This is a genomic window from Acinetobacter sp. YH12102 (assembly GCF_013419125.1).
GTDB classification, from domain to species: domain Bacteria; phylum Pseudomonadota; class Gammaproteobacteria; order Pseudomonadales; family Moraxellaceae; genus Acinetobacter; species Acinetobacter pseudolwoffii.
Window position 1 is genome coordinate 114,321 of sequence record NZ_VPAS01000001.1, and the last position, 57,671, is coordinate 171,991.

Consider the following 57,671-nt stretch of genomic DNA (forward strand, 5'->3'; position numbering starts at 1 on the left):
CCCATGCGCCTGAAGAAAAAGAAATTCTAAGCGCTTTAAAATCGGCTTTAGATAGCAACCCAAAACTTTTATGTATCGTCGTACCCCGTCATCCGGAACGTTTTGATGAGGTGTTTCAGGCTGCACAGAGTTTAAATTTAATAACTCAGCGCCGTAGTTTGGCCCAGAACATTGAAGCAGATACCCAGGTTTATCTGGCGGATTCGATGGGGGAAATGTGGCTCTGGTATGCTTTGAGTCAGGCCTGTTATGTCGGTGGCTCACTGAATGAGCCGGGTGGCGGGCATAATATTCTGGAGCCGATTGCTTTGAATGTACCGACTGTTTTAGGCAAAAACTATTTTAATTTTCAGACCATTGTCGATGAATTCGTTCAAGCAGATGCAGTAGAAGTTGTGCAGGATGCGCAGCAGGCGGCAGAGGTATTGCTGGAACTTTTGCAAGATCAAATCAAGGCACAATGTTTAAATACAGCAGCGCAGAGAATTATGCAGTTAAATACGGGATCGCTTGCCAAGCATATTCAGGTGATTGATCAGTATCTTTAATTGATATTGATAAGTAACAGATATTGGATTTACCAAGACGGCAAGGATGCCGTCGTTAGGCTGTGTGGATTGAAGTTTTTTCAATATTTCTAAGCTGGCTTATCTAGCCTACTTTTCAAAGATGAAAAGTAGCAAAAATCTTTTGTATCACTGAAGGGATGTCCTTATCCCTCAGGGATACGCGCGACATCCATGTCGCCACCCTCTAGCGGATAGAGGTCATTCAACAGTTCTTCGGTATAAAATCTTCTATGAATATTGTCCTTCTTGACCATCGACAAACACAATCGGATCTCTGGACGATTTCATCGAAACGTCAACTGGAACATTTACAGCAGCATGTGCAGATTCAAGTTGGAGATACCTTAAAAGTGGGAGTGCTGGAAGGTCAGCGCTATCTCACCGAGATTGTCGAGATTTCTGAAAAAGCAGTGCGACTAAAACCGCTTCAAGAAGATGCTATTCCAAAAAAATTACCCGTAACTTTAATTGTGGCCTTGCCACGGCCGAAAGTGCTGCGCCGTCTGATCATGGACAGTGTCACTTTGGGCGTGGAAAAAATCATTTTACTGCATAGTTATCGCGTCGATAAAAGCTACTGGCAAACCCCATTTTTACAGCAGTTAAATCATTATATCGAGCTGGGACTGGAACAGGCCGGGGATACAATAGCTCCGAAAATCGAGCTGTATAAACGTTTTAAACCTTTTGTTGAAGATATTTTGCCAGGCTTGATTACGGCTGACCGACCCGCTTATGTGGCACATCCTTATGCCGAACAATCCATGCCTTTTGCGATTCCGCATCCTTGTACGATGATCATCGGCCCGGAAGGCGGATTCATTCCGTATGAAGTAGATTTACTGGTTAAAAACGGCTGTCAGGCTGTGAGTCTGGGCAACCGTATTCTCCGCACTGAAACCGTGATTCCCTATGTCCTAGGTCGTCTGTTTAGCACGAGCTGAGGCATCTTCATTGCCTTCGCCGCGATAGACTTTGACTTCCTGTACCGGATAAGGAATTGAAATATGATGTTCGGCAAACGCCTGAATCACGCGTTCCTGCACCGCACTGATTGAGGTTCCTGTGCCTGTCTCAGTGGTATCGACCCACCAGAGCGCTTTTAAGGTAATGGAAAAATCAGCCAGCGCCGTGACATTGACACTAAAGCCCGGCTGACTGAGGATGGTCGGGTCTTTATCTAAAATGGCGGTAATCAGGTCTTTGGCTTTCTGGATATCATCTTCATAGCCAATACCCACTACAAACTCACAGCGACGGCGGGTATAGGCCGTGTTTACCGTCACGGCACTGGTATAGACCGTGGCATTGGGAATCACGATACGGCGGCCATCCGGTGAACGCAAAAAAGTCGCACGGATCTGGATATCTTCGACTGTGCCTTCCATGCCATTGACGATAATATCATCGCCAATCTTGAATGGTTCACCGAGTAAAATCAGCACACCAGAAAGCAGGTTCTGGAAAATATCCTTGAAGGCAAAACCAATGGCGACTGAACCAATCCCGAGGGCACTCATGAGCTGACCCGGGGTAAAGCCAGGCACGGCAATGACCAGTCCAATCAAAACACCAAAGAAAATAATAAAGGTACTGCCGACACGGTTCAGGACCAATACCAGATTCTGGCGGGTATAAGAGCGGTTCTCTAAAGTTTTGCGCACAAAAAACTTAAACAGTTTTGACAATAGCCAGAAGATGACAATGACCACCAGCGCAATACAGAAATAAGGCACACGCTCCCAGAAACCTTCCATGATCTTGTCAATGGTGCTATAGGCATCGTTGTACTTGGCAGTATGTTCAATCACGGTCTGGGTGGTTTTTTCAGTTGCCTGATGCAACAACTCCGTGGTGCCCTCAGTGACCTGGCTTAAGGTATTATTTTGCTCTGCCACAAAAATTCCATCATTTAAATTTTGCCTATTTTGCCTGATGTTGAGCAAAAAATTAAGAAGCGCTATCCGCCAGGAATGGATATTTCCTAAAAATAAGCAGACGGCTGTTAAAAATATTGTGTGGTTTTTTGCATGATCTCAGGCGGGATATGTGGCTGTTCTCCACCGCTCATATAACCCAATAAAGCCAGCGACCCAGATAGGCTCAGTAGTATCAGGACAATCATCAGCCAGGCCAGCATCTTTTCCCAGAGCAGGGTCATCCGCGCAGGACCGTAGTCATTTATGCCGCGATCTCCCGAACCAAAAACGATATAAAGCCATACAAAAATGTTCACCAAGGGCAGCAACAGCAGCAGCGCCCACCAGCCACTGCGGTTCATGTCATGCAAACGGCGAACGGTCACCACTAAAGCGAAATAGGCATAGACCAGAATCATGATCAGCACGCCGATACCGGCCAAGCCTTGTAGTGAAAGCAGCCAGTTAGAATCCATTGAATGGACTGCAATATTCACAATATCAATACTTAAGCCCAGCGCAATACTGCTAAACAGGAAGATGAAATGTAGAAATGCTGACCACGCAATAAAACTCAGACGCCCGAAACGGCCTTTTATCGACAAGGGATGATCCGTTGCCACTAAAGCGGGAGGGGTGAAATAGGGAGATTCTGGCGATTTCATAAATATGATCCTGAACTGAACAAAATGAAATAAGAGCGAGAGCTAAATTCTATTTTTTAAAGGGCATTGCTACAGATCATACACAGTTATGCAGAATATTCTGTACTGTAAGTTGTGCTTTATTTTGTTTGAATTTGAATAAATAATCTACGACGAAAGCATGATTGCCGGATTCGAAATAAGCAGGCCATACTGCCATTATGCATAAAAAACAATCAACAACACAGCATTAACCTCTCGTGATGAGATAGAACAAAATCAAGGAAGTGACATATGCAAGAGATCTATCCAGTACCCGAAGATTTTAAAAAAACAGCACGCACGCTTGAAGACCAGTATTTCGAACGTTATCAACATTCCATCGAGCAGCCAGAAGCATTCTGGACAGAACAGGCACAACGTCTGGACTGGATCAAGCCTTTTACCCAAGTCAAAAATACCAGTTTCGATCCCGACAATTTTAAAATTGAATGGTTTGCTGATGGTCAGCTCAATGTCAGCGCCAACTGTCTGGACCGTCATCTGAAAGAACATCCCTATAAGCCGGCCATTATCTGGGAAGGGGATCATCCTTCACGGCACAAGATTATTTCTTTTGCCGAGTTGCATGACGAAACCTGCCGTTTCGCCAATGTGCTGAAAAAAAATGGCATTGCTAAAGGCGACCGGGTGATGCTGTACATGCCCATGGTCTCTGAAGCCGCGATTGCCATGCTGGCCTGCGCACGCATCGGGGCGGTGCATTGCGTAGTATTTGGTGGGTTTTCACCGGATTCTCTGGCCAGCCGGATTGAAGACTGTCAGGCCAAAATGGTGATTACGGCCGATTCCGGTATGCGTGGCGGGAAACCGATTCCGCTAAAAGCCAATGTTGATGAAGCTCTGAAACTGGCTGGTACAGACTCCATTCAAAATGTAATAGTGGTGCATCGCACCGGCAACCCGATTGAAATGCAAGAGGGGCGCGACCTGTGGTATCACATGGAAATCATGTCGGTGAATGACATTTGCCCACCGGAACCGATGAATGCCGAAGATCCGCTATTTATCCTGTATACCTCAGGTTCGACCGGCAAGCCCAAGGGCGTGATGCATACCACGGGCGGCTATCTGACTTATGTGAATTGCAGTTTCCGCGAAGTGTTTGACATCAAACAGGATGATATCTTTTGGTGTACCGCAGATGTCGGCTGGATTACCGGACATTCCTATGTGCTGTATGGCCCATTGTCGAATGGCACCACGACTCTTATGTTCGAGGGTGTTCCGCAGTATCCGAGCTGGGCGCGTACCGGACACATTGTCGATAAGCATAACGTCACCATTCTCTATACCGCACCGACAGCCATCCGCGCCATGATGCGTGAAGGTGATGCCTTTGTGCGGGAAAGTGACCGCAGCAGCCTGAGAATTCTAGGTTCGGTGGGTGAGCCGATTAATCCTGAAGCCTGGAACTGGTATTACACCGTGGTCGGTGAAAGTCGCTGTCCCGTCATTGATACCTGGTGGCAGACGGAAACCGGCGGTTTTATGATTACGCCATTGCCAGGCGCGACTGATTTGAAACCGGGTTCTGCAACACGGCCTTTCTTTGGGGTACAACCTGCGATTGTCGATGCGGATGGTAAGGAGCTGGAAGGCGAAGCTGAAGGCAATCTGGTGATTAAAGATTCCTGGCCGGGCCAGATGCGAACCATCTGGGGTGATCCGGAACGTTTTATCGAAGCCTATTTCTCGACTTATCCGGGTACTTATTTTACCGGAGATGGCGCGCGTCGCGATAAAGACGGTTATTACTGGATTACTGGCCGGGTCGATGATGTGCTGAATGTGTCCGGACACCGTTTAGGCACAGCTGAAGTTGAAAGTGCGTTGGTGGCCCATGAAGCAGTGGCTGAGGCTGCTGTGGTGGGTATGCCGCATGACATTAAAGGGCAGGGAATTTGTGCCTTTGTCACCTTACAGGCCGACGTGACCAGTTCAGATGAATTGCGTGCTGAACTGGTGAGCTGGGTGCGCAAGATTTTGGGGCCAGTGGCGACACCTGATGCACTGTACTGGGCACCCGCTTTGCCCAAAACCCGTTCAGGGAAAATCATGCGCCGGATCTTGAGAAAGATTGCAGCCAATGAGCTGGATAGCCTGGGCGATACCTCGACATTGGCTGAACCACAAGTGGTGGATCATCTGATTGCAGAAGTACAAGCCAATCCTCGTTAAATAGCTAAAGTCCACAAGCAAAATACCGGCTGCACGCAGCCGGTATTTTTAGATCAGGAATAAGCTCTGCATGCTTTCGAATATAGCGCAACGTCTTGATCTGCTAAGCTGCCCACATGCTGAACATGAGTTAAAATAATGAATGTACGATCACCATATTTAGATCAATCTCCTGTCGATATTGCCCAGAAACTGGCAGAACAATTTGCCCAAACTGCCGCAGTGCGAGACAAGCAGGGCGGTAATCCCAAGCATGAACGAGACCTGATCCGTAACAGTGGTCTGCTCGGCTTGTCTATTCCTGTTGCCTATGGTGGACAGGGGGCAGACTGGCGGACAATTTTTAAAACCATTCAGACCCTGGCGCAGGTCGATAGCTCTCTGGCGCATGTTTATGGATTTCATCATTTATTGATTGCCACCGTACAGCTATTCTCCCAACCTGAGCAATATGGCAAATGGTTTGCACAGACTGCACAAAATAATCTGTTCTGGGGCAATACTCTCAATCCGCTGGATCGTCGTACCACGGCAATTCAAGTCTCAGAGCATGAATATATTTTCCATGGTGATAAAAGCTTTTGTTCTGGTTCGATCGATTCGGATATGTTGCTGTGTTCAGGTTATAACGAAGCCGGAAAATTGCTGATTGGCGTGATTCCTACCCAGCGACAGGGGGTGAGCTTTCTAGGCGACTGGAACAATATGGGCCAGCGCCAGACTGACAGCGGCACCAGTCATTTTGAACAGGTCAACATTCACCGGGATGAATTGCTGCTCAATCCGGGGCCACTGAGTACGCCGTATTCCAGTTTACGTCCATTGATTGCGCAGCTGATATTTGTGCATATGTTTCTCGGTGTCGCCGAAGGGGCTTTTGAAGTTGCCAAACAGACCGTACAAACCCAAAAAGCCTGGTCAAAATCCTTGGCTGAACATGCAGTGAATGATCCTTTTACCCAAAAGCATTTTGCCGAGTTTTATGTGCAGCTGGAAAGCGTGCGTTTATTGGCAGATCAAGCCATTCAGACCTTGCAGAAAGCTTGGAATATCGGCCCTGATCTGACTGCCGAGCAGCGTGGTGAAGTCTCGATTGCGATTGCCACCGCCAAAATTGCCGCCACCAATAGCTCTTTATATATTACCCAGAATATTTTTCAGGTCATGGGCGCACGGGCAACGACTGTGCAACTGAATCTGGACCGGTTCTGGCGTAATGTTCGGACTCAAACCTTGCATGATCCGGTGGATTATAAATATCAGGAAGTGGGGGAATGGGTGCTGACCGGAAAAGTGCCTGATCCAAGTTTTTATTCCTGATTTGAATATTAAAACAGCCTCTATATGAGAAGCTGTTTTATTATTTTTAAGATGACGGGTCTTTTTTAAAGCTGCTTAAAAGCCTCGATTGCCCGGACACGGGAAGATTTTAAATCCACAAGCGGTTTTGGATAGTCCAGTTCACGGTCAGGGTTTTTGGCATAGGGTTCATGAATGCTTTTGGCATCCAGATGCGCCAGTTCAGGCACCCACTGACGGATATAATCCCCATTCGGGTCGAACTTCTGTGACTGGCTGACCGGATTAAAAATCCGGAAATAAGGCACCGCATCCATACCCGTCGAAGCACACCATTGCCAGCCGCCATTATTGGCTGCCAGATCACCATCAATCAGCTGCTGCATGAACCAGCTTTCTCCTAAACGCCAATCGATCAGCAGGTTTTTGCACAGGAACATCGCGGTAATCATGCGCACCCGATTATGCATCCAGCCGGTGGCGAGTAGCTGCCGCATCCCGGCATCTACAATCGGGATCCCGGTTTGGCCCTGTTGCCAGGCTGCCAAATCTTCAGGTGCATGCCGCCACTGGATTTTATCGGTATTTTCTTTAAACGGGCGATGTCTGGAAACGCGGGGAAAATCGAACAGGGTATGCTGATAAAACTCACGCCACAGCAGTTCATCCAGCCAGGTTTGTTGACCGAGATCATCGATCTGGAAATAGCCATGATGTTGTTTAAACAGCGCCTGAATGCACTGGCGGATCGAGAGAATGCCGATATTTAAATAAGGCGAGAGTTGACTGGTGCCATTAAGCGCTGGAATATCACGATCTGTTTGATAGCTGCTTAAGCGGTCTTTGATAAAATCATCCAGCATCTGTAGGGCATGAGTTTCATCTACGGGCCAAAGTTTTTCAGAATTTTCTATTGAATAGCGACCCGCAAACTTTTCTAGATCAAAATGTGTCAGCTCTACAGGCAATTCGAGCAAGTCCTGAGACGCAATCACAGGATAAGCAGAAGGCACATCGAGAATCAGCCGCTCATAGCATTTTTTCTTAAAGGCACTATAGACTTGATAGGGTTGATTGGACTGATTGCGGATACTCGCCAATGGAAAGAGGGTACGATCATGATACAGCTCGACCCGAATCTGCTGCTGTTCCAGTCGTTGCTGAACCTTGAAATCACGCTGTAGTTCATTGACCCCAACTTCAATATGCGCATGCACGCTATCAATCTGCAAGTTTTGGCAGAGTGCTAACATCTCATCAGCAAGATTACGCCACAAGCCCACTTCTCGTACAATTAAAGGAATATTCAGTTGTTCTAGTTGCTGTTTGAGAACCTGTAGTCGTCGCAGATAAAAATCGATTTTGATCGGCGCATCTTGATGTAACTGCCATTGCTCAGGAGAAAGCACCACCAAAGCCACACAGGGGCCTTGTTGAGTGGCATGCCACAAAGCGGCATGGTCTTGAATTCGAAGGTCTTGGCGAAACCAGATCAGATGCATGGTACTTTCTTAAATCAGGGAGTTAGCCTGCATTTTAGGCAATCTGCTACCGATGGAATAGTATTAAAATATTAATATGATAGGAGACTGATTTTTGCACGTACCAGTCTCTTTGTACCATTAAGCTTTGGCTTGATAAATATTTTCCAAAGTATCCACCAAAGTACGGGTCATCTGGTCAATTTCATAATTCACTGTATCGCCCACCTGGATGTGCTTCCAGGTGGTCAGGCGCAAGGTTTCCGGAATCAGGTCAATCGAAATTTCACTGTGGGCACGATCGACACGGTTCACGGTCAGGCTGCAGCCATTTAGCCCAATAAAGCCTTTTAGGAAGAAGTACTTGATATTGCCCTCTGGAATCTGTAAATCGATATGCAGGGTTTCACCGCGAGCTTCAATCTGGATGACCTTAGCCCTGCCTTCAATATGGCCATACAGATTATGTCCACCGTTTTCTGCACCGACTTTGGCAGAGCGTTCAATATTCACTTCATCACCAATTTTTAAGGCTTTCAAGGTGGTAAGCGCCAAGGTGACATTGGAAATATCAAAATGAATCTGTTTCTGCGCCCGGTCAATCGTGGTCACCGTAAGACAGACACCATTTACTGCCACACTGGCGCCAATAAACACATCTGCAAAAAAGCTGTGCTGATCACTGACCAACAGAGTAATAAAACCATCGCCTTTGCGAATCTCGATGACCTGTTCCAGGCATTGGACAATACCGGTATACATAGTTAAACGTCTATTCTTGCAATTGCATCCCATTGTAGGCAGGAAAGCTAAATCCGGCTAGCGCTTTACTGGACTGCTTGGTTTCTGTCCGGATAAAAAATCCCTCAAGCCGAGCCTTGAGGGGAAAATTTGCAATGTGCCGTCATTATTATAATATTTGGGCATAAGCACCACTTAGATTTAAGCGGATTTAGCCTGCACAACCTGCTGTTGTTGTGCTTCTAGCTCACGCACCAATGGCAACACCTTTTCTCCAAAATATTCAACTTCTTCAACACAGTGCAAGAAACCGGAAAGCACCAGATCGACTCCAATATTTTTTAACAGCACAATACGTTCAGCAATTTGTTGCGGTGTGCCAATTAAATTGGTCTTGAAACCGTCGTTATACTGGACTAAATCTTCAAAACTTGATTTTGCCCAGTTGCCTTCGCCTTCAGTTGTCGAGGCACCGGCTTCACGTGTCGCTTCAGCAAAATTTTTCACTGCTTTGATATTGGCCTTATCAATAATTTCCTGTAAAACCGCTTTGGCTTGTTCTTCAGTATCACGTGCGATGATAAAGGCATTGACCCCAATTTTCACAGTGTGATTATTGGCTTGGGCTTTTTCGCGAATATCATCAATCTGTTTTTTCAGCTCTTCAGGCGTGTTGCCATTGGTGAAATACCAGTCTGAAACACGTGAAGCCATATCACGCGCCGCACGTGAACTGCCACCCTGAAAAATCTCGACCGGTTTATCCGGGAGCGGTTGTGGGCGTAAGGTATAGTCTTTAAATTGATAGAACTTGCCATCAAAATTAAAGTGATCCGTATTCCAGATTCCGCGCAAACTGCGAATAAACTCTTCTGAACGGGCATAACGCTGGTCATGCTCTGGCCATGCTTCGCCAATCGCATCAAATTCGCCACGGAACCAGCCACTGACCACGTTAATCGCAATCCGGCCATTGCTGAGCTGGTTAATGCTGGCCAATTGTTTTGCCGCAAGCGCAGGTTTCCACGGCCCGGGTAAAATTGCTGCAATTAACTTGATCTTGCTGGTTTGTGCGAGCAAGGCATGACTGAAGCTGACAGATTCATGCTGGTTTTCTGCACTATAGCTTGACGCAAAACGAATCTGGGTCAGGCCATATTCAAAACCGCTTTTTTCTGCTGCTTGTGCCAGACGCACGTTATATTCATAGCTCCAGTCGGTACGCTGTTCGATGGTACTGACGACAAAACCGCCACTGACATTCGGAACCCAATATGCAAATTTGATGTCTTGCTGTATTTGCTGTTGTGACATATTTCAACCCTCGAAGTGAAAATCGCTGATCAAGCAACTTGCGTTTGCGCTGATTTTTTACTGTGCAAGCGGGATTCTGCTGCATCCAGACTTGGTACAGCCGCAGAGGGCAACACTTCTTCTTGTTCGATTTGTTTATTGATGCTCAAGTTCTGGTTGGCCTGTTGGGTTTTTGCTTTAATGACTTCGGCACGTTGTCCTTTGGCCGGTGCCCATTCCAGAATAGGCAGGGCACGTGCTACTGCCAGGGTAATACGATCGCGGAGCAATTCACTGTGAATGGTATATTCAGGAGTGAAATCACGATCAGTCGCATACACGCCAATCGGTAAAGTCTGAGCCTGGAAAAAGCTGAATAATGGACGTAATTGATGTTCGAGCACCAGCGCATGTCGGTCACTACCACCTGAAGCCGCTAAAAGTACCGGTACATCGACCAGTGCAGTCTGCTCGACAAAATCAAAGAAATGTTTAAACAAGCCGGTAAATGAAGCGCGATATACGGGTGTACCAACAATCAGCGCATCTGCAGCTTCGACTGCGGCCAGATCATCCTGAACGCGCTGCGGTAATTGATTACGATAAATCGCACCACCCAGGAGCGAACCAATTTCACTAAATTTAATAAAATGTACATGAATTGGTGTCGCTTCACCCAGTTCATCAATAATGGCCTGAACCAAGGCTTCTGTTTTAGACGGATGATTTAAACCACCCGATACGGCAACAATATTTAAGGGTTTTTGCGCATTAAAATTAGACATGTTTAGAACCTGAAAAATAGGAGTAATCTCGGAATGTCCTTATTAATCCCGATTCAGTGCCGGGCTGTAAAATAACGAAAAGCTGAAAAGTTATCTGATTTTTCGATATATGAAAAAAGCCTGGTTTATAAGCATTAATTTTAATATAAGTTTTTGATATGTAGATTTATATTGAATATAGCTAAGCTTTTTAATTTAGGAATACGTTATATATAAAAAAGTGATGAGAATTAAATAATTATTGAAATACCGCGAAAAATGGTGATTTTGAAGAAAAACTGCATATTATTTTAAAAATTGTAGAGTCTTGCATATCCTTAACCGGGTTGTGTGGTTAGAATAGGGGCTACCGTGCCAAGATCTCTCTCACGTTGCCTATGAATATTTTAATCGTTGATGATCATCCACTATTTCGTCATGCCTTGATTCAGGCTGTACGTTATAGCCTGCCACAAGCCCAGATTCATGAAACTGCGGCAGTCAATGAATTTTATGAACGTCTAGAAAATGGCCCCGAGCCTGATCTTGTGCTGCTGGATTTAAATTTGCCAGGCGCATCAGGTTTTTCTGCCTTGGTACACGTCCGCGCGCAATATCCGTCGCTGCCGATCATTGTCGTGTCTGCGCATGAAGAAGTCAGTATTATCCAGCGTGCCATTGCGCATGGTGCCATGGGCTATATTCCAAAATCTGCCCATCCAAGCCATATTGGTGAAGCGATTCGCGAAGTGCTGGAAGGTGAGATCTGGTTACCGCCAAATCTGCCAGCCAACATGAACTTTGACCCGCGTGCTGCCGATGAAACGGCTTTGGCGGAACGGATCCAGTCTTTGACCCCACAACAGTTCCGAGTATTGATGATGGTGGCCGAAGGCTTGCTGAATAAGCAGATTGCTTATGAACTGGACGTGTCAGAAGCGACCATTAAAGCGCATGTGACTGCAATTTTCCGTAAGCTTGGCGTACAAAACCGGACACAAGCGGTATTGGCCATTAATGCACTGAATATTGAAGACCGGAAAATGTAAGTTCTGTATATCCGCATGGAAAAAGGCCTCCTTGGAGGTCTTTTTTTATCTGAATAATTCAGTGAAAAAGCATGCATATATTAAGCAATATAATCCTGCTTGCGGGTGAAATCATCGCAGAATAATGGATTTAAGGCACATTGCAATTCATCGATCTGATCTTCGGTGACATAACCCTTGGATTTCAGATATTCGGCCACGCGATCATCTCGCAGGCTCAGGAAAGTCGCATCATAAACACCCAGATCGACAAAGAGTGCAGCCGTTTCCAGACTGTTAAAACGGTCCAGATAGACTTCATTGTCATACATCAGGAAGATATGATCATCGCGCGTGTTCGGATCGACATGTAAACGCTGCGCTAGCTCATGCGGGCAGGTTTTAATAAATAGTAAATCAGACAGCTCGTCAAACTGGCTGGTATCCAGACAGTTATCTTCGTTTTTGACTTTACCCAGCCAGGCCTTAAACACCAGGACGGCACCACCACGCAGCAACATGCTCCAGATCTGATGACGAGTTTGCACCGGAAGATCCGCCGTTTCAGCTTCTAAAGACTGAAGCAGTTTGTCTTCCTGCTCGGCAATCCGTTCAAACAGACCCAGTCCTTGCGGCTTGTAAGCATAAGGTTCAAAGACATCAAAATGTAATTCATCAAAAACTTGCAGTGCCAGCGGGACTGCACTCTGATACAGCGTTTCCAGCGCCTGATACTGGGCATCATTCAGCTTGCTGTATTTAAAGATCTGTGCCCAGTCAATGCTTGGCAATAAGGCATTGGCGCCATATTGACGGTGGAACTGCTGGGCCTGATTCAGGCCATGGTTTTGATCTATGTTCATGTGAAGAACTCCGATATGCAGAAAGATCAGCTACCCAAACAATCAAGGCATGTATGAGATGGAAACTGATCGTTTCTTATTCCTCTATTTTTAGAGCCAAGCATAGCTGATAAAAAATACGACTAAAGTTATAGTGCTGGAAAATTACCCTTTAATTATGAGTTAAAACAAATAGATAATTAATTGTAAATAAGTGTACTGCTGTACAGGTACAGATTGGTCATTTTTTGCCATGGTGAATTAGAAAATGAACATTTTGGTCAATTTATTCGGCTGTATTTTCGGCATATTTGCTGCTTTTAGCACATTAGAATAAATTTTATGCAAGCTAGGTGATTTTCTGTGGCAGTTGAGTATAAAAAATGCCCATTTTAAGCTTTAAAATGGGCATTCATGAATGCAATACAATCTTAGGAATCAGAAATTTTCAGTCCGGATAACCATGATCGTAAGGATGCAGGTTTCAGTGGTTTTTTCAGCAATACAATATTCAGCTCTTTCAGGCGCTGTGGCAATTCCGGATCGGAATCGGCAGTAATCAGCGCCACCGGAACATCATTGCGGCGCTGTTCCAGAATAAAGTCTAAACCGATCTTGTTCTGATTGAGATGCTGATCGACCAGCCAGACCTGAATATTTTCCTGCTGAATCAGCCTCAATGCCTGCTCTGGTTCGGTGGCTTTAAAGACTTGATAACCCCATTTGCTCAACAAGGTCGCCATCCCTTCCAGAATGGTTTCATCATTATCCAGACACAGGATTTTAAACGCCTTGGTTTTTAGTGGTACGGCCTGAACAGGTGCAGCGACGACTTTGGGTGCTGCAATGACAGGCACTTCAATCATAAAACAGGAGCCTTTGCCCAGCGCCGAATACACATGCACCGGATAGTCCAGCATGCTGGTCATGCGTTGCACGATGGCCAGACCCAGTCCAAGGCCCTGTTCACCCCATGGAGAGGTATGGCCGCAACGTTCAAACTCCTGAAACAGCTTGATACGTTGTTCTTCGGCAATCCCCGGTCCGGTATCCCAGACGCCAATGCGGATATGATTCGGTTTGGTACTGGAGCGTAAGACCCCGACCATCACTTTACCTTTGGCGGTATAACGCAGCGCATTACTGACAAAGTTCTGGATAATCCGGCGAATCCACTGTGGATCGGTATCAATCCAGAACTGCGCATCATGCACACTGAATTGAATGCCACGTTGTGCCGCAATGGATTTAAACTGCAGTTCCAGATCACTCAGCAGGTCATGTAGCGGATAGGCCTGACGTTTCGGCTGAATGGTACCGCCTTCCAGTCGGGCAATATCCAGTAGCGCAGACAGCATGCTTTCTGCACCATGCAGGGCACGATCCAGTTGCTGCAAGGTCTTGCGGTCTTCGTCATTTTGGACGCTTTGTTCCAAGGCAGTACTGAACAGACGCGCCGCATGCATCGGCTGCAACAGGTCATGACTGGCGGCGGCGATAAAGCGGCTTTTCGACATATTGGCTTTGTCGGCCTGTTCACGCGCCAGTTGCTGCTCGGACAGGGCATCGGCCAGCTGTTGAGTACGATCCTGAACCCGGGCTTCCAAGACGGCTTCATTTTCACGGAAGGCAGTAATATCGGCGAAAGTTGTAACGAAACCACCCCCTTCGATCGGATTACCACGCATCTGAATGACCCGGCCATCTTTACGAATCCGTTCAAATTCATGGGCACTGCCGACCTGCATCCAGTGAATACGCTTGCGGACATGTTCTTCGACCGAACCCGGCCCACATTCACCACGTTCGGCGTTATAACGGATCAGATCTGCGATTGGACAGCCGACATAGACAATATCGGTCGGATAATCGAACAGTTTCAGATACTGATTATTCCAGGCCACCAGACACATGTTTTCATCGACTACGCTGACCCCTTGGGTCATGTGATCAATCATGGTCATGATCAGATTCTGGTTAAAACGTTGCCATTGCGAGGCCTGATCGAGAATGTTGGCGACCTGACCCAAGGCCAGGCCATTATTGACCATGGCCGTGGTCAGCAGGGTACGTGCCGAAGCTGCCCCGATGGTACCGGCCAGATATTGTTCGGTAAAACGCCACCACATGCCATTGGCGCTGCTGTTTTCATTCAGTTCGACACTGTTTTGGGTGCAAAATTGCTGAAAAGCGCGGGTAGTGGGCCCTTCACCGGTAATGCGCTTGGCCAGGGTAATCAGATCGCCGACTTTTAAACGCGCCACATCCTGATGCGAATAACTGACTTCAGTTGAGGGACTCTGCGATGGCAGTGGCTTGGTTTCATAATAGAAGAAACTTTCAGCCTGAATCTGTTCGGCAATACTCGGACGGAAAATCCGCGAGATCCAAATATATAGGATTGTATTCAGGCCCAGTGCCCAGACCACCCCATGCGTCAGCGGATCAAACGATTCGAAACCGATCAGCGCTTCAGGACGTAACCAGTTCCAGCCAAAAGGGCCGTTAGTGAGCAGATTTTGGCTAAAGCGGTGATAGGCTTCTGGCAGGCTGCGCAGAATGGTGGGAAATAGCAGGGTATAGGACCACAAGGCAAAACCGGTCAACAGACCCGCATATACGCCCTGCTTACTACCACCGCGCCAGTAGAGGCCACCGATCAGGGCAGGGGCGAATTGTGCTACGGCACTAAAGGCCAACAGGCCAAAAACAGAAAGCTGATCAATATCATTAAAGAAGTTGAAGAACAGGAAGCCCATCAACATCACGCCCAGAATACAGATCCGGCGGGTAAATTTCAGTACCAGCGGCAAGCGTTTATCATGTCGGGAAATCAGTTTTAAACGCCATAGCGCTGGCATGATCAGATCATTACTGAGCATGATGGAAAGTGCCACAGAAGACACCAGCAGCATCCCGGTAGATGCGGAAAAGCCGCCCAAGAATGCCAATAAAGTGAGCCAGTCCTGATTATAGCTGAGGGGTAAGGACAGGACCGCCACATCTGGAATTGCCAGATATTGCGGCGCCGCATGCAATGCCCAGCTGGCAATCGGAATAATCGCCAGCGTGGTCAGAATCAGATAAACCGCAAACCAGCGCCGTGCACCGCGGATATGTTTTTCATCACGCAGCTCCACCACTGCCACATGGAACTGGCGTGGCAGGCAGATAACTGCCAGGGCTGCCAGCAAGGTCTGAACCCAGAAACTTTGCGGAACCCCAAACAGCTGGACATCACGGAAGGTGGTACTGATATCTGTGCTGATCTGTGCCATATTTCCTGGTGCTTCAAACATAAAGAAACAGGCGACTGCCAGCAGGGCAAAGAGCTTGACAAAGGATTCAAAGGCCACGGCCAGCATCAGACCGCCATGCTGTTCAGTATTGGCAATCTGCCGGGTGCCAAAGATCATCGCCAGAATGGCCAGTACACCGGTCAAAAACAGCACCCCATTGGTGGTGTTGGCAATTCCGGCAGATGGTTCCAGAATGACTGCGGCACTCAGGGCAATGGCGCGTAGCTGTAAAGCCAGATAAGGCACAATCGCGACCACTGCCAGAATGGTGACCAGCGATGCCAGCGGGCCACTTTTACCATAGCGCGCCGCGACAAAGTCCGCGATTGAGGAAATCGCATGATGCTGTCGTACCCGTCCTAATCGGCGCCAGATATCATAACCGACGGCAACGAATAACAGCGGGCCAAGATAGATCGGCAGGAAAATAATGCCTTCCCGTACTGCAGCGCCGGTAGCGCCATAAAAGGTCCAGGATGAACAGTACACCCCTAAAGTTAAACTAAACAATAGCATGCGCCCACGGGTACTCAGCCGGCTGGCATGTTTTTCCCCGTAAAAAGCGCAGATAAAGAGCAATGCGATATAGAGGGCAAGTACCCCTATGATGAGCCAACTGTTCATATAGCCTGATGTGTGCTGAGCATGCCGCTATGATAGCGCATCATGAACGCTGCAGTTTAAATTGGTCATTTTTTAACGACCAAAGTCTAAATTACAATAACATAGGATTCTTGTTAAGTTGTAATAGTGATAATTCGAATTAAAAATAGTCGGCCCAAGGTTGGGCTTCAGGAGAGTAATTATGGATGAGGTACAAGTAGATCGCATTCTACAAAATCCAAAATTCAAAGAAATGGTTGCCAAGAAAAGTCGTCTTAGCTGGACGCTTACGGCAATCATGTTATTCGTTTATGTCGGCTTCATGCTTTTGGTCGGCTATAACAAAGAGTTTCTATTGTCTTCACTTTCAGGTGGTGTGACCACGTGGGGTATTCCACTCGGTCTGGGCATCATTGTTTTGTCGTTTCTCTTGTGTGGTGTGTATTCCTACATTGCCAATAACAAACTGGATCAATTGACCGAAGAAGCAATCCGTGAAGTTGAAGCAATCGCTCATGAAAAAGGACCACGTTAAGATGAAATGGAATTCTCTTATTGCCCTGGCGACCACCCTTATGGCTTCAGGTATGGCTTTCGCTGGTCCTGACTTGGGTGCAGCAGAACAGCAACCAACCAACTGGCCTGCAATTATCATGTTTGTGATTTTCGTAGGTGCAACACTGTTCATTACCAAATGGGCAGCGAAACAAACCACCAGCACCACAGATTTCTATACGGCCGGTGGCGGTATTTCTGGTTTCCAGAATGGCCTGGCCATTGCCGGTGACTATATGTCAGCAGCATCATTCCTGGGTATTTCCGCGATGGTGTTCCTGTCAGGCTTTGATGGCTTGCTGTATTCACTGGGCTTTATGGTCGGTTGGCCGATCGTATTGTTCCTGGTGGCAGAACGTCTGCGTAACCTGGGTAAATACAACCTGTCAGACGTAGTATCTTTCCGCTTGCAGGAAAAACCGGTACGTACCTTGGCTGCTTTAAGCTCGCTGGTTGTGGTTGCGTTCTACCTGATTGCACAGATGGTGGGTGCAGGTCAGCTGATCAAACTTCTATTCGGTCTGAACTATAACATTGCAGTCGTGATCGTTGGCTTGTTGATGATGGCCTACGTAATTTTCGGCGGTATGTTGGCAACCACCTGGGTACAGATCATCAAGGCGGTAATGTTGCTGTCTGGTGCGACCTTTATGGCATTCATGGTCATGAAAGGCGTGGGCTTCAGCTTTACCAACATGTTTGAACAGGCGATTGGTGTTTATTCAAAAGTACATGACTTGAGCCTGACAGATGCGACCAAGATCATGGGTCCGGGTAGTCTGGCGTCTAATCCGATTGATGCGATTTCTTTAGGTCTGGCATTGATGTTTGGTACAGCAGGTCTTCCACATATCCTGATGCGTTTCTTCACGGTAAAAGATGCCAAAGAAGCGCGTAAATCAGTAGTGGTTGCTACAGGTTTTATTGGTTATTTCTACCTGCTCACTTTCATCATTGGTTTCGGTGCGATTCTGTATGTATCGAACAACCCGCAATTCCTTGATGTTGCAAAAATGGCGGTGACTGGCAAGCTGGAGCTTGTTGGTGGTAACAATATGGCGGCGGTGCACCTGTCTGATGCAGTGGGCGGCGACCTGTTCATGGGCTTCATTTCTGCAGTTGCATTTGCCACGATTCTTGCAGTCGTTGCTGGTTTGACTCTGTCAGGTGCCTCAGCTATTTCGCATGACTTGTATGCCAACGTGTTGAAGAAAGGCCAAACTACGCCTGCCTCTGAACTACGTATGTCTAAGATTGCGACTTTAGGTCTTGCGATCTTTGCAATGATTCTCGGGATTCTATTCGAGAAACAAAACGTAGCCTTCATGGTCGGTCTGGCATTCTCGGTTGCAGCATGTGCCAACTTCCCGGTACTGGTATTGTCTATGTTCTGGAAAGGCTTGACGACACGTGGTGCAGTGATTGGTGGTGTTGCAGGTCTGGTAACAGCAGTAACCTTGATTGTGCTGTCTAAAGCAGTATGGGTCGATACTTTGGGTATTTCTGATACGCCAGTAAACCCGTTCAATGGTCCTGCAATCTTCGCGATGCCATTGTCATTCTTCTGCTGCTGGTTGTTCTCTGTGACGGATAATTCGGCACAGGCTCAGGCAGAACGCAAAGCCTTTGATGCGCAGTTTGTACGCTCACAAACTGGTATTGGTATCTCAGGCGCATCGGATCACTAAGATCTCCGCTACGCTAAAAAAAGCCCCGTCAGGGGCTTTTTTTATGCCCTTATGCTCCAAATTTTTTAGAGCAAGCGCCATACTGAATTTGGGTGCGCTAGATTTTACTTTGATTTTTTCAATCTTTGCATACAAATCGTACAGCTATATACTGCTTTAATCATGCTATGTTAAGCCTGATAAAATAACAATATATGCGTGCATGACTAGACAAACAAGAAGGGCAGTATGAAGCAATCTTTGCAGCAGTTTTGGCACAGCTTTACCCATCTGCCCTCAGCATGGCTGCTTTGTTTGCAATTGCTGATTTTGATCTTGTCCATGTTGAGTTATGAAAACCTGCCCTATCGAGCAGTCACCTGGATGCTCGGTGTCCTGGTGTTACTGGTCATTGCCAAGGTCATTCGCCAGACGCCGATGTTTACCATTTTAGGACTTAGCTTTGTAGCCGGGGCAATTCTATTTTCTTCACTGATTGTTTTGGGCCTGCGCTATACCTGGGTCTATGTGACGGCGAATCTGTTTGAAGCCAGTGCATATTTTAGTGCTGCTTATGGCCTGTTGCGTTATATGTTTCATGACCGCTATCTTACCAAAGATGAACTCTTTGCAGCTGGAGCGGTATTTACCTTACTGGCCTGGGGCTTTGCTTTTCTTTATAGTGTCTGCCAGTTATGGGTGCCTTATAGCTTTTCAGATCCTGACTTGCAAGCCCATCAGCCTTGGTTGGATTTGATCTTTCTCAGCTTTAGTGTCCAGTCCGCCACGGGCTTGTCGGATGTGATGCCGGTCAGTCCGCTGGCACGGATGCTGGCAATTATCCAGATGTTTGTCGGGGTGATGTATTTGGCCCTGATTGTTTCTCGCCTGATTGCCTTACATTATATTTCCCATCTGCCTAAACAAAATAGTGCAGAAAATCAACATAGAAGTCCGGATGAGTAAGAGACAACCCTTGGAATGATCGGGTTACAGTAACTTCACTGCTTTATTCGTCTTTACATTTTAAAATGTTGAAAATCAAACGTATCTATTACAGCAGTAAATTCTGCGAGATCGTTTGTACTTGTCAATAATGATGTAAGCCTCACGGCAATTCAATTTATTAAAAATGGGGGATGTATGCCTTCCACAAAACCATCTTGGTTTGCCAATATCAATCCAAATGTTTTTATTAGTACCGTCACGATTATTGCGATTTTCTTAGCTTTAGTCGTCTTTGCACCCGATGCTTTTTCAGTTTTCACCCAGCAACTGAACCAGTGGATTACTACGTCCTTTAGCTGGTTCTATGTATTGTCGGTGGCGATATTTCTCATCCTTCTGGTTTATATTGCCCTGTCGGATATGGGCAAAATCAAACTGGGACCCGACCATAGCCAGCCGAAATATAGCAGTGCCTCCTGGTTTGCGATGTTATTCACCGCAGGAATGGGGATTGGACTGATGTTCTTTGGCGTGGCCGAACCGGTGATGCATTATGTCACGCCACCTGCCGGTGAACCGGAAACTGTACTGGCTGCACAACAATCTATGCGGGTCACCTTTTTCCACTGGGGCTTACATGCCTGGGCTATTTATACGCTTGTTGGCCTATCCTTGGCTTATTTTGCTTACCGGCATCAATTGCCTTTAAAAATCCGTTCGGCCTTGTATCCACTGATTGGTCAAAAGATCTATGGTCCGATTGGAGATGGCGTCGATACCTTTGCCACCATTGGTACGGTATTTGGTGTGGCCACCACGCTTGGTTTCGGGGTGACCCAAATCAATTCAGGTTTGAACTATTTGTTCGGGATTGAACAGGCACCCAGTACTCAGGTCATTTTGATTATTGTGGTCAGTGCCATGGCGGCGACTTCCGTATTTTTTGGATTAGACAAAGGAATTAAACGTTTATCTGAACTAAATTTGGTACTTGCACTGCTGTTGCTGATTTTTGTTTTTGTGGCAGGTCCGAGTATTTATCTGTTACAGACGACTATTCAGAATGCCGGCCAGTATGTTTCAAATCTGTTCAGTATGACCTTTAATCTGTATGCCTATCAGCCAAGTGGCTGGATTGGGGGCTGGACCATCATGTACTGGGCCTGGTGGATTTCCTGGTCGCCATTTGTCGGGATGTTTATTGCCCGGGTCTCGGAAGGGCGCAGTATTCGTGAATTTATCGTGGGTGTATTGCTGATCCCGACTGGATTTACCCTGATCTGGATGGGCTTTATGGGCAATGCTGCGCTGTATAGCATTATGCATGAAGCCAATACCAGCTTGCTAGAAGCAGTTCAACGTGATTCCTCTGTGGCTCTATTCGAATTTTTAGCTAATCTGCCTTTCAGCTCAGTGACCAGTATCATTGCGACTTTACTGGTGATGCTGTTCTTTGTGACTTCTGCCGATTCAGGAGCATTGGTGACTGATTATCTGACAGCAAAAAGTGAAAATTCACCGACCTGGCAGCGTCTGTTCTGGACCGTACTCATGGCTTTACTGGCTATCATCCTTTTACTGGCAGGAGGCTTAGAGGCTTTGCAATCGGCCACGATCATGAGTGCTTTGCCATTTACATTCATTATGCTGCTGATGTGCTGGGGATTAATCAAAGCCTTACATCTGGATGTCACCAAAATGCATGCGCTGCAAGCTGCACGGATCACCCCGCGTGCAATCCAGAATCCACGCAGCTGGCAACAGCGATTAGGCCTGATTATGCATTATCCGCACACTCAGGAAGAGGTGCAGCAGTATATTCACAATACAGTGAATAAGGCATTTCTCAGCTTTCAAAGTGAATTGAAACGGCGCCGATTACACGTGGCGATTAGCCCGCTAGAAGACGGTATACAGCTCCGTGTTGATCATCAGGATGAAATTAATTTTATCTATCAGGTCAATGCCACCCAGACTTTAAGTCCAAGCTTTATGTCTGAACTGGAGAATGCGGGCGTAGATTCCTATCAGGCAGAAGTCTTTTTAAGAGAAGGCGGGCAGGGCTATGATGTGATGGAATGGACGCAAGAAGATCTATTACAGGACATCATTGACCAATATGAACGTCATTTGCACTTCTTAAGTCTGGTACGTACACCGGAATAAGCGTATCTAAATCTGAAAATCAAGCAATAATAAAAAAGGACGCATCAAGCGTCCTTTTTTCTATTCAGCATCTAATTAAAAATTAGAAACGGAATTTAGCATTTACGCCAACAGTTTGTGTATCAAGTGCTTCGCCTTCAGCATTAGCATTTACATAAGATGCACCAACTGCAACAGCAGGAGTGATGAAGTAGTTAACGTTCGCACCCCAAGCTTTGTCTGGAGAACCAGCATAGCTAGATTCCATATAAGATGCACCAACGCTTAACTGTGGGTTAAGGAAAAGCGTAGTACCTAGGTTGTAGGCAGTGTCTTCACCATAAACTAAACCAGATTCAAAACCAATTGACATGTTTGTACCGTCAATCGCGCCTACGTATTTAGTACGTGCAGTGATTGCGTCTTGGTCTTCATTAATTGTTGCAGATTCAAGAGCAGCTTTAGCAACGCCATTAGAAACGATGTTGAAAGCGTCATAAGAAGTCTGGTCAGCAACGCTGGTATAACCAACAGCAACCAAGAAGTTAGGGATTAGTAATGCACCTAGTTCTAATGCATAACGGTCACCATTGCCGTCTACGTCACCAGCTTTATTATCAGCAATTGTATGGCTATAAGAAGCGCTTGCATAAACAGGCACAACTTTAGTTGGGATATAAGTTTCACCTTTCACGCCGTAAGTATGATTTACAGTACGTGAACGTCCAGCTTCTTCTTGACCATTTTCGCCATAGCTATACGCTAGAGCAACATTAGACGCTTGGTTTAGGAAAGCAGCTTCAGCTAAAGGACCTTTAGACGCATCTACATCTTTGAAGTAATAAGTACCTTGAACAGCACCAGTGAAGTCTTTGTCATTTGCAGTGTTATCGATGTACTCTGACTGACCTTGAACTTCGAATTGATATGCTTGAGCACCGGTCATCGCTAATAATACAGCAGTGGCTAAACCTAGTTTTTTCATGATATTTACCATTTTGTTACAAAAGATGTACAACATAGAACGTATTGTATTGTAACAATTTATTAAGTCAATCCGCTTTGAATTTAGTATTTTTTCGTCTTAAAATAATGTATTAGTTTTGTGTAATATTCATCTATTTAGCTTGAAATTGAATTTTATGTAAAATTTGTTTTATAACAAAAAGCTAGAGCTTAAAAATAGAACACTACGTCAAAGATTAAGAAGAAAATGTGTGGATATTATTATTCATTAATTAAATTGATTATTGATTTTTTATCGTAAAATTCAATTTATGTTTTAAGGATAAATTCATAAATATGTCAAAAAATATAAGATGAATTATATAATTCATCACGCTTTATTATAAATTGTACAAATTTAATGCAGAATTCCTCTAGAATTGTAATAGGTGTCTCTTTTTTGAACCAAAATGTGATGCTTTTTAATCTCGACTAGGCCAATCGGCTTTACATTGTTAATAGATTTTTACATAATATCAGTATCAGGTTAAAGTTCATGTTTCATTATGATTTAACGTGATTCTCCACAATTTTTTTATTGGCCCAGCTTTCCCCAAGGTTGGGCTTTTTTTTATCCGCATTTTTTATTTACTTTCTATTCATCTTCTAAGATAGAAACTGTTCTGTAGCAATGAACTTCAGCAATAAAAATAGTAAAAATAAAGCACTAAAATGGTGCATATTAATTCATTAATAGATGACCTAAAAATATAAGCACTAAAAAAAACCCCAGTTTTCATAGAAAACTGGGGTTTTTTCGCCAAAATTTGCGGGTAAACTAAAATATCTGCTGAGGAATAATTTAACTCGCCCTAATGCGGTGCATTATGCACCCAATTGTTGCATGTGTAAATAGTGCGGAAAGCAAGTTTTGATATTTTTTTTAATGCTTAAAAGTCCTGTATTTGTGTTGTATTTTTTGTAGGATAAAACCCATAAAACTTTAGCCTGAATTTAAAAAGTAGCGCTTTTAAAAATTAAAATCAAAAAAATATAGAAAAAACATTAACTAAGTTGAATTACCTACTTTAAGAGTATTTCATTTTATTTGTATAATAATCAATCTATTTAGCTTTGCTTGTCATATTGGGGCGTAATACAACAGCATGAATACCTTACGCTCTGAGTGGATCAGTAAACGTTTGTACTGGTCGATGTCGATTATTATTTTATGTTTACTTTGTATCTGTATTCCCTTAATTGTGAGTAGCAGTCAAAGTTATTTAAAATCCAGACAAACCTATCAACAATTGAATGCATTGCAGCAGGTCGCTGACCTGGCAAATAAAATTTCGCGTGAGCGTGCGCCTGCCAATAAGGCCATGTCCAGTTCGGTGCAGGAATTTGCCCAGCATCAGCAAGAGTTAATCAGCTACCGTCAACAGGTGGATCGGCAGCTCTCCCAGACGGCTGATGTCTTGACGGAGGTCGGTTTTAACAACCTGAGTCAGCAACTTTCACAGCTTGAGAATAGTTTGAAAAAAGGGCGTGCACAGGTTGATGCTTATACCCAGATGCCGCGTCAGCTGCGCAGTGCTCAGGAACTTGATCAGGCGATTCTGGCGATGTTTGCTGCCTGGGAAAGTTGCCGTGAACTTTTGCGTGACGTGGCGGTGGCTTCAGATAGCTCATCGACCCCTCTGAATAACTATATTAGCCAGATTCTATTTTTATCAGATTTACGTGATCAGGCCGGTCGTGTGGCCTCGTCTATCATGGCACATGTGACTTTTGAAGCTCCGCTTCCCACTGAAAATATTACCCGCTCTTTACAGACCCAACATCAGGTGCGTTATTTGTGGGCCTTGATTGATACCATTCAACCTGTTCAAGATAAGACTGAGGAATTCATCCGTTTACATCGGCGGGTAGAAACCGAGTTTATTCAGCAAGGCTTACCGATTGTGAGTGAGCTGATCAGTGACAGTCTGGAGCAACGTGACTACCGTTTGAGCGGAACAGAGCTGACTGAAGCGATCGTAGATAAATTTGCGACTGTGGTAGACCTGCAAACTTACCTGCTGCAATATAGCAGAGATGCCGCTATTCAAGAGATGAACAGCAATATGCAGCGTTTGATCTGGAGCGTGTTGGTATCGCTGATTTCATTGCTGACCGCGATTTCAACCATGATTTTTGCACGTAAACAGGTTTTTCTGCCGCTAATTCAGGCACGCCGCATGTTGTTGAGTTTGTCTAAAAACTCGGGTCGTCAGAAAATTGATATGCGGCTGCGTGAAGTGAATCATTCTGATTCTTTATTCGCTGCCATTCAGAAATTGCAACAGATGTTGCAAGAACGTGATGCGCTAGAGTTCCGTTTAAAGAATATTGCCCATTCCGATTCTTTGACCGGATTATCCAACCGTTTCGCGCTAGAAGAATATATCCGTTTTCTGGAAAATCAGCCGGGCCAACTGAGCCAAACCTGTTTGATGATTATCGATATTGATCATTTTAAACAGGTGAATGATCGGTATGGGCATATTGTGGGTGATCAGGTGATTCAACTGGTGGCCGAACGTTTAAAGGCCAATGTTCGGGCGACGGATTTGCTGGTGCGCTATGGTGGCGATGAATTTCTGGTACTGATTGAAAATATTGAGATGGATCAGGCACTGATCGTTGCAGATAAAATCCGGGCTGAAGTGGCTGAGCGCTATATTCTGACTGCGCTAGGAGATGAGATCCAGATTTCGGTCAGTATCGGGGTGGCGATTGGGGCTGTTTCCTGGATGGCTTTGTTGTCAAATGCCGATGATGCTTTGTTTAAAGCCAAAGCGAAGGGACGGAATGTGGTGGCTGAGGTTTAAATTCTTAGCCCAGTCCTTTTTAATTTAAATTTAAGCCAATTTATTACTCTTAGATGCTAATAAAGATGAAACCAGAACAAAGATTAGAACGAATATTTCGAGAAAATGAAAACAAAGGTATGGCTGTGGCTATTACTGGATATTGGGGAGTGGGTAAAACTTTTTTTTGGAAAAATTTTCTAAAAAACCAAACTCTTGAAGAGCATAAAAATGTTAGTAATTTCTATTATTATGCAAGTAAATTAAATCATATAAATGTATTTGAGAATAAAAAATATGCTTATGTTTCATTGTTCGGCATAGAAACTTTAGATGCTCTAAAGAATGAAATTGCCATAAAAATTGGTTGGAATCCACATTCTAGAAATATACATACTCATTATGGTATACCTCAACTTGTTAAAAGTTCATTAGCCCAATTCAAAGATATAAAACTTTCTCATTATGGAGTAAGTTCGAGTTCAAAGTTAATAGATTCCTTACTTTATTCAGAGGTAAAAAATTCAATTATTTGCTTTGATGATTTTGAAAGGTTGTCTGAAAAAATTAAAATTCAAGATGTTATGGGTTTAGCAAATCAATTAAAGCTTGAAAGAAATTGCCAAGTAATTTTGATTTTAGATGAGTCAAAAAGCGAAGATAATAAATATACTGAATACAAAGAAAAGTTAATTGATGCAGAAATCAAAATAACTACTGTTGAACCTTTGATTCGTGCAAATACTCAAGGCATAGATGCACCATTAATTGATTTGATGGTTGAATTCGCAGAAAAATTAGAAATTCATAATTTTAGATTTTTTCAGAAAGTTATTAATTTATGTAAGCAATTCTTAGAGCAGTTATCTGAGCAAGTAGCAGATACAACAAAAGAAATTATTTTGATTCGAGTGTTACAAGGATATTTTATTGAAGATTTTGGTAAGGAATATGAGTTTGAATGGGAAGATATCAAGTTAGTATCTGAAAATAAACAAAAAGGTTGGTCTGAACAAAAATTAAAAACATATGAAAGTTTAAAATCATTAGATTATGATTTTGTTCATGCTGATGAATGGCTAATTGAGTTTAAAAAGTACTTTGATCAAAAAGGTAATCCTAATTTTGAAGAACTGCGAAAATTGGCTAATTCAGATCTGATTTCAGAAGAAAATAATAGATTAAAAAATGAATTTCATAGAATGTTTGAAGTATTTTGGCAGATACAAGCAGATGTGAAATTTCCTAATCAATTATTTGAGATAACCAAAAAAATGATTGGGTTAGATAGTTTGGGTAGGCTTTGTTGCATAAAGCCAGCATGGAAGGCTTATTCAGCAATATAATTTCCAAATGAATAAGCCTGCTTCTAAAATCTACCGTACAACCAATTGGTCATCCTATAACCGAGCTTTAATCAACCGAGGTAATATTTCCATTTGGTTTGATCCAAAGACTCAGTGGTATGCACAATCACAAGGCAAGCAAGGTCGAAATCAAACCTACTCTGATACAGCGATTCAATGCTGCTTAATGATCAAATCGCTATTCCGACTCTCTTTACGCATGGTCACAGGTTTTGTTCAAAGCTTGATTAAACTCTCTGGATTAGATTGGACAGCTCCGGATTATTCCACCCTTTGTCGTAGACAAAAGCATATTGATATTGCGATTAGCTATCAAAAAAGTAGTAATGGGCTACATCTACTCGTAGATTCTACTGGCTTGAAGTTTATTGGTGAAGGTGAATGGAAATGCAAGAAACATGGGGCTGAATATCGTCGCCAATGGCGTAAGCTTCACATTGGTATAGATGCTAAAACCCTGCAAATACGTGCAGTACAACTCACCACAAATGATGTCAGCGACTCACAAGTACTCGAAGATTTACTTGCTCAAATTCCCTTGGATGAAAAAATTGATTCTGTTTATACAGATGGTGCTTATGACACAAAGCACTGCCGAGAAGTCATTTTAGATCGAGATGCATATGCGATCATTCCACCTAGGAAGAATGCAAAGCCTTGGAAAGATCAACAAGCGAGGTCTCTAGAGCGGAACGAATTATTAAAGACAGTCAAACGGCTAGGTAGGTCCCTTTGGAAAAAGTGGTCTGATTATCACCGTCGAAGTTTGGTGGAAACCAAAATGCATTGCATTAAATTATTAGGCGATAAATTAACAGCAAGGAGCTTTCCGAGTCAGGTAAATGAGATCCACGCACGCGTAGCGGTTTTGAATAAATTCACAGAATTAGGTCGCCCGCATACCCAAGTTGTCTCTTAAATTTGGATTACTTAGAGGAGTTCAGCCTTTCAAACCTTTATACAACAAAGCCGTTTGGGTAATGTAAGTTTTGCTATTACATTGTTAGAAGTTTTTGGCGAAGTAGAAAAAGTTAGAGAGTTAGAAGAAATTACTAGTGAGTGGATAAAACAAAAAATTCAGAAGAATAAAAGATTATTTTATAATTTTGATAGTTTTGGTGAGATAAGACCAATATTTAAAAACATTATAGAGAGTTTTGATTCAAATACAGACAACTTACCTTCTTTGATCAATGCGGTTTTTCAAATATATGTTAAACAAGGATGGAATAACGAGGATGAGTTATCTGTAAAGTGTGCAACTAAACAAGACTGGGAGAGATTTTTATTTGATCAAGTATCTGGTGATTCTAGATTTGAGTCTATAAATAGTAGCTATATTGTTAAGAAGATACTAGAGAGAGAAAATGAATCAGATTTTGGATACAAGTTCAGAAGTATGGTTAAAGAAATATACCTAGAAAGAGGACAGAAATCAGAATTTTATAGAAACTATATGAACTACTTGATTTCAAGATTAGATAATTAAAAAGGAGCTCATTTGAGCTCCTTTTAAAAATATTACAACAACGCTTTCAAGAATTTACCTGTATGTGACGCTTTCACTTTCACGACTTCTTCAGGTGTACCTTCCGCGACAATCATACCGCCACCAGAACCGCCTTCAGGGCCAAGGTCCACCACCCAGTCAGCAGTTTTAATCACATCCAGATTATGCTCAATCACCACAATGGTATTACCCTTATCACGTAGCTGATGCAGGATGTCCAGCAACTTGGCAATATCATGGAAATGCAGACCCGTGGTCGGTTCATCCAGAATATACAGGGTTTGACCGGTATCGCGTTTGGCCAGTTCACGTGCCAGTTTGACACGCTGCGCTTCACCACCGGAAAGCGTGGTCGCAGACTGACCCAGACGGATATAACCCAAACCGACCTGATGCAATGTTTCCAGACGACGGTGAATGACGGGAATGGCATCGAAGAAATGCATGGCATCTTCAACGGTCATCTGCAATACATCAGAAATATTCTTGCCCTTATAGTTTACTTCCAGCGTTTCACGGTTATAACGTTTACCATGACAGGCATCGCAAGGCACATACATATCTGGCAGGAAATGCATCGCTACCTTGATCATGCCGTCACCTTCACAGGCTTCACAGCGCCCACCTTTCACGTTAAACGAGAAACGACCCGCGGCATAACCACGCGCTTTAGCTTCCGGAGTTTGTGAAAACAGATCACGAATCGGGGTAAATAAACCGGTATAAGTGGCTGGATTGGAACGCGGGGTTCGTCCAATCGGACTCTGGTCAATATCGACGACTTTGTCGAGGAATTGCAAGCCATCAATCGATTCAAACTTTTCCGATGTTAAGGTGGTTGCACCATTCAGCTGGGTTGCCGCCAAAGGCAGCAGGGTACGGTTAATCAGGGTTGATTTACCCGAACCGGATACCCCGGTGACACAGGTCATGATGCCCAACGGAATGGTCAGATCGACTTTTTTCAGGTTATGTCCGGATGCACCCATCAGCTTGATTTGTTGTTCAGGCTTAGGCGGTTGAATCCGTTTTTTCGGCACTTCAATTTTTAATTTTCCGGATAAATATTGTCCGGTCAGTGAGTCAGGATTGGCCAGAATTTCATCATAAGTCCCTTCAGCAATCACATGTCCACCATGTACACCTGCACCGGGGCCAATATCAATAATATGATCGGCGGCACGAATTGCATCTTCATCATGCTCGACCACCAAGACGGTATTGCCCAAGTCTCGCAGACGGATCAGGGTTTGCAGCAGACGGTCATTGTCACGCTGATGCAGACCAATTGAGGGTTCATCCAGCACATACATCACGCCCATCAGGCCGGCACCAATCTGGGAAGCCAGACGAATACGCTGCGCTTCACCACCAGATAACGTTTCGGCAGAACGCGACAGGCTGAGATAATTCAGACCGACTGAGACCAGGAAGTGCAGACGTTCACGGATTTCCTTGAAAATCTTGTCGGCGATTTCTCCGCGTGCGCCTTCTAGGTTAATGTCCTGATAATAGCTTTCGGCATCACCAATCGACATGCGGGTAATGTCGGCAATGGTCTTGTCCAGAATTTTCACATTCCGCGAGATTTCATTCAGCCGTGAACCATCACAGGCATCACAGGCAGCATTGGACAGATACTGCGCCAGATCATCACGCACATAATTACTTTCAGTTTCACGGTAGCGGCGTTCCAGATGCGGCAAAATCCCTTCAAACGGAATCACCCGATTATGACGACGGCCACGCTCATCGATATAACTTAGATCAATTTTTTCTTTGCCGGTGCCGTACAGGAATTTTTTCTTGGTGTCGGCATCCAGTTCATTCCACGGCGTTTCTAAAGAAAAACCAAAATGCTCGGCGACTTTCTGGATCATGCCGTAATAATAAGGACGCTGACGGTCCCAGCCACGAATCGCACCCTGACTGACACTGACTTCAGGATTGGGAATCAGTTTATCGGCACTAAAATGACTGCGGGTGCCGAGACCATCACAGACCGGACAGGCACCAAAAGGGTTATTGAACGAGAATAAACGCGGTTCCAGTTCTGCGACAGCGCGGTCACATTCCGGGCAGGAATGCTTGGCAGAAAATACCCGATCATCATGTTCATCCTTCATCCAGGATAAAATCGCAATATCGCCACCGAGGCGCAGTGCAGTTTCAAAACTTTCTGCAATACGGTTGCCCAGATCATCACGGACTTTAAAGCGGTCGACCACGACTTCAATGGTATGTTTTTTCTTTTTGTCCAGTTCTGGTGGCGGATCAATTTCCATAATCTCGCCATCGACGCGGGCACGGACAAAACCTTGACTCTGTAACTGCTCAAATAAGGCGGTATATTCACCTTTACGCTCACGCACCACCGGGGCAAGCAGCATCAAGGCTGTGCCTTCTTCCAGCACTTTGACTGCATCGACCATTTCCGTGACGGTTTGTGCCACCATCGGCAGGTCATGTTCTGGACAGAAGGGCGTACCGACACGTGCATACAGCAGACGTAAGTAGTCATAAATTTCGGTAATGGTACCCACGGTAGAACGCGGGTTATGGCTGGTCGATTTCTGTTCAATCGCGATGGCTGGACTGAGACCTTCAATCGAATCGACTTCCGGTTTTTCCATTTGTGAAAGAAACTGGCGTGCATAGGCAGACAGCGATTCCACATATCTGCGTTGACCTTCGGCATATAAGGTATCAAAGGCAAGCGAGGACTTACCTGAACCAGACAGTCCCGTAATCACCACAAACTTGTCGCGTGGTATATCAAGGTTCACATTTTTCAGGTTATGGGTACGTGCGCCTCGAATACGGATGTGGCTTTGGCTCATGCAAGGATCCTAGAATATTCATCAAAAACCCTTATATGATACCGGATGAAAAATGTTCAAGTGCAAATAAAAGTATTTTAAACGTCAAGTTATGTCGGTGATTGGTCAATTCATCACAATACCGAGAAATATCACAGTAGATCGCTTCACTGTTCAGAATGACTAGACGTGAGGGAAGTTCTTAACAAGCTGCTGCATAGCGGCGTTCAAAGATCGATTCAACATCCTCAAAGCAGGTGTCACGTGGTATATCATGATGCAGACGTGCATAGAAATTAACTTCATTTTCCAGAATTTGCAAAAAGCCCTCATAGTCTTGTTCGAAAAAATCCAGGTCGAGCAAATCATTACGACGGGCCTGATGACAGCGGTACTTTTCAATAAATTTCAGCAGATGTTTCTGGATATGCGTGTTGGTATGGTAAATCAGGTAAGTTGCTGCTGAACCACAATCCAGACAGCCCTGTTCCAGATAAATTTCTTCATTATTCAACCAGCAACATTGCACCGTAAAAAATGCCCGAATCGCCTCGGTACCTAAAGTGTCCATATCTGATGCCTCTTTCTGGGACTAAACCATTAAATGATAATTATTCTCATTTATTATGCGGCAATGTGTGGTGAATAGCTAGGTTTAGCTTACTCGCCACTCAGCAGTTTTGTTGTTCTTTTCCCAGACTAAGCCGTTTTTATGATCAATTGATGACAATAGATCCGATTTTAATCGATAAGATAAAGAAGCCCAATCTTCAACAGTAATACTGATCAGTTAAGGCGTTTAGAAATAGACTCTTTAATTTTTTAGTCATCCACGACGGAGTCTTAAGGTTTTAAATTAAAAAACCTGTAAATCAGTTGTTACTTTGGTTTTGCCCAGTGGGTGACTTTTCCAGCTATTAAATATAATTATGAATTTAAAAAAGAAAATGCCAGTCAATTTCTTAACTGACTGGCATTTCGGTCTTAAACAGGACTTTTTTTGTGCATCTTATTGGTCCAGACCAGGCCACTGGCGTTGCTCAAAGGCGCTGTCCCAGAATAACCATTCCAGACGGGCCGCATGCGTATAAGCTTGGTGCATTTTTTCCAGCGTATCGGCATCAACGCGCGCCGCAACACGGTCAATGGTCGCAATTACATTACGCACAGCCGTGTGGAATTCTTCGCCTGAATAGGTATCCACCCAGGCCTGATAAGGATTATTCAGTGCAGAATTATCGACTATATCTTTGCCGACTTCTGCATAAATCCAGAAACATGGCAGTAACGAGGCCAGCACCACCGGGTAGCTTTCTGACCAGGCAGTTGAAGTGAGATAAGAGGTATAATGATGGCAAGCCAGCGTCAGAGGAGTAGTTTCGAACTGGTCTTTGCTAATGCCAAAATCCTGCATAAAACCGTCATGCAGGCTACGCTCCACCACAATCGCAATTTTGGCGGCTTCAGCAAACTGAATCACATCATCTGCCTCAAATGCTTTGGCGGCACAGACTGCCAGTGCACGGCCATAGGCCAATAAATAATGTGCATCCTGAATCACATAATGACTAAAGGCCTCACGGCTTAATGTGCCTTGTGCCAGTTGCTGATTAAAGGGCAGAGCCAGGGTCTTCTGATAAAGCCCTAGATTACGTTGCCATAGCTCTTGTGAAAAACTCATGCGGAAATCCTTCGCAGTTCAAGTTAAACCATGCAGCACTATAGCAAAGATCGGGCTGTTTAAAAGAACGGCAGATTTTAGAAACAGAAAGTAAGCTAAAACAGCTCAGGAAGTGCTTTGGTTTATGCGCTAAAAGTTTCATAATTAGCCCAACTTTTTCCATTCATATTGCTGTCCTCTGGTCGCAATATATTTATTTAATTTATCCAAGGTCGTTGTGTATGTTGAAACATTTTGGTTTCTCAATTGTATTTACGATCGTGTGTCTTGGTTTGTCTGCATATTGGGGCTATACCCACGGGCCTGAAGCAGGCTTAAAGACCATGTTTACGGTACTGACCATTACAGCCATTCTTGCTGTTATGGAAGTGTCGTTATCGTTTGATAATGCTGTGGTCAATGCCTCGGTACTACGTCATTGGGATCATTTCTGGAAAATGCTGTTCCTGACCGTGGGGATTTTGATTGCTGTTTTCGGTATGCGTCTGATTTTCCCGATCGTGATTGTGGCGGTAACGGCAGACATGGGCTTTGTTGAAGTGATTCAACTGGCATTGAATGATCCGAAAGAATATTCCGCACGTTTAATGGAACATCATCCGGAAATTGCGGCATTTGGTGGCGCATTCTTGTTAATGGTGTTCTTAAACTTCTTCTTAGATAATGAAAAAGACACCCACTGGTTCCGTCTGATTGAACGCCGTTTGGCAAATTTAGCCAGCGTCCCGGCTTTGTCGGTATTCGTGGCATTGGTGGCTTTGCTGATTATGGCAGCCAATGTCGACGAAGCGAAGCGTCTGGTGGTGACCATGGCAGGGATCTGGGGTATCGTGATTTATATTGGTGTTCAGGTCTTGAGCCATTTACTCGGTGGCGAGCCAGAAATTGATGAACATGGTAATGCCGTTGGTCATGACAGCAATGGCGCTCCAACAGGTGTCGTCAAAGCGGGTATTGGTGGTTTCCTGTATCTGGAAGTCCTCGATGCCTCTTTCAGTTTTGATGGCGTGATTGGTGCCTTTGCGATTACTTCAGATGTTGTCGTGATCATGCTCGGTTTGGCCATTGGTGCGATCTTTGTCCGTTCGATTACGATTTATCTGGTCGAAAAAGGCACTTTAGATGCTTATATCTACCTGGAGCATGGTGCGCACTACGCGATTGGTGCACTGGCATTTATTATGATTGCCAGCGGTACAGGTTTACATGTTCCTGAAGTGGTGACCGGTTTGATCGGTGTGGCATTTATTGTCTGGGCGGTTATCGCATCCATTCAGTACAAAAAACGTCAGGCAGCTTTGGGTCAATAAGTCCATTTGACTGAAATGGCAGTATAAAAAAGCGTAGCTCCGGCTGCGCTTTTTTTATTTTTAGATCAGCATCATCTTTATTTCAAATAAAATTCATGTCTTCTTCATGAGCTGAATGTCCTATAATCTGGGCTCCAGATTAATTAACCCAATCGCCATAATTTATGATGAATGCTTTAGAACGTCGTTCAACCTTTGCCCTGAGCAGTATTTTTGCACTGCGCATGTTGGGGTTGTTTATGATTATCCCGGTGTTTTCTGTGGCAGGGCAGGCCTATGACGATGCAACGCCTGCACTGATCGGTTTGGCGGTCGGGGTCTATGGTTTGACTCAGGCCTTATTACAGATACCATTTAGCCTGATTGCAGACCGCTACAGCCGTAAGCCTTTGATTGTTTTAGGACTGCTGCTGTTTGCCTTGGGTGGTGCGATTGCAGCCATGTCTGACAGCATTTATGGCGTGATTATCGGTCGTGCCATTGCCGGTGGTGGCGCAGTATCCGCTGTCGTCATGGCCTTACTGGCCGATGTCACGCGTGAAGAAAACCGCATGAAAGCCATGGCAATCATGGGCATGAGTATTGGTCTGTCTTTTGTGGTGGCATTTAGTCTCGGGCCTTGGCTGACAGGTCTGGTTGGCATTTCGGGATTGTTTTGGGTCACCACGGTGATGGGATTGGCTGCCATTGCGATGCTGTTTATGGTGCCTAAAGTCACGCGCCATCATAAAAACTTTCAACAGGGTTATCTGACCCAACTGAAACAGGTGCTCCAGATTGGCGATCTGAATCGTCTGCATGTATCTGTGTTTACCCTGCATTTATTGCTCACAGCCATGTTTATTTATGTGCCTTCGCAGCTGATCGAGTTTGCAGATCTGCCGCTTTCCAGTCATGGCTTGGTCTATTTACCCCTGTTGGTACTAAGTCTGTTCTTTGCTTTTCCGAGTATTATTCTGGCAGAAAAATACCACAAAATGCGCGCGATTTTTCTGGTGGCGATTGGCGGTATTATTCTGGGTTTAATGGTGATGGTCTTTGGTTTTGAATCCAAATATATCTTGCTCATTGGCCTGGGCCTGTTCTTTATTGCCTTTAACGTGATGGAGGCCTTATTGCCTTCCTGGCTGTCTAAAGCTGCACCGATCCAGTCTAAAGCGACGGCAATGGGCGTGAATGCCAGCAGCCAGTTTTTGGGTGCCTTCTTTGGGGGGATGATCGGTGGTCAATTGTTGCTGCTCAATAATACCTCGATGGGCTGGAGTATCCTGACCGGGATTGCGATTGTTTGGCTGCTGATGAGTTTCGGGCTAGCTCAGCCACGCTATCTTTCATCACTGGTGCTGCGTTTGCCGGAAAGCAGACAAACTGACGAATGGACTTCTCAGCTTTTGGCGATTCGTGGTATTGAAGAAGTCGTGGTGATGGCTGAACAGCAAGTTGCCTATATAAAAGTCGATAAACAGCAGATTGATGATGCTTCGCGACAACAATTAACGCACTTGTTAGGTAAAGAGGTAGCCATTTAAGCATAACTCTTATAAAGTAAAATACAGAAATATATAGGAAGTAAACAGCAAATGCGTGGTGTAAATAAAGTCATTTTAGTGGGTACTTTGGGTAAAGATCCGGAAACCAAAACTTTTGCAAATGGTGGTTCTCTCACTCAATTTTCGATTGCTACCAGCGATTCGTGGACAGATAAAAGTACCGGTGAACGTAAAGAACAAACGGAATGGCACCGTATCGTGTTGCATAACCGTTTAGGCGAAATTGCGCAGCAATACCTGCGTAAAGGTTCTAAAGTATATATTGAAGGTTCATTACGTACCCGTCAGTGGACTGATCAAAATGGTCAGGAGCGCTATACAACGGAAATCCGTGGTGATCAAATGCAGATGCTGGACTCGAATCGTTCACAAGGCGAGCAGGGCGACAACAGTTTTAACCAGCCACGTTTTAATAACAATAATCAGGCGAGTAACAACCAAAGTGGCGGTTATGGCAATAATCCGCAGTCGGGTTATGGTTCAGCGCCGCAGCAAGGCGGTTTCAACAACAATCAGGGTGGCGGTTATGGCAACAATAACCCGAGTGGTTTTGCACCGAAATCTGCACCTGCACCAACAGCAGCGCCTGCAGCTGATTTAGATGATGATCTTCCGTTTTAACTTATCAGAACGGTAAATCTTCATCCAAGACCCACCTGAATCCGGTGGGTTTTTTTATATCTTGAATTTGCTTTGTTTAGTTTTGATAGAGCTCAGAGCTTTATGATTGCTAATCTAAGTTGCAAAAAATTATATTTCAACTGCTCGGCTTATGTTCCAAATTCTAGGTTCCATATTGAGCAAATCAATCAGATCAGTAATTCTCATAGAAATCTTAAATCTAAAAAAACGATTATTTTTATAAAAACTTACGGTTTTACCTATTTAAGAAATTTTCGTATTCTATCTTCATCGAATGAACAATCTCACCAATATACGAGGAAAGGTCTCATGAGTTTAATCAATACTGAAATCAAACCATTCAACGCCACTGCTTACCACAAGGGTCAATTTGTGGAAGTGTCCGAGCAGGACATGAAAGGTAAATGGTCGGTTGTATTCTTCTATCCTGCTGACTTTACTTTTGTTTGTCCAACTGAATTAGGCGATCTTGCTGATCAATATGCTGAATTCCAGAAAATGGGCGTAGAAATTTATGGTGTATCAACCGATACGCACTTCACCCATAAAGCTTGGCACGATACCTCTGACGTAATTGGTAAAATCCAGTACCCAATGATCGGCGATCCAACCTGGACTTTGGCGAAAAACTTTGAAGTATTGATTGAAGCTGAAGGTCTGGCAGATCGTGGTACTTTCGTGATCGATCCAGAAGGTAAAATCCAGATTATTGAAATCAATGCCGGTGGTATTGGTCGTGATGCAGCTGAACTGCTTCGCAAAGTGAAAGCAGCGCAATATGTACACGCTCACCCAGGTGAAGTATGTCCTGCGAAATGGAAAGAAGGCGAAGCAACTCTTGCTCCTTCAATTGACTTAGTGGGTAAAATCTAATTCGCTCACTTTATTTCAAAGCAAAAAATCCAGCACTTAGTGCTGGATTTTTTTATTGGCTGCTCAGCATGACAGTGCAATTTAAATGGTATAGCCCTGATGGCCTTCTGCCCGGGCACGTAAGCCTTCGACCAGATGCTCAATCAGTTTTTCCATCACCAGACGCTGACCTTTGCGTGAGGCATAGACCAGTTGTACGGTTCCCATATTGGAACACCAGTCTGGCAGCAGATGGATCAGGCGACCAGCTTTGAGATCTGCTTCCACGGTTAACAAGGGTAGATCGGCAATACCCAGGCCATCCAGGGCAGAATAGTATACGCCGGCCAGATCATTGCTTTTGATGCGGGGTTCTAGGGGGATATCCATCTGTTCATGACTGTCGATACGATGCAGATGCCATTGATAGTGGTTTTTCTGCGTGCCCAAAACGATGGTCGGAAAGTCATTGATCTCAGTGGGGTAATGTATCGAACAGCCTTGCAACAGCTCCGGACTGGCAACCAGACAATGCGTGGTTTTAATCACATCGCGAACGACAATGCTGGAATCTTCATTGGCTTCAAAGTTGGTGCGGATCGCCAGGTCAATCTCATCATGCAGCACATCGACACGCCGGCTGGTAATTTCCATTTCTACCTGAACCTTGGGATAAGTCTTGAGGAATTCATTCAGCAGGCTGCGGATCTGGTAGCGCATCATCACCGAAGGATAACTCAGCTTGACCAGGCCTTGTGGTTCACTTTTCTGCTTGAGCAAGACATTACGGGCACATTCCACCTGTTGAATCAGCTTTTCGCATTCCTCAAAAAATTCCTGGCCCAGTGAGGTCACCTTAAAATGTCGGGTTGAGCGTTGAATCAGGGTGACATTGAAACGGGCTTCCAGCTCTAAAATACGTCGGCTGAGTTTGGATTTGGTGATTCCGGAAATGTCACTGGCTGCACTGAAGCCGCCATGCTTGACCACCAGATAAAAATAATAATAGTCATCAAAAGAATGCACCTTTCACCTCAATCGCCCTGCGTTCATACAATGCCCATCATAGGGGAAATCCGGGCCAGGCTAAACTGTTTCCAAGCCAGATTAATTTAATTGTTCCAACAAAAAGCGACCCGAAGGCCGCTTATTTTAGAGATGTGTATGGTTTATTTCTGTGCAGTATTCTGGCTATAGCTATTCATCAGGTTGCGGTAGTCAGGAATATGATTGCTGAATAAGCTGCCGAGACCTTCGATATCATTACGCCAGTCACGGTGCAGTTCACAAGCCAGACCAAACCAGGTCATCAGCTGTGCACCAGCCTGTGACATGCGGTTCCATGCAGCATCACGTGTCAGGTGATTAAAGGTACCAGATGCATCTGTCACGATGAATACGTCAAATTCTTCTTCAAGTGCAGACAGCGCCGGGAAGGCAACGCACACTTCAGTCACCACGCCAGCAATGATCAACTGTTTTTTACCCGTGGCTTTTACCGCTTTAACAAAATCTTCATTATCCCAGGCATTAATTTGTCCTGGACGAGCAATATAAGGTGCGTCCGGGAATAGCTCTTTCAGCTCAGGAACCAACGGACCATTTGGGCCTTGTTCGAAGCTGGTGGTCAAAATGGTCGGTAAATTGAAATATTTTGCTGCTGCCGCAAGCGCCAATACATTATTTTTGAATTTATCTGGGTCAATATCACGAACCAGTGACAACAAACCAGTCTGATGGTCTACAAGTAATACGGCTGCATTGTCTTTGTCTAAACGTACATAAGGTTTTGCCATTTCTCTGTTCCTCTCTATAAAATTAGCATCCCGTCTTGGATCAAACCCAGGCTGTTCCGGGACGTGGTGATTTTTATATTAGAGCTAAAAACAGGACAAAATAAGCCCAAATTCTGGGATAAATAATCTTAAAAATAGGATAATTAAAAATTTAGACCAAAATTTTAGTTTGTTTGTGTTGAATTCGGGAAGTTAAAGCAGAGATTGTCTTATATATAAGATACTGTATTCCAGCTTAGGACTATCAGCGTATCTTGGCCCGGCATAAAATGGCTGCATGTTCATCCTATCTTAATAGGAGTTAAAAGATGAAAAAAGTAATTGGTGTTTACCGTAATCAAAACATGCATTGGGTCGGTGATGGCTTTCCGGTCAAAAATCTGTTTTCCTATGACCGTTTAGGTCAGGCGATCAGTCCGTTTTTGTTGCTGGATTATGCTGCGCCCTATCATTTTGATCCGACGACTGTACAACATGGCGTGGGTTCACATCCACATCGCGGTTTTGAAACAGTGACGTTAGCCTATCAGGGGGCAGTGACGCATCAAGATTCAAGTGGCGGTGGCGGCACGATTCAGGCGGGGGATGTGCAGTGGATGACCGCAGGCTCAGGTGTGGTCCATGAAGAATTTCATTCTCCAGATTTTGCCAAACATGGCGGTCTCTTTGAAATGGTACAGCTCTGGGTCAATCTGCCGGCCAAAGACAAGATGACCACACCACGTTATCAGGCGATCACTGCGGCAGCTATTCCGCGGATTGAAATGGATGAAGAGGCGGGGCATATCCGGGTGATTGCAGGTGAGTTTGCTGGTCATCAAGGTCCTGCTCATACTTTTAGTCCGATCAATGTCTGGGATGGTGAACTGAAAGCGGAATATGAAACCACATTGCATATCCCTGCCGGACATAATGCACTGTTAGTCGTGCTGAAGGGTGAGCTGGTGGTCAATGCGAGCCAGAAAGTCCTGGACAGCTCAATTATAATGTTTGCCCGTGATGGAGATCCGGCGATTCAGTTGCAAGCCTATCAGGATACCCAGTTTGTGTTACTGACAGGCGAGCCACTCAATGAGCCCATTCAAGGTTATGGCCCGTTTGTAATGAACAGCAAGGAAGAAATTATGCAGGCATTTCAAGATTTTAATCAGGGTAAATTTGGTGAAATTGCGGTGCAGGCTGAATAGTACACCGAGCGGTTAAACAAAGAAGCCTCTGCTTTCGCAGAGGCTTTTATTTTATAAGGCGCTGTAGTTTCTTGTCGTTTTAAATAATTTACGCATAAACTCATCTTGGTGGAATCTGATGGGTTTATGGTTTTATTATGCTGTGAATCATAGATTTTTCAAGGGCGTTTGTCAACCAAAGGTTATAAAAATGGTTAATTAAGATGTTTGTTTTTAAAGTGATTTTTCAGGTTATGTAGAAAAAATATGAATAAAATCCTGAGTTTGGTGTATTTTGTAACCTGTTTGAAAAAATAGTGAAAAGCAGATTTTATCCCGCCCAATTGCCTTTACGAAAAACATATATTCTGGAAGATTTTAATAACCTGTTTGATTGGCGCATGGTACATAATTTCTGTAGTTTTTCAATGACGGATGATCAGTTTGGATATCGCAGTAATTGGTAGTGGCATGGCCGGACTGGCAACAGCCAGAATTCTCCAGGATGCAGGACATCACATCACGATTTTTGAAGCACTTCCAGGTCGTGGCATGGACAGTCATAGCCTTGAATTTGAAGGGGGGCTGATTGATGCACCTTTACGTGTGATGAATCCTTATCTGTGGAAAAACACCCTGAGTCTGGCCACGCATCTGGGCATTAAAACTTATCCGGTGCGTACCTATATGGCCTGCAGCTGGTTATTTGAAGATAAAACTGAAACCTGGCTGACCACATCGCGTAGCCGTATCGGCAATATTCCAATTATCAATAACCGTAAAGGCTTGCAGCAGTACGGCTGGCGTCTGGTCAAGGGCCTGTTGCAGCTCAAAGTGGCATTAACCAAATTTTTTAAGTCGAAAAATCAGGACATCAGCCTGGCAGAATTTATCAATCGTAACGAGATTGAAGAAGTGTTCTGGCACGGTGCAGTGATGCCGGTGCTGTATACCATTTGTACCTGCAATCCGAAAACTATTGGTGAATGGCCGGCGAAACCGTTATTAATTTTCCTGCGCCAACTGACCGATGGCGATGCTTTATTGCGCCTGCAAGGCGGTACACCAGCGCTGGTCGATAAACTGGTGGAAGGCATTCATATTGAAGACGGTTCAGCGATTACGCTGGTGCAAGAGCAGGGCGATCAGGTCAAAGTCGAAAATGCAGCCGGTTATTCAAAACTGTTTGACCGGGTTATTGTCGCAACACCGACCACTAAAATTGAGCAATTCCTGGACCCAACCCAGTTTGCCAGCGAAATTGAATTATTGAAAAAATTCAAATTTGAACAGGGCGAACTGGTGATTCATACCGACGCCAGCGTGATGCCGCCAAAACGTAAAGACTGGGCTGTACTCAGCTACATGATGGATCGTAAATTTACCCGTCAGCAATTTACCGTGTGGCTCAACTCGATTGAACCTTCGCTGGTTGGCAAGTCGGCAGTATTCCAGACCTGGCGTCCGGTGACCGAGATTGACCCGAAAAAAGTCATTACATCGGTCATGTTGACCCGTGCCGTGGTCGATGCCAATACCGTGGCGCTGAACAAGGAATTACAGCAGCGTCATCTGGAAGCCAATCGCAAAGTCTTTTTCTGCGGTTCATGGTCATGTGACGGTTTGCCCATTCTGGAATCGGCTGTGACCTCAGCGATGAAGATTGCGGAAATTTTCGGTGCGCCTTTACCGTTTCAGGGTTTAAAACCTGTGGTCGAGGTTGCTCCGCAACTGGGTTATTAATTGATGCAATGGCTTCAGGCATTGCGTCAGCGCTTTCCTCAGCATAAATATGCAATTCATGCAGCGGCGCTGGGGGATCAGGCGCAATTGCCCTGGAGTAATTTGGGCTATTGGCAGGCAGGACAGCAGGATTATGTTGCTGCCTGTCGCACGCTGGCCGATCAGCTCGCGCAGAGTGTCAATTTGAATTCAAAAGATAAATTGCTGGATCTGGGCTGTGGTCAGGGTGCAAGTTTATTGCACTGGCAACAGCACTACCGAGTGCAATATCTGGCCGGTGTCGAAGTACAAGCGGCTTGCGTGGCCACTATTCAGCAACATCTGCCAGAACTGAATGCCATCTATCAGGCCTCGTTTCTGCGTTTAAAGGAATTGCCGTTTTCTCAGCGTTTTGATGTGGTGCTGTGTCTGGATGCAGCTTATCACAGTCCGGTTCCGTTACTTTTGCAACAAATCAGCAGTGTTTTAAAGCCAAATGCACGAATTGGTTTTCATCATCTGGTGTTATCGGAACGTTGGCAAAATTTGAATTCATTTCAAAAGCGTAAATATCAGCTGTTACTGAAATCTGCCGATATAAATTTAAAAGAATTAATGTCTGTTGGTGCACTGTATGCGTGTCTGGATCGTTTTGAATTTAAAAATATTCAGATTCAGGATCTATCCGAGCCGGTATTTTCTGGCTTTGCGGATTATGTACAAAAAACTTTGAATTCAAAACAAGCCGGTCATCATATTCAAGGCTCAGGCTTGGATCATTTTAAAATTCAAATGACAGCAAAGCTATGCCAAAAATTATATCAGGAAGGGATCGTGAGATATGTGCAGGTAACGGCACAATCGAAGGACTAAAACAGCGTAAGAAAACGTCGAAAAATTCAAGTTTGAAAAATACCAAGCCCAGAAACATCAAAGCCTCACTAAAAAGCGAGGCTAAGATATGGTGCCGGCACACGGATTCGAACTGTGGACCTACTGATTACAAGTCAGTTGCTCTACCAACTGAGCTATGCCGGCATGGTGGAGTGCATTTTACAGAAATTCATTCGCTACGCAAGCCAAAAAATAACCGTTCAAGCTATTTTGGTACGATTTACCGTTTTTCCGGTTCATTCTATCTAAACTGTCTTTTATCGAAAGATCAAGAAAACGCCCATATAGGCAGATATGGGCGAGGGTGAATGTACAGGGTTTAGTATGGGTCAATCGCTTAAAAGGGATTATCGCTTTTTTATGATCTGGTCTAATTCTTGTGCACATTCCTCTAAAGTAAAGGCCATATCAAACTGCATTTGAGGTTTGAGTTCTTGAGCGAGGCTTCTCCACTGTTCGATGAGTCTCAGAGCTTTTTGAATTTTATGTTTATTGATGTCTTTGGCAATGGTTGGGGTATAACCGCCACGTTTTGCATTTTTGATCTGTTTTGCATAGTTTGCGCTGTTATTCATGTTCGCTCTCCGAATAGCAGTGTATCTATTTAGCTTTAAGTTTAAATGGCTCGATCAATCCTGTATTTCTTTCTATTTTATGGTTTTTATTCTCCTCTCAGCACCTCTGTAGGCACCATAACATAGCTTTGATGACAATAGAATTAAGCTATTTTTATGCCAGTTTTTAAATTGAACCTAGAAAAGCACGGAAGCTTAAGAAAAATTTAAATATGGTGGAATAATCGTCTTAGAACAGCCATATTCCTTAGGTCATAGTAACTTTAATCATGGTGGTGATGGATTGTTTAATGATTCTAAGCAGATGCGAATTTGAATTTCAGGCAATAAAAAAACCCGAATCATGTGATTCGGGTTTTTAAATTCTGGCGGTGAGAGAGGGATTCGAACCCTCGAAACGCTATAAACGTTTACACACTTTCCAGGCGTGCTCCTTCAGCCACTCGGACACCTCACCATAGGCCGAGGATAATAGCGAAAAAAACCAGCTGTGCCAAGCTGAAACAATTGATTTGCAGAAAAACTTTTAATGTGGTGCTATGATTCGCAAAAATGCTTGTTAAAAACGAAGACAATATATGCAAAGCACTGCACAAAAAGCAGCTCTCCCGGTGATTACACTGGCTGCGCTTGGGGTCGTTTTCGGAGATATTGGCACCAGTCCACTCTATGCACTGCGCCAATGCTTCCTCACCGCACATCTCGCCATTAGCGAGGCCTCTGTACTCGGTATCCTGTCGCTGATTTTCTGGTGCATGATGCTCACCATCAGCTTTAAATATGTCACGGTCATCATGCGTGCCGATAACAACGGCGAAGGCGGGATCATGTCATTATTGGCATTAAATCTGCGTACCACACGAATTGCCGATCAAAAGAAAATTTTCCTGATTGCCTTGGGTTTTATTGGTGCATCGCTATTCTTTGGTGACGGTATTATTACTCCGGCAATTTCTGTGCTGTCTGCCATTGAAGGCTTGAGTATTGCGACACCTATTTTCAATCAATGGCTGGTACCGCTATCGATTGGAATTCTGGCGGGGCTGTTTATGGTGCAGCGTCACGGTACAGCCACCATGGGGAAATTTTTCGGGCCTTTAACCATGCTCTGGTTCCTGTCCATTGGCGGTTTTGGTTTGTGGAGCATTATCCAGACCCCGTCTGTCCTCTGGATGGTGAATCCGTACTGGGCATATCACTTTGTGGTTGATCAGCCCTACGTGGCTTTCCTGACCATGGGCGCGGTGATTCTGACCATGACCGGAGGGGAAGCAATTTATGCCGATATGGGGCATTTCGGTCGTCTGCCAATTCGTCTGGCCTGGTTTATTATTGTCTTGCCCTGTTTATTGCTGAATTATGCCGGACAGGGCGCATTGTTGTTGCGCAGTCCAGAAGCGCTGGCCAATCCTTTCTATATGCTGCTGCCAGAATGGGCTTTATTCCCGATGATTGGACTGGCCACGGCTGCAGCGGTCATTGCCTCGCAGGCAGTGATTACCGGGGTATTTTCGATGGTCAATCAGGCCATTCAACTGCGTTATTTGCCGCGTCTATCGGTCAAGCATACCTCGGCAGTCGAACGTGGCCAGATTTATCTGCCCTTTATTAACTGGCTGCTGTTTATTTCGGTCTTGATCCTGATTTTACTGTTTGAAAATAGTGCCAATCTGGCCAGTGCTTATGGTGTTGCAGTGACCATGACCATGCTCTGCGGTACTATTCTGATCTCGATTCTGGCTTATGGTTTATGGCGTTGGCCGGTCTGGAAAGTGGCATTGTTTGCTGTGCCATTTTTGGCTCTGGATTTGGTCTTTGTAGCCTCAACTTCTTTAAAAATCACCTCGGGTGGCTGGGTGCCGATTCTGATTGGTGCCGTGCTGTTTACCATTTTGATGACCTGGAAAGATGGACGCGCTTTGGTTTTGAAGCGTCTGGAACAGGATGCCTTGCCGATTGATCTGTTTATTAAAAGTATCTCAATGGGGGAAGGTACCAAATATGTGCCAGGTGAGGCCATTTTCCTGACGGGTACACCGAATATTGTCCCGCATGCCATGCTGCATAATATCAAGCACAACAAAGTCTTGCATGAACGTAATATTATGCTCACGGTCATTACCCGTGATGTTCCCTTTGTAGCTAAGCAAGATCGGGTTGAACTGGAACAATTGAGTGAGCATTTTTATCGGGTATTTATCTATTATGGTTTTAAGGATCAGCCCAATATTCCAGTAGCTTTACAACAGGCTTATCGAAAATGGGGTTTTGAATATGATCTGATGCAGATCAGTTTCTTTATTTCACGTGAACGGATTATGCATACTGTGGGTGAGGGTATGGCACCGTGGCGGGAAAAACTGTTTATTTCCATGCAGCGCAATACCAGTCCGGTCAGTGATTTCTATCAGATTCCACCCAACCGTGTGGTCGAGCTGGGCACCCAGATTCAGATGTAAATAAAATTAAAAAGCATAAAAAACCAGAGACACACTCTGGTTTTTTATGGGAGAAACAGTAAATAACTGAGCTTCGGATTATTGCTCAAGTTCTACGGCAGCCGGCACTTCAGGTGCAGCATTCAAAGGCTGCTCCATCAGCACTGGTTCTGCATCGGCTTGAGCTGCAATTTCAGTTTGTGCATTCATTGCATTGGCTTCAACTACAGCAGCTTGCTGTTGCTCTTCAAGCACAGGCTGTTGTTCTGGCGCAGCCATAGATGTGGTTGCTTCGACTTCAGTACTGTTGGCCGGTTCAGCCAGATTGGCCGGCATGTCTGATTGATTCATACCCGGTTCTGCCACAGGAGGTTGTGGCGAAACCATGTCTGAATTACCTGGTGCCTGCATCATCGCTGGATCATTTGGCATCGCTGGCTGCGTATTTGGCATTGGTTGCTGTGGCGCAGCTGTACGCGGATCGACAAGGCGGATTTGACCAGAGTTGACTAGAGTTTCTAGAGAGCCTTCCTGACCATTTACCGTGGTACTAATTTTAGCTTTAGACAAGCTTTCAAGTGTTTCACCCGGTTGAACCGGTGGCTCGGCAAATGCGCCTGCGCTGATTACACTTGTGAATAATCCTAAACCTAATATTTTAGAGAGTTTGGAATTCATGATTGACACCACTGCTAATAATTGTACGAATTGGGATAGGCGCTTAGCTTTACATACTCATCCGGCAGCTCCAATCAAAGCTACTCAAAGACTGCGAAACCTCATTTAAAATGAAATAAAAAATAGACAGTTTGTTACAGCTTTCGTGGCTTTTAAGCCATTATTGTTTATTTGTTAAGCGAATGGCAGGGTCAAGATATACTTCATATACACAGCTTGTTAAGCTCGGGAAAAATCGGTATTGATCTAAAAAGTACGTGTAATAATGGCCAAGAAGCAGCGTAAATCCAAGAACTCTCTTTTTCAGTTTTTAAGTAAAAATAGTACTAAAGTCATTCTGGGTGTGGTGGCTTCGAGTAGTTTTGCCATCGCCTTTGGTCAGGAAAAAATCAGTCAATGGGTGTCTCTGCCATCTTCATCCGATTCCGCCTGTCTGACACAGTTTTATCGTGATGTTCCGCCGTATCTGATGAAAGACAGCCTGAAAAAAGACAGTTATTCACTGTGCTTTAATGGCTTTAACGTCGGTTATTCCGGTGTTTCGAAAACCCCACTTTGGGTGGCTGAAGCACTCACACCGGCACGCTTAAGCCAGAAAATTCCGCGTCAAGATAATTTTCATGAAGAGACCCAGGTTAAACCTGCGCATCGGGCGACGTTGGCGGATTATCGTGGTTCCGGTTATGATCGCGGGCATATGGCGCCAAATGCGGATATGCCCAATAAGGCTGCACAGTCAGACAGTTTCTCACTGGCCAATATGGTGCCGCAAGCACCGAAAAACAATCAGCAGGTCTGGCGTGAACTGGAAGAAGCGACCCGTGCCATTGTAACCAAACAGAAGCAGGATGTTTATGTAGTTACCGGGCCGGTATTTGCGGCGAAAAAACTAAAAACCATTGGTAATGGCGTGATTGTACCGACGGCGGTGTATAAGGCAGTTTACCTGCCGAAAACCGGTGCGATTGGTGCTTATTATGCGCCGAATGATAATTCGCTCAAAGTGCGTATTGTTAGTGTCTGTTATCTGGAAGAACAGCTCGGAATTAACCTGTTTCCACAATTGACCGAAGAGCAGAAGCGCAATACCTATCGTTTGCCATTGACGGCCAGGGCGGTCAAAGCCAATCAGAAAATCGAATATTCTAACTGGGATGCAGAAAGCCAGTGTGCGGAAGATGTCTCTAAAGAAAACTTGCAGGCACTGCAACGTGAGTTTAAATCTTCAGGTTCAAATACCTCGACGTCCTCAGCGACTGGTGGTGCAATCGATAACGACACCCAAAATACGATTGTAAAACAGCTGATAGATGCGCTATTGCAATATATTTTGCAGTTATTGAAATAAACTTGCTGAAAAAAGTGGGATTCGAGTAGCATCGATCTCACCCATTATTGAAAATAACAAAGACAGGTGGAGAGGATATGTTTAAAGCATTTGAAAATGGCAGTGAATCCCATGCCATTCATGATCTGACCTTGGAAAATGATCTGGATTGTGTCAGCCTGTATGGAAACTTGCAGATCACCAAGGATCAGGAAGGTCTTAAGGCTGCCAAGGTTTTGCAGGCTTTTGTAAATGATGTGGTGCAGCAACTGGAAAATACTGTAGATCTGCCAGAAAAGCTGCAGCGGGATGATCTGGACGAAATTGAAAATCCATTTTTATAAGATTTTTTCATTTGTTGGAGAATGTTCCATCTGGAACCAGACACAAAGCCCAATATTCCTATTGGGCTTTTTACTGTTTTTAGTCTCAGCATTGCAGCGTCTCAAGCTGTCTGAGCCAAAGATTCTAAGCGCCATTGTTGTGGCGTCAGCTGGGTCCATTGCTTAAATGCCCGCTGAAATGCACTCTGCTCGGAGTAACCAAGCAGCATGGAAATTTCCTGTAAGCTTAAATGCGGATCTTTCAGATATTGCATTGCCATCATAGAGCGGATTTCCTGCATGCATTGCTGATAGGTTTTACCCTGCTTTTGCAAATGTCGTTGTAACTGACGGACAGAGAATTTTATTTGCTGGGCAATATGTTCAATCTGGAACTGGTTTTTTTGCAGGCCCACCAGAATCGCCTGCTGTAACTGCTGGTCAACTTGGGTGGAATTGGGGAATTTTTCCAGTAAAGCTTCAGCTTGTTGTTTCAGAAGCTTTTGTAGGGTCTGATCACCCTGTTTTAAAGGCGTAGACAGCTCGCTGACCGGCATCAGGACTTGAGTCTTGGCTTGACCGAAACGAACCTTGCAGCGGAAATACTGTTCATACAATGCTATATTTTTGGGTGTTGGATGCTGAAAATGCACTTCATGCAGATGCAGATGATTATTATCCAGAATATTCGATTTAATAAATTCGATCATGAGTGCAATCGCGATTTCATCGGTCAGTTGCGTACTCATCTTAAAAGGAACCTCACCCCAGGCAATCGAAAGATGATCTCCTTGCCCCTGGATTTGTAGCGGGCTACCATCATAGATCAGGCGATGGTAGTCATGATAGCGCATGAAGGCTTCACCCAGCGTGTCACTGGAAAGTGCCAGATAACCGATAATCCCGAGATGTTTAGTCTCGACCAGTTGCGCAATTTCCAGGCCCAAAGCCGGGCGCTGCAGCTGTTGATCAAGTGTCGTCAGCAGATCACGCCACAGAGTAAAATCAAAGCGTTCCAGATTTTGAATGGCCAATAATTTCTCAGGGACTTCGAGCTGTTTCAGCTGATAATAGTCCAAAAGTAAATGTCCTAAACCACCGTATATCGAGCCTACGTAGTTTTTTAGAACCAGCATTTTTTAATTCTTTTATTTTGTCGTATTTTGTCAATCATATTGAATATTTTGGTCAATATCTAGTCTTTTACTTAGCCTATATTGAAAAATAGACCAAGAGGTAAAAGATCATGTGGAAAGGTTTTCTGGCAGGACTCGTCGTTGCCAATGGATTTGAATGGTTTGCGCATAAATATGTGTTACATGGAATTCACCGCCAAGGACAGAGCCGCTATAGTCCGGTTCCAGAAAGCATGTGTTCGCATTGGGAACATCACCGCATTGTGCGTAAAACGGAATTTTCCGATTTCGGTTATGTAGAAGGACTGAACAACTGGCGTACCCGCAATGAAATTGCTTCTCTTGCCGTGGTTGCTACAGTCTTTGGATTGACGTTTTATCCTTTTTCCAAAGGGATGACGCTGGCCGTATTATATAGTGCAGGCAATTATTATTATCGGCATCGTCGTGCCCATCTGGAGCCAGAATGGGCCAAAAAAAAGCTGCCTTGGCATTATGATCATCACATGAATAGTAATCAGGATGCCAACTGGTGTGTGACCAAACCCTGGTTCGACTATCTGCTGGGTACCCGGGTGATTTCCTCCGCAGATTTACAGGAGCAGAACCCTTTAGGTATGGTATTGCCTGCACCGATCTCGAAAAAACTGAACTATTGGGCAGACCGTTATTTTCCAGCCAAGTGGGCAGAAACTCCGGCTAAAATTGCTAAAAACCCTGCGACCAATCACTTAAATAGGCCATTAAATCGCTAAAACCCGGTTCTTGTCGTGATTTGTCAATAAAATGCAGATGTATTGTCAATATTGTCCTTTTGATTTGGCCTATATTCACGGTTGTTGGTGAGTGAAGCCACATACTTATATGTTTTAGGTGTAATGAATTATTTTGAATACCAAGCGCTGTGGTCTAATCTTGGTTTTTACAGGGAGTCGCGAGACTCCTTTTTTTTATTTAATTTTTACTTTTGAATATCGGTCAAAATAGAGCGATCTTGTTCATCCTCATACTGGGGTGAATATTGAAAGAAAATAACGTCCTTTATATTTAAGCTGCTCAGCACTGGAAAGCTTCGCCTTGTCCGGCGGCTATTGATCAATAACAATCCCTAAACATCATTTTGAACATACAAGTCCTTTTCTATTAACTCTTTTTTGTCGTGTTTGCTGTTCTACTTTAATCCACAGAACGATGGATATACTTTTTCAAAGCAGTCATCATTAGAGCAAACCCGGATGTACCACAGATGATGAGAATATTTTCCAAATGATTTATTGCCTAGGCTTATCCTGTAGAAATAAAAAAGAGCATCGTTGTGATGCTCTTTTTTTAAATAGGAATTCGTTTTTGAATTAAAGGCGCATTTCAATGCCTTGCGCTGCCATATAGGCTTTGGCTTCAGGAATGGTATGTTGACCAAAATGGAAAATTGACGCTGCCAGTACCGCATCAGCACCGCCATGAATAATCCCGTCTGCCAGATGTTGTAAATTTCCTACACCGCCAGAGGCAATAGTCGGTACAGTGACGCGGTCATTGATGGCACGCATCAGGGCGATGTCATAACCGGCTTTGGTGCCGTCAGCATCCATTGAGGTAATCAGGAGTTCACCTGCGCCGTAATTGGCCATTTGTTCTGCCCATTCCAAGGCATCAATGCCGGTCGGTTTGCGGCCGCCGTGGGTGAAAATTTCCCATTTATCTTCGCCGGTTTTTTTGGCATCAATGGCGACCACGATACATTGTGCGCCAAAACGTTGTGATGCTTCCTGGACAAATTCCGGATTAAATACTGCTGCCGAGTTGATGCTGACTTTATCTGCACCAGCATTGAGCAGCAAACGGATATCTTCGACTTTACGCACACCGCCACCGACCGTCAGGGGGACGAAAACCGATTCAGCCATACGTTCTACAGTACGGTAAGTGGTGTCGCGTCCATGATGTGTAGCGGTAATATCAAGGAAAGTAATTTCATCGGCACCTTGTTCGTTATAACGACGTGCGACCTCAACTGGGTCACCTGCATCACGAATATCAAGGAATTGAACACCCTTGACCACACGACCATTATCAACGTCGAGGCAAGGAATAATACGTTTAGCTAGCATAAATTTTTCCAATTATTACAGCCGATTATGAAACTCACCCACGCAAGCGCTACACCTTGGCAGATGGAAACGGTATTCTAGCAAAATTATGTAAGTTTTTTCGCAGGTTTTCTATGTCGGTTTATACCACTTTGACTTTAAAGGAAGTTCAGGATTTTGCAGCGCCCTACGGTTTAAAGGCGGTTGATCTGATTCCGATTCAAGGCGGTATTCAAAATACCAACTATTTTTTGGTCTGCGAAGACGCACACTATGTGCTGACCGTGTTTGAGGATATGGATGAACAGGCGGCAGGGGAACTTGTGCCTGTATTACAACATTTGGGCAAAGCAGGCTTGGCCGTTCCGGTGCCTTTATCGCATTCAGGCAAGGCTATTCATAGTATTAAAGATAAACCGGCACAGATTGCACCGCGCCTGTTGGGTGAGCATCCCATGCCATCGACCGTGGCACAAGTTGAAGCAATTGCAGTGGCGCAGGCAAAAATGCATGTGGCATTGCAGGACTTCAAATTAGAACGTAATTTCGTGCGTGATCATGCGTATTGGCTGGCCGTGTCCCAAGAAATCAAACCAAGTTTAAGTCCGGCCGATAAAGTGTTGCTCGGCAAGCTTTTAGGCCTGTATGACGCTTTAACAGCAGTCTATCCAGATCGTCCACGTGGCTTTATTCATTCCGATCTGTTCCGGGACAATACCTTATTTGAGGGTGATCAACTCAACGGTATTCTGGATTTTTATGAACTAAACAAAGATGAATTTTTATTTGATATCGCGATTACTTTAAATGACTTTTGCACCAACTATCCGGATGTCACTTTAAACGAAGAAAAAGCCATTGCCTTTTTAAATGCCTATGAAAGCGTCCGCCCCTTAACAGCAGATGAAAAATCATGTTTAGAGTTGTACTTGGCCATGGCCGCAGGACGTTTCTGGATGATGCGTTTACAGGTGGCACAGCGTAACGCGGCACTGGGTCGTACTGGCGAAGATATTTTGCAAAAAAATCCAGTCGAGATGCGTAATATGTTGATTGAGCGATTAAAATTCGTTACAGCTTAAATATTTAAAATTTATAAAGACAAAAGGACAGGGGATATGCGCGATCAGGGACGTTTAGTAGAGTGGTTTGATGACAAGGGTTATGGCTTTATTCAGCCCAATGATTCGGCCAAAGATCGCGTATTTCTGCATATCAAGGACTTTGCCAAGCAAGGTCCGCGTCCGATCGTCGGCTGTGCCTTAGATTACACGGTCATTTTAGATGAGCGCGGACGATACAAAGCACAGCAGGTCATGTATCTGAAAGCATCGCAAACCAAAATGTCTCAGGTTAAATTCAAACCCTCCAAGCAACAGCAGTCACAGAAATTACAACCGATGCAGATTGCCTGTGTGGTTTATATTCTGTTGCTGACCGCATTGACTTTGGGCGGTCTGCTCAGCGGACTGGTCTTGTTGCTGATCAGTTTGATGAATGCATTGAGTTACTGGTTGTATGCGCAGGACAAGGAAGCGGCGCAATCGGGTAAGCAACGTATTCCGGAAAATACCCTGCATCTGGTGGCTTTTTTAGGTGGTTGGCCAGCAGCCTGGTTAGCCCAGCAAAAACTGCGACATAAAACACAAAAACAACCGTTCCGGCAGATATATTTTTGTACTATAGCCTTTAACATCATTTTGATTATATGGCTAATTTCCCCATTTAACAGTTTAAATATTTAGGGGAAAGATCAGGAGGGGACGTGAACTATTCCATTGATAAAGACCCAAATCGCACACTGACTTTTGCACTGTACATTTTATATATTGTGGCTATTTTTAGTGCTGGCCTCTTGGCTGTCGTGGCGTTGATCATTAACTATGTCAAACGTCGCGATGTACGTGGTTCAATTTTTGAAAGCCACTTCACCTGGCAGATCCGCAGTTTCTGGTGGTATCTGGTCTGGAATATCATTGCCTTTATTCCATTTTTGTTTCTGTTCTTTACTGGCGAAGATCCGAACCTGTTTGCAGGCGTGGCATTTGGTGCATCCGCTTTCTGTTTGTTGGTGGTCTTTCTGGCCTGGATCTGGATTGTGTATCGGGCGATTCGTGGCATCATGCGCTTGAATGACAATCGACCGATGTATAAATCCTAAATTTTATTGTAGAAAAAGCAGCCAAAGTGCTGCTTTTTTAGGCCTTATGCATATAGAACGGATTCCATCTGTCTGCATAGGCTGAAAAAATTACCAACTCGCACCACTTTTATTCAAGCTTGCTCCATTTTAGGGAGCAATTCTTATCATCATTGAACATAATGACGAACATTGCTAAATATTTTTAATTTTATAAATTTACATTTTTAATATTTAGACTTTACTTTTTTGTTTTATAAATTTACTTTTTTAATAAATATAGTTTACGTTTTTAATAAAATAAACTTACATTAATGTACATTTATTTTTTTAAATTTAACGGGTCGAATTATTTTATTGTCGGGCTCATTTTTAATTTAAGAATAAAAGCGACCACGACGGCGACGCATGCCTAAAACATGAATAGCACGCACCAGAACCGCATAAGAAACTGCATAACCAAAGCGCTGTTCAAATATTGGAACCAAATCACTAATATTTTGAAATTTTAAAGATCTTACAAACACTTGAAATTCATTCCAATCTTTAATATGGCCCGGTGCGCCGCGATTTTTTACAGGTTTCTGGACCAAGTCGCCAGTTTCTTCTTCAAGGCGGATCCATGCATCCAGAGTCACCCGAGAGATGCCAAATTCTTTACAGACAGCCACCTTGTAATCGGTCTTTTTATACATCTGAATGGCTGCAATTCGAGTTTCTAAATTGTACTTTGGCATTTTCTATCCTCACTCAATTTATTTATATTTTTATTATATGGCATAGTCATTGCAATTGAACAAATAACGAAAATAAATAATGTTCAGGTGACATCAATGGAAAAAGCACAAGTTGCTTTCAAAAAAATGTCTTTGTGGCAGGTCGTGATCATTGGTGTGGCATATATGACCCCGATGGTTGTTTTTGATACCTTTGGGATTGTTTCCGGCATCACTGAGGGACGTGTTCCACTCGCGTATATCCTTGCCTTAGGTGCCATGCTGTTAACGGCATTCAGCTATGCGCGATTTAGTCGCCAGACAGAAAAACCGGGCTCGGCTTATACTTATACGGCGGAATCTTGCGGGCCGAAAGCCGGTTTCTTTGTTGGCTGGTGTGCCTTAATGGATTATATATTGCTGCCGCTCGTGAATGCTTTACTGGCCGGGATCTATTTGGAAGCCCTGATTCCAGGCGTGCCATATTGGGTGTGGGTCTGTATCTTTACCGGTTTGGTGACCCTGATTAACTGTTTCCGCATTAATATCTTGGCGAACTTAAGCCTGATTTTTGTGGTGGCTCCCTTGATTTTAATGCTGCTGTTTATCTATCTGGTGATCAAGGGTATTGGTACGGAGCAAGGTTATCATCACGTCCTGACCATGACGCCATTATTGAACGGCGATAGCAGTATATTGCCGTTAATTGCCGGGGCATCAATTTTATGTTTCTCGTTTCTGGGCTTTGATGCCGTGACGACGATGTCACACGAAACTAGAGACCCGAAAAAAAATATTCCACGTGCTGTAATGCTGACCACGTTGACAGGCGGGGTGATTTTCTTCTCGGCATCGTGGTTTATCCAGTTGTATTTCCCCAGCAATGTCCGCTTTAACAACCCCGATGAAGCATTGCCTGAAATTGTGATGTATGTCGGTGGGGCACTGTTTCAGGCGGTGTTCCTCTGCGCGCAAATCATGAATACCTTTGCTTCAGGTTTGGCGACTCATGCCAGTGCCTCGCGTTTAATCCATATCATGGGACGTGACGGAATTTTCCATAAACGCACATTCGGTCAAGTGCATAACAAGTTGGGTACACCACTTTATGCCGTGCTGTTCATTGGCTTAACTTCACTCCTCGCCATCAGCCTTGATCTTGCGACAGTGGTGAGTATGGTGAGTTTCGGTGCCCTGATTGCCTTTACTGCAGTGAATTTCTCGGTATTTGTAAAATTTTTTGTTCAGGACAAACAGCGTCAAGGCTTAAAAAATGTCTTCCTTAACTTGGTTTTGCCCCTGCTTTCGGTGGGCGTGATGTTGGGTTTATGGATCAACCTGGAAATGTCAGCTTTGATCTGTGGCTGTATTTGGCTCGCAGTAGGCGTGCTGCTCTATATGTATAAGCGTCTGCGTAAACAGAATATTGTGATTAGTAGTGCTTACTAAGATCGAATCAATTGTATTGAAGTAATAGTGAGAAGATGAAATGAATAAACCAAAATTTATTGAAGATGTCGAGTTTAAAGCCAGTATTAATACACAGAGTGGCAAAGAGTGGAACTGGATTAATCCCAAACATGGCAATTTTGAACATCCTGCCAATTACTATGAAAGCTCACTCGAAACTGGGCATGCGTTTCCAGGTTTAAATGCCGATCTTGAATGTGATGTGGTGGTGATTGGTGGTGGGCTACTTGGAGCATCGACAGCACTCCATCTGTCTGAACATGGCATAGATACCATTTTGGTAGAAAAAAATCGCATTGGTGGCGCTGCTTCAGGACGTAATGGTGGACAGCTCACACCGGGGCTAGCGCGTTGGGAAGCGTCAGAAATGATTGAGCATTTCAGCTATGCAGATGCAAAAAAACTCTGGCACTTTAGCTCTACTGAAGCGATGTCTTTAATCGATGACATTGCAGAAAAATACCAACTTGAGCTACAGCGTAAACGTGGACATATTACCGCAGCAGTGCATGAAGGGCACTTGGTTGGTTTAACTCAAGGGGCAGATGCACGTAAATTTTTAGGTGAAGACCACACCAAAATTGTCGGTGAGCATGAGCTGAAACAGCATATTGCTTCAGAGAATTATTGTGGTGGTCTAATTGACTCGCTGGGGGGACATATCCATCCACTCGCACTGAACCGTGGACTGGTTTATGGCTTCTGCCAAAACGGTGGACAGGTGTTTGAGCAAACTGAAGTGGTGTCAGTAGAAGAGCGTGAAGATGGGATTTATGTCACGACCATAAGTGGCGTAATAAAAGCGCGTAAGAGTGTGGTCATGGGCGTACATCATGCTTCGTTTAAACTGCTGCAAAAGAACAATCGAACCACAATTCCATTTTATACTTATGTATGTACCACAGCCCCTTTAGAAGTAAATTTAAAAGAGCTATTGCCAACCGATGCGCCTGTCTACGACACCCAGTTCCAGATTGATTATTACCGGGGTGTGTCTCAAAACCGAATTTTATTTGGTGGTGAAGGGACAGGTTCGTGTTGGAGTCCTGAAAAAACCCATCAGTATTTGTTAGGTCGAATTCAGCATGTATTCCCACAATTAAAACAGGTTGAGCTGGATTTTGTCTGGAGTGGAACCACGGATCTGACCATGAATGGTGCAGCCGACAGCCGTAAATTTGGCAATAAATTCCCGATTTATGCCGTGCAAGGCTGGAGTGGGCATGGTGTGGCGCAAACGGTGCGTATCGGTAAAGCGATTGCAGATGATTTCTGTGGCAAGGCAGATGATTTCAATATGCTGACCACTATTCAGCATCAGGATATGTTGTTTGGTCGCACACTTGCCCCTGTGGTGATTCCAATTGCCAAAACTGCCTATGGACTGGGAGTACTGGTGAATCCGGGCAAGATGGTGTCTTTCTAAAATTAAATACAAATATAAAAAATTCTCCTTTCTTAAAAGGGGAATTTAGGGGGATTAAAAATAGGAAATTAAGTGATTTATTCTTTTATTTTCCGCTTTAAAAACTTCGGTTTCCATTCACTGGCAATTACGCCCAGTACCACCATTAATCCGCCCAACAGTGCCAGTGCAGGTAGGCGTTCTCCTGCAAGTCGGTCAAAAAGTGCTG

The 57,671-nt window shown here is 44.4% G+C and carries 49 protein-coding genes and 2 tRNA genes (2 of these 51 cut by a window edge); 29 read left to right on the forward strand and 22 right to left on the reverse strand.

What is annotated here, in order from left to right; all coding sequences use genetic code 11:
* Both FTU42_RS00560 and FTU42_RS00565 read left to right on the forward strand, forming a co-directional pair.
* Positions 1-548: the 3' end of a 3-deoxy-D-manno-octulosonic acid transferase gene (locus tag FTU42_RS00560; RefSeq protein WP_180082900.1), read on the forward strand. Its footprint begins 733 nt before the window's first position; only the last 548 of its 1,281 coding nucleotides appear in the window; its start codon lies beyond the left edge, outside the window; its stop codon occupies positions 546-548.
* A 251-nt stretch (positions 549-799) separates the two neighbouring features.
* Positions 800-1,513, forward strand: a complete 714-nt coding sequence (locus tag FTU42_RS00565; protein ID WP_100534525.1) for a 16S rRNA (uracil(1498)-N(3))-methyltransferase — start codon at positions 800-802, stop codon at positions 1,511-1,513.
* On the opposite strand, the gene FTU42_RS00570 is transcribed toward FTU42_RS00565, so the two are convergent.
* Both FTU42_RS00570 and FTU42_RS00575 read right to left on the reverse strand, forming a co-directional pair.
* A complete protein-coding gene (locus tag FTU42_RS00570) occupies positions 1,487-2,467 on the reverse strand; it encodes a mechanosensitive ion channel family protein (RefSeq protein ID WP_100329503.1) in 981 nt (326 codons plus the stop codon). The genes FTU42_RS00565 and FTU42_RS00570 overlap by 27 nt on opposite strands.
* Positions 2,468-2,574: 107 nt before the next feature.
* Positions 2,575-3,153 (reverse strand): DUF805 domain-containing protein, encoded by a 579-nt coding sequence (locus FTU42_RS00575; RefSeq protein WP_159516479.1) that lies wholly within the window; start codon positions 3,151-3,153, stop codon positions 2,575-2,577.
* 273 nt (positions 3,154-3,426) lie between these two features.
* Here FTU42_RS00575 and acs point away from each other — a divergent pair, with 273 nt between their 5' ends.
* Both acs and FTU42_RS00585 read left to right on the forward strand, forming a co-directional pair.
* The gene (acs, locus tag FTU42_RS00580; protein WP_074383876.1) at positions 3,427-5,373 is read left to right on the forward strand and encodes an acetate--CoA ligase; all 1,947 of its coding nucleotides are present in this window, start codon (positions 3,427-3,429) and stop codon (positions 5,371-5,373) included.
* Between the two features lie 138 nt (positions 5,374-5,511).
* Entirely contained in the window at positions 5,512-6,693 is a 1,182-nt protein-coding gene (locus FTU42_RS00585) for an acyl-CoA dehydrogenase family protein (RefSeq protein WP_180082901.1), read from the forward strand.
* Positions 6,694-6,758: 65 nt separating this feature from the next.
* Here FTU42_RS00585 and FTU42_RS00590 read toward each other — a convergent pair whose 3' ends face one another.
* From FTU42_RS00590 to msuE, 4 genes are all read right to left on the reverse strand, one after another.
* Entirely contained in the window at positions 6,759-8,174 is a 1,416-nt protein-coding gene (locus FTU42_RS00590; protein ID WP_180082902.1) for a deoxyribodipyrimidine photo-lyase, read from the reverse strand.
* A gap of 120 nt (positions 8,175-8,294) precedes the next feature.
* Positions 8,295-8,915, reverse strand: a complete 621-nt coding sequence (locus FTU42_RS00595) for a riboflavin synthase subunit alpha (RefSeq protein WP_180082903.1) — start codon at positions 8,913-8,915, stop codon at positions 8,295-8,297.
* Between the two features lie 180 nt (positions 8,916-9,095).
* A complete protein-coding gene (gene sfnG / locus FTU42_RS00600; RefSeq protein WP_180050212.1) occupies positions 9,096-10,208 on the reverse strand; it encodes a dimethylsulfone monooxygenase SfnG in 1,113 nt (370 codons plus the stop codon).
* A 29-nt stretch (positions 10,209-10,237) separates the two neighbouring features.
* Positions 10,238-10,972 (reverse strand): FMN reductase, encoded by a 735-nt coding sequence (gene msuE, locus FTU42_RS00605; protein ID WP_005095088.1) that lies wholly within the window; start codon positions 10,970-10,972, stop codon positions 10,238-10,240.
* Positions 10,973-11,349: 377 nt separating this feature from the next.
* On the opposite strand from msuE, the gene FTU42_RS00610 reads away from it, so the two are divergent.
* Positions 11,350-12,000 carry a response regulator transcription factor gene (locus FTU42_RS00610; protein WP_004281370.1) on the forward strand — a complete coding sequence of 217 codons (651 nt, stop codon included), beginning with the start codon at positions 11,350-11,352 and terminating at the stop codon, positions 11,998-12,000.
* 80 nt (positions 12,001-12,080) lie between these two features.
* On the opposite strand, the gene FTU42_RS00615 is transcribed toward FTU42_RS00610, so the two are convergent.
* Together FTU42_RS00615 and FTU42_RS00620 are read right to left on the reverse strand one after the other, a co-directional pair.
* Complete coding sequence (locus tag FTU42_RS00615; protein WP_005173201.1) at positions 12,081-12,842, reverse strand: hypothetical protein; 762 nt, start codon at positions 12,840-12,842, stop codon at positions 12,081-12,083.
* 410 nt (positions 12,843-13,252) lie between these two features.
* The gene (locus FTU42_RS00620; RefSeq protein WP_074383882.1) at positions 13,253-16,744 is read right to left on the reverse strand and encodes a PAS domain-containing hybrid sensor histidine kinase/response regulator; all 3,492 of its coding nucleotides are present in this window, start codon (positions 16,742-16,744) and stop codon (positions 13,253-13,255) included.
* A gap of 181 nt (positions 16,745-16,925) precedes the next feature.
* Here FTU42_RS00620 and FTU42_RS00625 point away from each other — a divergent pair, with 181 nt between their 5' ends.
* The 4 genes from FTU42_RS00625 to FTU42_RS00640 all read left to right on the forward strand — a co-directional run bounded on the left by FTU42_RS00625 (position 16,926) and on the right by FTU42_RS00640 (position 22,059).
* The gene (locus FTU42_RS00625; RefSeq protein WP_004890697.1) at positions 16,926-17,258 is read left to right on the forward strand and encodes a DUF485 domain-containing protein; all 333 of its coding nucleotides are present in this window, start codon (positions 16,926-16,928) and stop codon (positions 17,256-17,258) included.
* A gap of 1 nt (position 17,259) precedes the next feature.
* Entirely contained in the window at positions 17,260-18,966 is a 1,707-nt protein-coding gene (locus FTU42_RS00630; RefSeq protein WP_100354923.1) for a cation acetate symporter, read from the forward strand.
* Between the two features lie 228 nt (positions 18,967-19,194).
* Positions 19,195-19,911 carry an ion channel gene (locus FTU42_RS00635; protein WP_100534518.1) on the forward strand — a complete coding sequence of 239 codons (717 nt, stop codon included), beginning with the start codon at positions 19,195-19,197 and terminating at the stop codon, positions 19,909-19,911.
* Positions 19,912-20,088: 177 nt separating this feature from the next.
* Entirely contained in the window at positions 20,089-22,059 is a 1,971-nt protein-coding gene (locus FTU42_RS00640) for a choline BCCT transporter BetT (protein ID WP_100329495.1), read from the forward strand.
* Positions 22,060-22,141: 82 nt separating this feature from the next.
* Here FTU42_RS00640 and omp33-36 read toward each other — a convergent pair whose 3' ends face one another.
* A complete protein-coding gene (gene omp33-36, locus FTU42_RS00645) occupies positions 22,142-23,035 on the reverse strand; it encodes a porin Omp33-36 (RefSeq protein WP_257225538.1) in 894 nt (297 codons plus the stop codon).
* A 1,114-nt stretch (positions 23,036-24,149) separates the two neighbouring features.
* Between omp33-36 and FTU42_RS00650 the strand changes: the two genes are divergently transcribed.
* The 4 genes from FTU42_RS00650 to FTU42_RS00665 all read left to right on the forward strand — a co-directional run bounded on the left by FTU42_RS00650 (position 24,150) and on the right by FTU42_RS00665 (position 28,691).
* Positions 24,150-25,856: a diguanylate cyclase gene (locus FTU42_RS00650; protein ID WP_100534515.1), complete on the forward strand. Its 1,707-nt coding sequence runs from the start codon at positions 24,150-24,152 to the stop codon at positions 25,854-25,856.
* A gap of 65 nt (positions 25,857-25,921) precedes the next feature.
* Positions 25,922-27,181 (forward strand): P-loop NTPase fold protein, encoded by a 1,260-nt coding sequence (locus FTU42_RS00655; RefSeq protein ID WP_180082904.1) that lies wholly within the window; start codon positions 25,922-25,924, stop codon positions 27,179-27,181.
* A 7-nt stretch (positions 27,182-27,188) separates the two neighbouring features.
* Positions 27,189-28,121 (forward strand): IS5 family transposase, encoded by a 933-nt coding sequence (locus FTU42_RS00660; RefSeq protein WP_180051326.1) that lies wholly within the window; start codon positions 27,189-27,191, stop codon positions 28,119-28,121.
* A gap of 54 nt (positions 28,122-28,175) precedes the next feature.
* A complete protein-coding gene (locus FTU42_RS00665; protein WP_180082905.1) occupies positions 28,176-28,691 on the forward strand; it encodes a hypothetical protein in 516 nt (171 codons plus the stop codon).
* A 32-nt stretch (positions 28,692-28,723) separates the two neighbouring features.
* Here FTU42_RS00665 and uvrA read toward each other — a convergent pair whose 3' ends face one another.
* From uvrA to tenA, 3 genes are all read right to left on the reverse strand, one after another.
* On the reverse strand, positions 28,724-31,552 hold the full coding sequence (gene uvrA / locus FTU42_RS00670; RefSeq protein ID WP_159138375.1) for an excinuclease ABC subunit UvrA: 2,829 nt from the start codon (positions 31,550-31,552) through the stop codon (positions 28,724-28,726).
* Positions 31,553-31,733: 181 nt separating this feature from the next.
* Positions 31,734-32,102: a hypothetical protein gene (locus FTU42_RS00675; RefSeq protein WP_005095110.1), complete on the reverse strand. Its 369-nt coding sequence runs from the start codon at positions 32,100-32,102 to the stop codon at positions 31,734-31,736.
* 438 nt (positions 32,103-32,540) lie between these two features.
* Positions 32,541-33,212, reverse strand: coding sequence for a thiaminase II (gene tenA, locus FTU42_RS00680; RefSeq protein WP_180077989.1), 672 nt, complete (start codon positions 33,210-33,212; stop codon positions 32,541-32,543).
* 221 nt (positions 33,213-33,433) lie between these two features.
* On the opposite strand from tenA, the gene FTU42_RS00685 reads away from it, so the two are divergent.
* From FTU42_RS00685 to ahpC, 4 genes are all read left to right on the forward strand, one after another.
* Positions 33,434-34,522: a DUF475 domain-containing protein gene (locus FTU42_RS00685; protein ID WP_005095114.1), complete on the forward strand. Its 1,089-nt coding sequence runs from the start codon at positions 33,434-33,436 to the stop codon at positions 34,520-34,522.
* 164 nt (positions 34,523-34,686) lie between these two features.
* Entirely contained in the window at positions 34,687-36,051 is a 1,365-nt protein-coding gene (locus FTU42_RS00690) for an MFS transporter (protein WP_100354914.1), read from the forward strand.
* Between the two features lie 51 nt (positions 36,052-36,102).
* Positions 36,103-36,693 (forward strand): single-stranded DNA-binding protein, encoded by a 591-nt coding sequence (gene ssb, locus FTU42_RS00695; protein WP_005095120.1) that lies wholly within the window; start codon positions 36,103-36,105, stop codon positions 36,691-36,693.
* Between the two features lie 330 nt (positions 36,694-37,023).
* Positions 37,024-37,587 carry an alkyl hydroperoxide reductase subunit C gene (ahpC, locus tag FTU42_RS00700; protein ID WP_159138370.1) on the forward strand — a complete coding sequence of 188 codons (564 nt, stop codon included), beginning with the start codon at positions 37,024-37,026 and terminating at the stop codon, positions 37,585-37,587.
* Positions 37,588-37,668: 81 nt separating this feature from the next.
* On the opposite strand, the gene FTU42_RS00705 is transcribed toward ahpC, so the two are convergent.
* Both FTU42_RS00705 and ycaC read right to left on the reverse strand, forming a co-directional pair.
* Positions 37,669-38,592 (reverse strand): LysR substrate-binding domain-containing protein, encoded by a 924-nt coding sequence (locus FTU42_RS00705; protein WP_159138369.1) that lies wholly within the window; start codon positions 38,590-38,592, stop codon positions 37,669-37,671.
* Between the two features lie 143 nt (positions 38,593-38,735).
* On the reverse strand, positions 38,736-39,362 hold the full coding sequence (gene ycaC, locus FTU42_RS00710; protein WP_005095149.1) for an isochorismate family cysteine hydrolase YcaC: 627 nt from the start codon (positions 39,360-39,362) through the stop codon (positions 38,736-38,738).
* A 308-nt stretch (positions 39,363-39,670) separates the two neighbouring features.
* Here ycaC and FTU42_RS00715 point away from each other — a divergent pair, with 308 nt between their 5' ends.
* The 3 genes from FTU42_RS00715 (at position 39,671) to FTU42_RS00725 (ending at position 43,123) form a co-directional block, all read left to right on the forward strand.
* Positions 39,671-40,549 (forward strand): pirin family protein, encoded by an 879-nt coding sequence (locus FTU42_RS00715; protein ID WP_100329487.1) that lies wholly within the window; start codon positions 39,671-39,673, stop codon positions 40,547-40,549.
* 414 nt (positions 40,550-40,963) lie between these two features.
* Positions 40,964-42,271 (forward strand): FAD-dependent oxidoreductase, encoded by a 1,308-nt coding sequence (locus FTU42_RS00720; protein ID WP_159138368.1) that lies wholly within the window; start codon positions 40,964-40,966, stop codon positions 42,269-42,271.
* Positions 42,272-42,274: 3 nt separating this feature from the next.
* Positions 42,275-43,123, forward strand: a complete 849-nt coding sequence (locus FTU42_RS00725) for a cyclopropane-fatty-acyl-phospholipid synthase family protein (RefSeq protein WP_159138408.1) — start codon at positions 42,275-42,277, stop codon at positions 43,121-43,123.
* Positions 43,124-43,212: 89 nt separating this feature from the next.
* Here the strand turns inward: FTU42_RS00725 and FTU42_RS00730 are convergent.
* From FTU42_RS00730 to FTU42_RS00740, 3 genes are all read right to left on the reverse strand, one after another.
* Positions 43,213-43,288: transfer RNA gene (locus tag FTU42_RS00730), tRNA-Thr, on the reverse strand.
* A gap of 203 nt (positions 43,289-43,491) precedes the next feature.
* Positions 43,492-43,719, reverse strand: coding sequence for a hypothetical protein (locus tag FTU42_RS00735; RefSeq protein WP_180074951.1), 228 nt, complete (start codon positions 43,717-43,719; stop codon positions 43,492-43,494).
* Between the two features lie 366 nt (positions 43,720-44,085).
* Positions 44,086-44,176, reverse strand: a tRNA-Ser gene (locus FTU42_RS00740).
* A 121-nt stretch (positions 44,177-44,297) separates the two neighbouring features.
* Between FTU42_RS00740 and FTU42_RS00745 the strand changes: the two genes are divergently transcribed.
* A complete protein-coding gene (locus tag FTU42_RS00745) occupies positions 44,298-46,178 on the forward strand; it encodes a potassium transporter Kup (RefSeq protein WP_005095159.1) in 1,881 nt (626 codons plus the stop codon).
* Positions 46,179-46,256: 78 nt separating this feature from the next.
* On the opposite strand, the gene FTU42_RS00750 is transcribed toward FTU42_RS00745, so the two are convergent.
* The gene (locus tag FTU42_RS00750) at positions 46,257-46,835 is read right to left on the reverse strand and encodes a hypothetical protein (protein ID WP_005173169.1); all 579 of its coding nucleotides are present in this window, start codon (positions 46,833-46,835) and stop codon (positions 46,257-46,259) included.
* A 265-nt stretch (positions 46,836-47,100) separates the two neighbouring features.
* Here FTU42_RS00750 and FTU42_RS00755 point away from each other — a divergent pair, with 265 nt between their 5' ends.
* Together FTU42_RS00755 and FTU42_RS00760 are read left to right on the forward strand one after the other, a co-directional pair.
* A complete protein-coding gene (locus tag FTU42_RS00755; protein ID WP_100534509.1) occupies positions 47,101-48,183 on the forward strand; it encodes a DNA/RNA non-specific endonuclease in 1,083 nt (360 codons plus the stop codon).
* Between the two features lie 77 nt (positions 48,184-48,260).
* Entirely contained in the window at positions 48,261-48,506 is a 246-nt protein-coding gene (locus FTU42_RS00760) for a hypothetical protein (protein WP_005095167.1), read from the forward strand.
* Between the two features lie 101 nt (positions 48,507-48,607).
* Here the strand turns inward: FTU42_RS00760 and FTU42_RS00765 are convergent, their stop codons facing one another.
* On the reverse strand, positions 48,608-49,621 hold the full coding sequence (locus FTU42_RS00765; RefSeq protein WP_100354911.1) for an AraC family transcriptional regulator: 1,014 nt from the start codon (positions 49,619-49,621) through the stop codon (positions 48,608-48,610).
* Between the two features lie 110 nt (positions 49,622-49,731).
* Between FTU42_RS00765 and FTU42_RS00770 the strand changes: the two genes are divergently transcribed.
* Positions 49,732-50,376, forward strand: a complete 645-nt coding sequence (locus FTU42_RS00770; RefSeq protein ID WP_074383899.1) for a hypothetical protein — start codon at positions 49,732-49,734, stop codon at positions 50,374-50,376.
* Positions 50,377-50,973: 597 nt separating this feature from the next.
* On the opposite strand, the gene hisF is transcribed toward FTU42_RS00770, so the two are convergent.
* Complete coding sequence (hisF, locus tag FTU42_RS00775; RefSeq protein WP_005095173.1) at positions 50,974-51,732, reverse strand: imidazole glycerol phosphate synthase subunit HisF; 759 nt, start codon at positions 51,730-51,732, stop codon at positions 50,974-50,976.
* 113 nt (positions 51,733-51,845) lie between these two features.
* Here hisF and FTU42_RS00780 point away from each other — a divergent pair, with 113 nt between their 5' ends.
* Genes FTU42_RS00780 through FTU42_RS00790 form a run of 3 tightly spaced genes read left to right on the forward strand, consistent with a single transcriptional unit; the run spans position 51,846 to position 53,872 of the window.
* Positions 51,846-52,793, forward strand: coding sequence for a homoserine kinase (locus FTU42_RS00780; protein WP_100354909.1), 948 nt, complete (start codon positions 51,846-51,848; stop codon positions 52,791-52,793).
* Positions 52,794-52,829: 36 nt separating this feature from the next.
* Entirely contained in the window at positions 52,830-53,456 is a 627-nt protein-coding gene (locus FTU42_RS00785; protein WP_074383901.1) for a DUF1294 domain-containing protein, read from the forward strand.
* Positions 53,457-53,476: 20 nt separating this feature from the next.
* Complete coding sequence (locus FTU42_RS00790) at positions 53,477-53,872, forward strand: hypothetical protein (protein ID WP_005095179.1); 396 nt, start codon at positions 53,477-53,479, stop codon at positions 53,870-53,872.
* Between the two features lie 356 nt (positions 53,873-54,228).
* Here FTU42_RS00790 and FTU42_RS00795 read toward each other — a convergent pair whose 3' ends face one another.
* A complete protein-coding gene (locus tag FTU42_RS00795; RefSeq protein ID WP_005095181.1) occupies positions 54,229-54,588 on the reverse strand; it encodes a helix-turn-helix domain-containing protein in 360 nt (119 codons plus the stop codon).
* 96 nt (positions 54,589-54,684) lie between these two features.
* Between FTU42_RS00795 and FTU42_RS00800 the strand changes: the two genes are divergently transcribed.
* Positions 54,685-56,016 (forward strand): APC family permease, encoded by a 1,332-nt coding sequence (locus FTU42_RS00800; protein ID WP_180050200.1) that lies wholly within the window; start codon positions 54,685-54,687, stop codon positions 56,014-56,016.
* Positions 56,017-56,056: 40 nt separating this feature from the next.
* The gene (locus FTU42_RS00805) at positions 56,057-57,463 is read left to right on the forward strand and encodes an FAD-binding oxidoreductase (protein ID WP_180050197.1); all 1,407 of its coding nucleotides are present in this window, start codon (positions 56,057-56,059) and stop codon (positions 57,461-57,463) included.
* Positions 57,464-57,540: 77 nt separating this feature from the next.
* Here the strand turns inward: FTU42_RS00805 and FTU42_RS00810 are convergent, their stop codons facing one another.
* Positions 57,541-57,671: the end of a DMT family transporter gene (locus tag FTU42_RS00810; protein ID WP_180082906.1), read on the reverse strand. 781 nt of this gene lie beyond the right edge of the window; only the last 131 of its 912 coding nucleotides appear in the window; the start codon falls outside the window, past its right edge — the gene reads right to left on this strand; it ends in the stop codon at positions 57,541-57,543.

Bases quoted from the DNA above. Each gene is read 5' to 3' on its own strand.
- FTU42_RS00715 (WP_100329487.1), top strand. From the start codon at position 39,671: ATGAAAAAAGTAATTGGTGTTTACCGTAATCAAAACATGCATTGGGTC.
- FTU42_RS00610 (WP_004281370.1), top strand. From the start codon at position 11,350: ATGAATATTTTAATCGTTGATGATCATCCACTATTTCGTCATGCCTTG.
- FTU42_RS00750 (WP_005173169.1), bottom strand. From the start codon at position 46,835: ATGAATTCCAAACTCTCTAAAATATTAGGTTTAGGATTATTCACAAGT.
- FTU42_RS00655 (WP_180082904.1), top strand. From the start codon at position 25,922: ATGAAACCAGAACAAAGATTAGAACGAATATTTCGAGAAAATGAAAAC.
- FTU42_RS00745 (WP_005095159.1), top strand. From the start codon at position 44,298: ATGCAAAGCACTGCACAAAAAGCAGCTCTCCCGGTGATTACACTGGCT.
- tenA (WP_180077989.1), bottom strand. From the start codon at position 33,212: ATGAGTTTTTCACAAGAGCTATGGCAACGTAATCTAGGGCTTTATCAG.
- FTU42_RS00630 (WP_100354923.1), top strand. From the start codon at position 17,260: ATGAAATGGAATTCTCTTATTGCCCTGGCGACCACCCTTATGGCTTCA.
- FTU42_RS00660 (WP_180051326.1), top strand. From the start codon at position 27,189: ATGAATAAGCCTGCTTCTAAAATCTACCGTACAACCAATTGGTCATCC.
- FTU42_RS00780 (WP_100354909.1), top strand. From the start codon at position 51,846: ATGTCGGTTTATACCACTTTGACTTTAAAGGAAGTTCAGGATTTTGCA.
- FTU42_RS00755 (WP_100534509.1), top strand. From the start codon at position 47,101: ATGGCCAAGAAGCAGCGTAAATCCAAGAACTCTCTTTTTCAGTTTTTA.
- FTU42_RS00620 (WP_074383882.1), bottom strand. From the start codon at position 16,744: ATGAACAGTTGGCTCATCATAGGGGTACTTGCCCTCTATATCGCATTG.
- FTU42_RS00650 (WP_100534515.1), top strand. From the start codon at position 24,150: ATGAATACCTTACGCTCTGAGTGGATCAGTAAACGTTTGTACTGGTCG.
- ssb (WP_005095120.1), top strand. From the start codon at position 36,103: ATGCGTGGTGTAAATAAAGTCATTTTAGTGGGTACTTTGGGTAAAGAT.
- FTU42_RS00615 (WP_005173201.1), bottom strand. From the start codon at position 12,842: ATGAACATAGATCAAAACCATGGCCTGAATCAGGCCCAGCAGTTCCAC.
- FTU42_RS00725 (WP_159138408.1), top strand. From the start codon at position 42,275: ATGCAATGGCTTCAGGCATTGCGTCAGCGCTTTCCTCAGCATAAATAT.
- msuE (WP_005095088.1), bottom strand. From the start codon at position 10,972: ATGTCTAATTTTAATGCGCAAAAACCCTTAAATATTGTTGCCGTATCG.
- FTU42_RS00675 (WP_005095110.1), bottom strand. From the start codon at position 32,102: ATGGACACTTTAGGTACCGAGGCGATTCGGGCATTTTTTACGGTGCAA.
- FTU42_RS00640 (WP_100329495.1), top strand. From the start codon at position 20,089: ATGCCTTCCACAAAACCATCTTGGTTTGCCAATATCAATCCAAATGTT.
- omp33-36 (WP_257225538.1), bottom strand. From the start codon at position 23,035: ATGGTAAATATCATGAAAAAACTAGGTTTAGCCACTGCTGTATTATTA.
- uvrA (WP_159138375.1), bottom strand. From the start codon at position 31,552: ATGAGCCAAAGCCACATCCGTATTCGAGGCGCACGTACCCATAACCTG.
- FTU42_RS00575 (WP_159516479.1), bottom strand. From the start codon at position 3,153: ATGAAATCGCCAGAATCTCCCTATTTCACCCCTCCCGCTTTAGTGGCA.
- FTU42_RS00800 (WP_180050200.1), top strand. From the start codon at position 54,685: ATGGAAAAAGCACAAGTTGCTTTCAAAAAAATGTCTTTGTGGCAGGTC.
- FTU42_RS00590 (WP_180082902.1), bottom strand. From the start codon at position 8,174: ATGCATCTGATCTGGTTTCGCCAAGACCTTCGAATTCAAGACCATGCC.
- sfnG (WP_180050212.1), bottom strand. From the start codon at position 10,208: ATGTCACAACAGCAAATACAGCAAGACATCAAATTTGCATATTGGGTT.
- ycaC (WP_005095149.1), bottom strand. From the start codon at position 39,362: ATGGCAAAACCTTATGTACGTTTAGACAAAGACAATGCAGCCGTATTA.
- FTU42_RS00565 (WP_100534525.1), top strand. From the start codon at position 800: ATGAATATTGTCCTTCTTGACCATCGACAAACACAATCGGATCTCTGG.
- FTU42_RS00805 (WP_180050197.1), top strand. From the start codon at position 56,057: ATGAATAAACCAAAATTTATTGAAGATGTCGAGTTTAAAGCCAGTATT.
- FTU42_RS00585 (WP_180082901.1), top strand. From the start codon at position 5,512: ATGAATGTACGATCACCATATTTAGATCAATCTCCTGTCGATATTGCC.
- FTU42_RS00690 (WP_100354914.1), top strand. From the start codon at position 34,687: ATGATGAATGCTTTAGAACGTCGTTCAACCTTTGCCCTGAGCAGTATT.
- FTU42_RS00685 (WP_005095114.1), top strand. From the start codon at position 33,434: ATGTTGAAACATTTTGGTTTCTCAATTGTATTTACGATCGTGTGTCTT.
- FTU42_RS00595 (WP_180082903.1), bottom strand. From the start codon at position 8,915: ATGTATACCGGTATTGTCCAATGCCTGGAACAGGTCATCGAGATTCGC.
- FTU42_RS00795 (WP_005095181.1), bottom strand. From the start codon at position 54,588: ATGCCAAAGTACAATTTAGAAACTCGAATTGCAGCCATTCAGATGTAT.
- FTU42_RS00720 (WP_159138368.1), top strand. From the start codon at position 40,964: ATGATCAGTTTGGATATCGCAGTAATTGGTAGTGGCATGGCCGGACTG.
- acs (WP_074383876.1), top strand. From the start codon at position 3,427: ATGCAAGAGATCTATCCAGTACCCGAAGATTTTAAAAAAACAGCACGC.
- FTU42_RS00625 (WP_004890697.1), top strand. From the start codon at position 16,926: ATGGATGAGGTACAAGTAGATCGCATTCTACAAAATCCAAAATTCAAA.
- FTU42_RS00765 (WP_100354911.1), bottom strand. From the start codon at position 49,621: ATGCTGGTTCTAAAAAACTACGTAGGCTCGATATACGGTGGTTTAGGA.
- FTU42_RS00760 (WP_005095167.1), top strand. From the start codon at position 48,261: ATGTTTAAAGCATTTGAAAATGGCAGTGAATCCCATGCCATTCATGAT.
- FTU42_RS00770 (WP_074383899.1), top strand. From the start codon at position 49,732: ATGTGGAAAGGTTTTCTGGCAGGACTCGTCGTTGCCAATGGATTTGAA.
- FTU42_RS00735 (WP_180074951.1), bottom strand. From the start codon at position 43,719: ATGAATAACAGCGCAAACTATGCAAAACAGATCAAAAATGCAAAACGT.
- FTU42_RS00635 (WP_100534518.1), top strand. From the start codon at position 19,195: ATGAAGCAATCTTTGCAGCAGTTTTGGCACAGCTTTACCCATCTGCCC.
- FTU42_RS00785 (WP_074383901.1), top strand. From the start codon at position 52,830: ATGCGCGATCAGGGACGTTTAGTAGAGTGGTTTGATGACAAGGGTTAT.
- ahpC (WP_159138370.1), top strand. From the start codon at position 37,024: ATGAGTTTAATCAATACTGAAATCAAACCATTCAACGCCACTGCTTAC.
- hisF (WP_005095173.1), bottom strand. From the start codon at position 51,732: ATGCTAGCTAAACGTATTATTCCTTGCCTCGACGTTGATAATGGTCGT.